Origin of the sequence: Pseudomonas sp. NPDC089407 (assembly GCF_044900445.1) — a bacterium.
Taxonomy (GTDB): domain Bacteria; phylum Pseudomonadota; class Gammaproteobacteria; order Pseudomonadales; family Pseudomonadaceae; genus Aquipseudomonas.
Map to the genome: position 1 here is coordinate 1 of NZ_JBJDNB010000038.1, position 56,720 is coordinate 56,720.

The 56,720-nt window shown below is 63.1% G+C and carries 54 protein-coding genes, 1 tRNA gene and 1 riboswitch (1 of these 56 running past the window's edge); of the genes, 23 read left to right on the forward strand and 32 right to left on the reverse strand.

The features are described from left to right. Positions 1-343: 343 nt before the first annotated feature. Positions 344-1,045: a helix-turn-helix transcriptional regulator gene (locus tag ACI2KG_RS24030; protein ID WP_404663543.1), complete on the forward strand. Its 702-nt coding sequence runs from the start codon at positions 344-346 to the stop codon at positions 1,043-1,045. A 263-nt stretch (positions 1,046-1,308) separates the two neighbouring features. On the opposite strand, the gene ACI2KG_RS24035 is transcribed toward ACI2KG_RS24030, so the two are convergent. Both ACI2KG_RS24035 and ACI2KG_RS24040 read right to left on the reverse strand, forming a co-directional pair. Then, the gene (locus ACI2KG_RS24035; protein ID WP_404663544.1) at positions 1,309-2,520 is read right to left on the reverse strand and encodes a glycosyltransferase family 4 protein; all 1,212 of its coding nucleotides are present in this window, start codon (positions 2,518-2,520) and stop codon (positions 1,309-1,311) included. A 370-nt stretch (positions 2,521-2,890) separates the two neighbouring features. Beyond that, on the reverse strand, positions 2,891-5,068 hold the full coding sequence (locus ACI2KG_RS24040; protein ID WP_404663545.1) for a TonB-dependent siderophore receptor: 2,178 nt from the start codon (positions 5,066-5,068) through the stop codon (positions 2,891-2,893). Positions 5,069-5,250: 182 nt separating this feature from the next. Here ACI2KG_RS24040 and ACI2KG_RS24045 point away from each other — a divergent pair, with 182 nt between their 5' ends. The 8 genes from ACI2KG_RS24045 (at position 5,251) to ACI2KG_RS24080 (ending at position 14,881) form a co-directional block, all read left to right on the forward strand. After that, positions 5,251-5,943: a response regulator transcription factor gene (locus ACI2KG_RS24045; protein WP_404663546.1), complete on the forward strand. Its 693-nt coding sequence runs from the start codon at positions 5,251-5,253 to the stop codon at positions 5,941-5,943. Beyond that, positions 5,943-7,289 (forward strand): histidine kinase sensor domain-containing protein, encoded by a 1,347-nt coding sequence (locus ACI2KG_RS24050; protein WP_404663547.1) that lies wholly within the window; start codon positions 5,943-5,945, stop codon positions 7,287-7,289. Before ACI2KG_RS24045 ends, ACI2KG_RS24050 begins: the two co-directional genes overlap by 1 nt. Positions 7,290-7,371: 82 nt before the next feature. Then, positions 7,372-8,274, forward strand: coding sequence for an alpha/beta hydrolase (locus tag ACI2KG_RS24055; protein WP_404663548.1), 903 nt, complete (start codon positions 7,372-7,374; stop codon positions 8,272-8,274). Positions 8,275-8,420: 146 nt separating this feature from the next. Then, a riboswitch (FMN riboswitch) is annotated at positions 8,421-8,562 on the forward strand. Positions 8,563-8,642: 80 nt separating this feature from the next. Continuing rightward, on the forward strand, positions 8,643-9,293 hold the full coding sequence (gene ribB / locus ACI2KG_RS24060) for a 3,4-dihydroxy-2-butanone-4-phosphate synthase (protein WP_404663549.1): 651 nt from the start codon (positions 8,643-8,645) through the stop codon (positions 9,291-9,293). A gap of 373 nt (positions 9,294-9,666) precedes the next feature. After that, positions 9,667-9,909 carry an exodeoxyribonuclease VII small subunit gene (locus tag ACI2KG_RS24065; protein ID WP_003255380.1) on the forward strand — a complete coding sequence of 81 codons (243 nt, stop codon included), beginning with the start codon at positions 9,667-9,669 and terminating at the stop codon, positions 9,907-9,909. Next, positions 9,906-10,793, forward strand: a complete 888-nt coding sequence (gene ispA / locus ACI2KG_RS24070) for a (2E,6E)-farnesyl diphosphate synthase (RefSeq protein ID WP_400619571.1) — start codon at positions 9,906-9,908, stop codon at positions 10,791-10,793. Before ACI2KG_RS24065 ends, ispA begins: the two co-directional genes overlap by 4 nt. Before the next feature lie 180 nt (positions 10,794-10,973). Then, on the forward strand, positions 10,974-12,869 hold the full coding sequence (dxs, locus tag ACI2KG_RS24075) for a 1-deoxy-D-xylulose-5-phosphate synthase (protein WP_404663550.1): 1,896 nt from the start codon (positions 10,974-10,976) through the stop codon (positions 12,867-12,869). A gap of 140 nt (positions 12,870-13,009) precedes the next feature. Continuing rightward, positions 13,010-14,881 carry a TonB-dependent receptor domain-containing protein gene (locus ACI2KG_RS24080; protein WP_404663551.1) on the forward strand — a complete coding sequence of 624 codons (1,872 nt, stop codon included), beginning with the start codon at positions 13,010-13,012 and terminating at the stop codon, positions 14,879-14,881. Here the strand turns inward: ACI2KG_RS24080 and ACI2KG_RS24085 are convergent. From ACI2KG_RS24085 to nrdR, 12 genes are all read right to left on the reverse strand, one after another. After that, positions 14,859-15,671, reverse strand: a complete 813-nt coding sequence (locus ACI2KG_RS24085) for a cobalamin-binding protein (protein ID WP_404663552.1) — start codon at positions 15,669-15,671, stop codon at positions 14,859-14,861. The genes ACI2KG_RS24080 and ACI2KG_RS24085 overlap by 23 nt on opposite strands. After that, on the reverse strand, positions 15,671-16,090 hold the full coding sequence (locus ACI2KG_RS24090) for an MFS transporter (protein ID WP_404663553.1): 420 nt from the start codon (positions 16,088-16,090) through the stop codon (positions 15,671-15,673). The genes ACI2KG_RS24085 and ACI2KG_RS24090 overlap by 1 nt, the downstream gene beginning before the upstream one ends. Next, the gene (gene ribA, locus ACI2KG_RS24095; RefSeq protein ID WP_012270291.1) at positions 16,087-16,704 is read right to left on the reverse strand and encodes a GTP cyclohydrolase II; all 618 of its coding nucleotides are present in this window, start codon (positions 16,702-16,704) and stop codon (positions 16,087-16,089) included. The genes ACI2KG_RS24090 and ribA overlap by 4 nt, the downstream gene beginning before the upstream one ends. 235 nt (positions 16,705-16,939) lie before the next feature. Beyond that, positions 16,940-17,683: a substrate-binding periplasmic protein gene (locus tag ACI2KG_RS24100; protein ID WP_404663554.1), complete on the reverse strand. Its 744-nt coding sequence runs from the start codon at positions 17,681-17,683 to the stop codon at positions 16,940-16,942. A gap of 16 nt (positions 17,684-17,699) precedes the next feature. Continuing rightward, positions 17,700-18,203 (reverse strand): phosphatidylglycerophosphatase A, encoded by a 504-nt coding sequence (locus tag ACI2KG_RS24105; protein WP_404663555.1) that lies wholly within the window; start codon positions 18,201-18,203, stop codon positions 17,700-17,702. After that, positions 18,200-19,168, reverse strand: a complete 969-nt coding sequence (gene thiL / locus ACI2KG_RS24110) for a thiamine-phosphate kinase (protein WP_404663556.1) — start codon at positions 19,166-19,168, stop codon at positions 18,200-18,202. The genes ACI2KG_RS24105 and thiL overlap by 4 nt, the downstream gene beginning before the upstream one ends. Positions 19,169-19,186: 18 nt before the next feature. Further along, entirely contained in the window at positions 19,187-19,687 is a 501-nt protein-coding gene (nusB, locus tag ACI2KG_RS24115) for a transcription antitermination factor NusB (protein WP_404663557.1), read from the reverse strand. Beyond that, a complete protein-coding gene (gene ribE / locus ACI2KG_RS24120; protein WP_391131027.1) occupies positions 19,684-20,160 on the reverse strand; it encodes a 6,7-dimethyl-8-ribityllumazine synthase in 477 nt (158 codons plus the stop codon). Before ribE ends, nusB begins: the two co-directional genes overlap by 4 nt. A 91-nt stretch (positions 20,161-20,251) precedes the next feature. Next, positions 20,252-21,343 (reverse strand): bifunctional 3,4-dihydroxy-2-butanone-4-phosphate synthase/GTP cyclohydrolase II, encoded by a 1,092-nt coding sequence (gene ribBA / locus ACI2KG_RS24125; RefSeq protein WP_019472340.1) that lies wholly within the window; start codon positions 21,341-21,343, stop codon positions 20,252-20,254. 18 nt (positions 21,344-21,361) lie between these two features. Beyond that, positions 21,362-22,027, reverse strand: coding sequence for a riboflavin synthase (locus ACI2KG_RS24130; protein ID WP_404663558.1), 666 nt, complete (start codon positions 22,025-22,027; stop codon positions 21,362-21,364). A 42-nt stretch (positions 22,028-22,069) separates the two neighbouring features. Beyond that, on the reverse strand, positions 22,070-23,200 hold the full coding sequence (gene ribD / locus ACI2KG_RS24135; protein WP_404663559.1) for a bifunctional diaminohydroxyphosphoribosylaminopyrimidine deaminase/5-amino-6-(5-phosphoribosylamino)uracil reductase RibD: 1,131 nt from the start codon (positions 23,198-23,200) through the stop codon (positions 22,070-22,072). Between the two features lie 2 nt (positions 23,201-23,202). Continuing rightward, on the reverse strand, positions 23,203-23,667 hold the full coding sequence (gene nrdR / locus ACI2KG_RS24140) for a transcriptional regulator NrdR (protein ID WP_009685710.1): 465 nt from the start codon (positions 23,665-23,667) through the stop codon (positions 23,203-23,205). 106 nt (positions 23,668-23,773) lie between these two features. On the opposite strand from nrdR, the gene ACI2KG_RS24145 reads away from it, so the two are divergent. Genes ACI2KG_RS24145 through trxA form a run of 3 tightly spaced genes read left to right on the forward strand, consistent with a single transcriptional unit; the run spans position 23,774 to position 25,790 of the window. After that, a complete protein-coding gene (locus ACI2KG_RS24145; RefSeq protein WP_400619747.1) occupies positions 23,774-24,226 on the forward strand; it encodes a YbaY family lipoprotein in 453 nt (150 codons plus the stop codon). Then, on the forward strand, positions 24,227-24,886 hold the full coding sequence (locus ACI2KG_RS24150) for a class I SAM-dependent methyltransferase (RefSeq protein ID WP_404663560.1): 660 nt from the start codon (positions 24,227-24,229) through the stop codon (positions 24,884-24,886). It abuts the gene before it with no gap. Between the two features lie 31 nt (positions 24,887-24,917). Further along, on the forward strand, positions 24,918-25,790 hold the full coding sequence (gene trxA / locus ACI2KG_RS24155) for a thioredoxin (protein WP_404663561.1): 873 nt from the start codon (positions 24,918-24,920) through the stop codon (positions 25,788-25,790). Between the two features lie 170 nt (positions 25,791-25,960). On the opposite strand, the gene ACI2KG_RS24160 is transcribed toward trxA, so the two are convergent. Then, positions 25,961-26,305: a hypothetical protein gene (locus ACI2KG_RS24160; protein ID WP_404663562.1), complete on the reverse strand. Its 345-nt coding sequence runs from the start codon at positions 26,303-26,305 to the stop codon at positions 25,961-25,963. Positions 26,306-26,434: 129 nt separating this feature from the next. On the opposite strand from ACI2KG_RS24160, the gene ACI2KG_RS24165 reads away from it, so the two are divergent. The 5 genes from ACI2KG_RS24165 to ACI2KG_RS24185 all read left to right on the forward strand — a co-directional run bounded on the left by ACI2KG_RS24165 (position 26,435) and on the right by ACI2KG_RS24185 (position 30,437). Beyond that, positions 26,435-27,010, forward strand: a complete 576-nt coding sequence (locus ACI2KG_RS24165; RefSeq protein ID WP_404663563.1) for a DUF2796 domain-containing protein — start codon at positions 26,435-26,437, stop codon at positions 27,008-27,010. A 1-nt stretch (position 27,011) separates the two neighbouring features. Continuing rightward, a complete protein-coding gene (locus tag ACI2KG_RS24170; protein ID WP_404663564.1) occupies positions 27,012-27,722 on the forward strand; it encodes an ABC transporter ATP-binding protein in 711 nt (236 codons plus the stop codon). Then, on the forward strand, positions 27,722-28,987 hold the full coding sequence (locus ACI2KG_RS24175; protein ID WP_404663565.1) for an ABC transporter permease: 1,266 nt from the start codon (positions 27,722-27,724) through the stop codon (positions 28,985-28,987). The genes ACI2KG_RS24170 and ACI2KG_RS24175 overlap by 1 nt, the downstream gene beginning before the upstream one ends. Positions 28,988-29,149: 162 nt before the next feature. Further along, positions 29,150-29,644, forward strand: a complete 495-nt coding sequence (locus ACI2KG_RS24180; protein ID WP_404663585.1) for a DUF3299 domain-containing protein — start codon at positions 29,150-29,152, stop codon at positions 29,642-29,644. A gap of 109 nt (positions 29,645-29,753) precedes the next feature. Next, positions 29,754-30,437: an OmpW family protein gene (locus ACI2KG_RS24185; RefSeq protein ID WP_400619617.1), complete on the forward strand. Its 684-nt coding sequence runs from the start codon at positions 29,754-29,756 to the stop codon at positions 30,435-30,437. Here ACI2KG_RS24185 and ACI2KG_RS24190 read toward each other — a convergent pair. Further along, positions 30,425-31,630, reverse strand: coding sequence for an MFS transporter (locus tag ACI2KG_RS24190; protein WP_404663566.1), 1,206 nt, complete (start codon positions 31,628-31,630; stop codon positions 30,425-30,427). The two genes, ACI2KG_RS24185 and ACI2KG_RS24190, sit on opposite strands and share 13 nt — an antisense overlap. Positions 31,631-31,732: 102 nt before the next feature. Between ACI2KG_RS24190 and ACI2KG_RS24195 the strand changes: the two genes are divergently transcribed. Then, on the forward strand, positions 31,733-32,176 hold the full coding sequence (locus tag ACI2KG_RS24195) for a winged helix-turn-helix transcriptional regulator (protein ID WP_404663567.1): 444 nt from the start codon (positions 31,733-31,735) through the stop codon (positions 32,174-32,176). A gap of 128 nt (positions 32,177-32,304) precedes the next feature. Here the strand turns inward: ACI2KG_RS24195 and ACI2KG_RS24200 are convergent, their stop codons facing one another. Together ACI2KG_RS24200 and ACI2KG_RS24205 are read right to left on the reverse strand one after the other, a co-directional pair. Further along, positions 32,305-33,237 carry an NAD-dependent epimerase/dehydratase family protein gene (locus ACI2KG_RS24200; protein WP_404663568.1) on the reverse strand — a complete coding sequence of 311 codons (933 nt, stop codon included), beginning with the start codon at positions 33,235-33,237 and terminating at the stop codon, positions 32,305-32,307. Then, entirely contained in the window at positions 33,230-34,114 is an 885-nt protein-coding gene (locus tag ACI2KG_RS24205) for a sugar nucleotide-binding protein (protein WP_404663569.1), read from the reverse strand. The genes ACI2KG_RS24200 and ACI2KG_RS24205 overlap by 8 nt, the downstream gene beginning before the upstream one ends. A gap of 253 nt (positions 34,115-34,367) precedes the next feature. On the opposite strand from ACI2KG_RS24205, the gene ACI2KG_RS24210 reads away from it, so the two are divergent. Both ACI2KG_RS24210 and ACI2KG_RS24215 read left to right on the forward strand, forming a co-directional pair. Beyond that, positions 34,368-34,814 (forward strand): hypothetical protein, encoded by a 447-nt coding sequence (locus tag ACI2KG_RS24210; RefSeq protein ID WP_404663570.1) that lies wholly within the window; start codon positions 34,368-34,370, stop codon positions 34,812-34,814. A gap of 17 nt (positions 34,815-34,831) precedes the next feature. Beyond that, positions 34,832-35,626 carry a TSUP family transporter gene (locus ACI2KG_RS24215; RefSeq protein WP_404663571.1) on the forward strand — a complete coding sequence of 265 codons (795 nt, stop codon included), beginning with the start codon at positions 34,832-34,834 and terminating at the stop codon, positions 35,624-35,626. A gap of 8 nt (positions 35,627-35,634) precedes the next feature. On the opposite strand, the gene ACI2KG_RS24220 is transcribed toward ACI2KG_RS24215, so the two are convergent. Next, positions 35,635-36,444 (reverse strand): helix-turn-helix domain-containing protein, encoded by an 810-nt coding sequence (locus tag ACI2KG_RS24220; RefSeq protein ID WP_404663572.1) that lies wholly within the window; start codon positions 36,442-36,444, stop codon positions 35,635-35,637. A 178-nt stretch (positions 36,445-36,622) separates the two neighbouring features. Between ACI2KG_RS24220 and ACI2KG_RS24225 the strand changes: the two genes are divergently transcribed. Together ACI2KG_RS24225 and ACI2KG_RS24230 are read left to right on the forward strand one after the other, a co-directional pair. Then, positions 36,623-38,065, forward strand: a complete 1,443-nt coding sequence (locus ACI2KG_RS24225; protein WP_404663573.1) for an alanine/glycine:cation symporter family protein — start codon at positions 36,623-36,625, stop codon at positions 38,063-38,065. Between the two features lie 71 nt (positions 38,066-38,136). Then, the gene (locus ACI2KG_RS24230; protein ID WP_404663574.1) at positions 38,137-39,126 is read left to right on the forward strand and encodes an asparaginase; all 990 of its coding nucleotides are present in this window, start codon (positions 38,137-38,139) and stop codon (positions 39,124-39,126) included. A gap of 123 nt (positions 39,127-39,249) precedes the next feature. On the opposite strand, the gene ACI2KG_RS24235 is transcribed toward ACI2KG_RS24230, so the two are convergent. From ACI2KG_RS24235 to ACI2KG_RS24285, 11 genes are all read right to left on the reverse strand, one after another. Continuing rightward, a tRNA-Sec gene (locus ACI2KG_RS24235) sits at positions 39,250-39,345 on the reverse strand. Between the two features lie 6 nt (positions 39,346-39,351). Beyond that, complete coding sequence (gene selB / locus ACI2KG_RS24240; RefSeq protein WP_404663575.1) at positions 39,352-41,274, reverse strand: selenocysteine-specific translation elongation factor; 1,923 nt, start codon at positions 41,272-41,274, stop codon at positions 39,352-39,354. Continuing rightward, positions 41,271-42,698, reverse strand: coding sequence for an L-seryl-tRNA(Sec) selenium transferase (selA, locus tag ACI2KG_RS24245; protein WP_404663576.1), 1,428 nt, complete (start codon positions 42,696-42,698; stop codon positions 41,271-41,273). The genes selB and selA overlap by 4 nt, the downstream gene beginning before the upstream one ends. 162 nt (positions 42,699-42,860) lie before the next feature. Continuing rightward, positions 42,861-43,781, reverse strand: coding sequence for a formate dehydrogenase accessory protein FdhE (gene fdhE, locus ACI2KG_RS24250; protein ID WP_404663577.1), 921 nt, complete (start codon positions 43,779-43,781; stop codon positions 42,861-42,863). A 4-nt stretch (positions 43,782-43,785) separates the two neighbouring features. Next, positions 43,786-44,442 (reverse strand): formate dehydrogenase subunit gamma, encoded by a 657-nt coding sequence (locus ACI2KG_RS24255; protein WP_404663578.1) that lies wholly within the window; start codon positions 44,440-44,442, stop codon positions 43,786-43,788. Next, a complete protein-coding gene (gene fdxH, locus ACI2KG_RS24260; protein ID WP_404663579.1) occupies positions 44,439-45,389 on the reverse strand; it encodes a formate dehydrogenase subunit beta in 951 nt (316 codons plus the stop codon). The genes ACI2KG_RS24255 and fdxH overlap by 4 nt, the downstream gene beginning before the upstream one ends. Beyond that, positions 45,389-48,457, reverse strand: coding sequence for a formate dehydrogenase-N subunit alpha (gene fdnG / locus ACI2KG_RS24265; RefSeq protein WP_404663580.1), 3,069 nt, complete (start codon positions 48,455-48,457; stop codon positions 45,389-45,391). The genes fdxH and fdnG overlap by 1 nt, the downstream gene beginning before the upstream one ends. 129 nt (positions 48,458-48,586) lie before the next feature. Next, entirely contained in the window at positions 48,587-49,177 is a 591-nt protein-coding gene (locus ACI2KG_RS24270; RefSeq protein WP_404663581.1) for an EamA family transporter, read from the reverse strand. Positions 49,178-49,399: 222 nt separating this feature from the next. Next, a complete protein-coding gene (locus ACI2KG_RS24275; protein WP_400619668.1) occupies positions 49,400-49,855 on the reverse strand; it encodes a hypothetical protein in 456 nt (151 codons plus the stop codon). A gap of 205 nt (positions 49,856-50,060) precedes the next feature. Continuing rightward, complete coding sequence (locus ACI2KG_RS24280) at positions 50,061-50,612, reverse strand: single-stranded DNA-binding protein (protein WP_400619671.1); 552 nt, start codon at positions 50,610-50,612, stop codon at positions 50,061-50,063. Positions 50,613-50,621: 9 nt separating this feature from the next. Continuing rightward, positions 50,622-52,016 carry an MFS transporter gene (locus ACI2KG_RS24285; protein WP_404663582.1) on the reverse strand — a complete coding sequence of 465 codons (1,395 nt, stop codon included), beginning with the start codon at positions 52,014-52,016 and terminating at the stop codon, positions 50,622-50,624. A 129-nt stretch (positions 52,017-52,145) separates the two neighbouring features. On the opposite strand from ACI2KG_RS24285, the gene uvrA reads away from it, so the two are divergent. Continuing rightward, positions 52,146-54,980: an excinuclease ABC subunit UvrA gene (uvrA, locus tag ACI2KG_RS24290; RefSeq protein ID WP_404663583.1), complete on the forward strand. Its 2,835-nt coding sequence runs from the start codon at positions 52,146-52,148 to the stop codon at positions 54,978-54,980. A gap of 133 nt (positions 54,981-55,113) precedes the next feature. Here the strand turns inward: uvrA and bfr are convergent, their stop codons facing one another. Next, positions 55,114-55,578, reverse strand: a complete 465-nt coding sequence (gene bfr / locus ACI2KG_RS24295) for a bacterioferritin (RefSeq protein ID WP_003257116.1) — start codon at positions 55,576-55,578, stop codon at positions 55,114-55,116. A 163-nt stretch (positions 55,579-55,741) separates the two neighbouring features. After that, positions 55,742-56,720, reverse strand: partial view of a catalase gene (locus ACI2KG_RS24300; RefSeq protein ID WP_404663584.1) — the 3' portion only. Its footprint extends 461 nt past the window's final position; the window shows 979 of its 1,440 coding nt (coding positions 462-1,440); the start codon falls outside the window, past its right edge; the stop codon is at positions 55,742-55,744.

Sequence of the window (56,720 nt, forward strand, 5' to 3'; positions counted from 1 at the left end):
TGTCTGGCACCGGCTTTGCCGGTGTTCGCGGGACAAGCCCGCTCCCACAAGTTTCGCTAAATCAATAAGTTAGAGTTTGTTCTATGAGAGCGGGCTTGTCCCGCGAAGCAGGCGACGCGGTGCATGGCACCGGCGTTGCCGGTGTTCGCGGGACGAGCCCGCTCCCACACGTTCTGCCAAGTCAATAAGTTACGTGTTGTTCCATGAGCGCGCATTGATGTTAATGGCGGTAATAAATCCTACGCATTCCTACACCAACGCCCTACAAACAGCCTGTTTCCCACAAACCTCGTCAACACCCGGTTCATATCCTTGCTGGCACCGCGCCGCTACACTCGCCGGCATGAACACTTCCGGTGACCGCCTCAAGGCCCTGCTCCATGAATGTGGCCTGACCCCTTCCGACTTCGCCGCCCAGCGCAGCGTCACAGCGCAGCACGTGAACAATTGGTTCAAGCGCGGGGTGCCGTTGGCCCGGCTGGACGAACTGGCCGACCTGTTCTGTGTGCACCGCCGCTGGCTGCGCAGCGGTGAGGGGCCCAAGCACCCCAACCCGATCCTGCGCAATGGCCCGCTGCGGCCGGCACCCGCCAACCCGCCTACACCGCTGTCGGTGGGCCAGGGTCGACTGGTGAATGTGCCGTACTACGAACTGAACAGGGGCTTGCTGTCACCGGTGCCCAGCAAGCACCTGCGCCTGCCGGCCAAAGCCCTGAAGGCCTTGGGTGTACAGGCTGCCAACGCGATCAGCATGGCGATGCCGGGCAGCAACATGCTCCCACTGATACCACTGGAGGCCACCCTGGTCATCGACCTGGGCATGACCCAGGTGGTCGACGGTGAAACCTATGCCTTGCTGCACAATGGCTCGCTCAGGGTCAACAACCTCACCCTTGGCCAGCACGGCACGCTGTACCTGCACAGCCATGACCGACGCAACTACGCAGTCGAACGCTACACCCTTGCGCAGCGTCAGGCGCAGGGCCTGGAAATACTGGGTTGGGTGTTTCACTGGTCGCATTTCCGTCAACAGCGGCCCGGCTGAAACACCCTGTGCCATTTTTTGCTGGGCATCCTGCGCGCGCCCTTGTATGCTACGCGGCACATTCAGCCCCGACCGGCGCAAGCCGCAGTCCAGAGGGCTCGGCGATATCCCACACGGGTATTTGCCATCTCTTTCAGGCCCCTGTTGGCCACACAGTTAAGGCGGTTGCGGCTTACCATAAATTAGTCGGAAGCGTCCCCGAGAAGCCGGCCACAAGCCGGCTTTTTAATGCCTCCAACCCATACGGTATCGCCGTTGGTCCTTCAGATGGACGGGCTGCCAGCGGGCGCGAGGCTGTTCTTCAGGAACGCTTCGCGGACCTGGTGCATCTGCAAGTGCGTCTTTCCCCCTGCATAATCCAGCCCCGCAAGCCCCATTTTCAACGCAAGTTCGGGGTATCGGGCAGCGTGCCGAATACGCTCAGCCAAGCTTGAGGGGTTACCGGTTTCAAACGTGAGCGCATTATGCTTGCTGGTAATATCCAGCACGCCGCACGTATCGGAGCCTATCACCGGCACGCCCTGGCTGAACGCGTCGAAGATGATTCGGGGTTGTTCCTGCTTCAGGGTCGGAACCAGCAGCCAATCATGCTGGGCAATGATCGTGAAGAAGTCTTTGCCATAGTCGACTGCGCTCATGAACCTCACCGCGACGGCGCCCCGGTGTTCAGTTGCAAAGCGCAGACAGTGCGCTTTCAAATCGCCCTCACCCATGATGGTGAGTGTGACATCAACGCCTTCGACCTCTAGCTGCTCAATGGCTTCCAGGACGACCATCACACCTTTGTCCATGACCAGGCGTGAGGGGTAAAGCAAGTTGAGTGTACGGCTGCGCCTGCCTTCGTACCTTTTTCTGACAGCCTCCGGGGTGGCCATGAATGTTTGATCGAGCCAGCTGGCAGGGTTGATCAGTGTGTGCCTGTTGTCACTGCCCAGGAAGTATTCCTTGTAGAAGGACTGGGTGAATATCCTGGCGTTCGCCAGCCTCAGGCAGCGCTTCAATACAAAGGTGTGCACATGGTGTTCGATGATTTTCCTGGGGGTCCGTGCCTCCCCATGCCCCAGCATCCAGAATGAAGACTCTATGACAACAACCCACTGAAAGCGGAACAATGGCTTGAGCGGCAACAGGTAGAAGGACAACGGGAATGCCCAGCCGGCACCGTCAGAATGCACGACCTTCGCCTGTTTGCAGGCGTTGATGACCGTAATGAAGTTCGGCAGGAAGTTCTTTAATACCGAGGCAAGGCCATGGTCTTTTTTTAATGCATGAAGCCATTTGATGTTCAGGTGGCTGATACTCTGCAACCCTTCGACATGCTGGCTTTTCTCAACAGGGCAGCAGAGCCCGAAGTGTTCGATGTAACTCAGATGCAGTTCGATATCCTTGACCCACAAGGGGTCGGTGAAACGCTCGCCTTGCTCATTGATTACAACGGGAATTCGGGTAAACAGGATGTATGGGTCGTCGATCATATTCCCCTCGCAGGGACGCCAGGACACGCGTAATTGATTGTCTACATGGGGCTTACTCCTCAATACCAGCCGTCCATCTCAACAACGTTCCAGCGTCCTTGCAGACCTCCTGCATACGCAGCAAGGCTCCGTAGGGCTTCACTGTAGTGTGACTTCATGGATCGCACACGGCGTGTTCAACAATTTCTCGTGGGGCGGTGAGTTTTCCATTGCCTGGGCGGGCCCCTTCGCGGGCACGCCCGCTCCCACAGGTACGGTGCAAGTCGTGAGAACTGCGGTGACCTTGTTGGAGCGGGTTCACCCGCGAAGAGGCCAGCCCTGGCAACACATCAATGAAGCCTCGGCTCGACAGCCTCACTCCCCCTGGCTATCAGAAGTCATACCGCGCCCCCACCATCATGCTGCGCGACGGCCCATAGAAATTGAACGTCGAGGTCGAGCCCACCCGCGACAGGTAGTCCCGGTCGAACAGGTTGTTGACGTTGAAGGTGGCGGTAAGCTTCGAGGTCACCGGGTACGACAGCATCGCATCGACGGTGGCATACCCCGGGGCATCGATGCGCACGCCGCCGTTCTCGGAGTAGAAGTTACTCATCGCCGAAATACCGCCGCCTATGGCCAGGCCGGTCAGCGGGCCTTGGTTGATGGTGTACTTGCTCCACAGCGAAGCCTGGTTGCGCGGCATGATGAAGAACGTGGTTTCGGCATCGCCCTTGACGGTTTCGGTCTCCATCCAGGTGTAACCGGCCAGCAGCTCCCAGTTCGGCGTCAGCTTGCCGCTCACTTCTACTTCGGCACCCTTCACGCGTGTCTTGCCGGCGGCAACCGAGTCGGTGGTCGCCACACCGTCAGCGTCGTACAGGGTGGTGGCGCGGTTCTTGTCGGTCAGGCGGAACACCGACAAGCGGGTGTTCAGGTCACCGCCAAAGTAGCTGCTCTTCAGGCCGAACTCGTACTGCTCGCCTTCACGCGGCTTCAGCACCCGGCCGTTGCTGTCGGTGTCGGACTGCGGCTTGAACACCTGCGAGTAGCTGGCGTACAGCGCGTGGTTGTCGGTCAGGTCATAGACCAGGCCGCCATACGGGGTGAAGTGGCCGTCCACGCGCTTGCTGTCGTCGGTGGTGGCGCCGCTGCTGAGGGTGGTGGTGTAGAAGTCACCGCGGTACCAGCTGAAGCGGCCACCGGCAATCAGCGCCAGGCGCTCGACTGGGCGGAAGGTGACCTTGGAGTACAGGCCGTATTCCTCTTCCTGCATGCCGGTCTCGGTGCTGTAGTTGGGCGACGGCTTGGCGAACTGCTTGGGCGAGTAGGTGTTGACGTTGATGGTGCCCAGGTTGGTGGTGCCATTGAGGTACTCGGTGTCGTAGTTTTTGTAGTCGCTGCCGACCACGAACTCGCTGACCTGGCCGAAGGTTTCAAACGGCTGGCTGTAGCTGGCATCCAGCGAATAGGTGTCCTGGGTGAAATCACGGGCGCTGGCGCGTTCGGAGTTGGCGCCGGTGGTGGCGTTGGTCGCCGTGAAGGCGTACAGGTAATTGGTATCGCGGTGTGAACCACGCGCCGCGACGCGGCCATAGCCGCCGTTGTCGAAGCGGTGAGTCAGCTCGGCAACCAGGTCGGTGGTCTTGCCGTCGAAGTAGTTCCAGTCGGCACCAAGGAAGCGCGAGTGGCTGAAGTCCGGCACCTCGCCGGACAAGGTGGCCGGGTAGCCGTTGTGCGGTGTTATGTTCTTCACTTCATGCATCAGGCCGAACGACAGCGTGGTGGCGTCGTCCAGGTCGATGTCCAGCGCACCGTAATAGCTGTTGCTGGTATTGGCGTTGTAGTCGACCTCGCCGTTGGTGTCGTCACGCGAGGCGATAAAACGCCCGCGCACGCGGCCGGCATCGTCCAGCGGCCCGCTCAGGTCGATTTCTTCGTGGTTGGTGTCCCAGGTGCCGTAGCTACCTTCGATATGCCCCTGGAACTCGGCGGTCGGGCGCTTGCGCACCATGTTGACGATACCGCCCAGCTCACTGGTGCTGCTGAACAGCCCGGCCGGGCCGCGCATGATTTCGACGCGGTCGAACGCCGCCAGCGACGGCACGGTGCCGAAGATGCTTTGCATGGGCGCCGGCAAGCCGTCGATGTTGAACTCGCTGTACTCGTAGCCTCGGGCGTAGATAGACGAACGGCCGCTGTCGTTGGTCAGGGTACGCAGGCCGGCGGTGTACTTGGCCAGGTCGTCCAGGTGCACGAACTGGCGGTCCTTGGCGTAGTCCTGGGTGTAGACGGTGATCGACTGCGGGATGTCCTTGAGCGCTGCCGGTGTCTTGGTGCCCACGGTGGCCGCATCGACGCTATAGCCACCGGTTTGTTCCGAAGGCAGCATGTCGTACAGCCGGTTGCCCTCGATGGTCAGTGCCGGCAGGTCGAGCGCGCCGTCCTCGGCGGCCGCCTGAGTGGCCACTGTTTCAGCCAGTGCCGACAACGAAAATGGCGCCAGCAAGCCCAGTACCAACCAGCCCCGCGCCCCTCGCGAGCGCCCCACACCTTTGAAACCGTTCATGACACACCTTCCGCCCAAGTGATAATAATTCGCAAACGAAACAAGTTGCTTTTTGCGAACGATACCGGAGCGAAAACGGGGGTGCAGCATCATTAACCTTCTTAACACATTGCGGCGTTGCCCTCGGCCCACCAGCAATGGGATGATCCGTAACTGATAGAAGTTCTCATTCAAGGCTCGCCGTGCCCACTTCACTTCTCCTTGCCGAAGACGACCCACGCCTGCGCCAGGACCTGGAACGCCATTTTCTCAATCGCGGCTTTCAGGTGCATGCCTGTGCCAGCGGCACTCAGGCCTTGCACGCCATACAGCAATCGCGCTTCGAACTGGTATTGCTGGACATCATGCTGCCGGGCATCGACGGCCTCAGCCTGCTCGACGAACTGCGCCGCCAACAGGCGGTGCCGGTGATGCTGATGTCGGCGCTGGGCGCCGAGCAGGATCGCATCAGCGGTTTTACCCGTGGCGCCGACGATTATCTGCCCAAGCCGTTCAGCCTGGCCGAACTGGACGCCCGGGTTGATGCCTTGCTGCGGCGCGTGGCGTTCGATCGTCGCCCGGCTGCGCGTGCCGACGTTGGCGAGGTGATGCTGGACCATGACCGCCAGGATGTTATCCACAACGGTCAGGCAGCCGGCCTTACCGCATCCGAATTCCGCTTGCTGGCCACCCTGCGTGCTCACCCCGGGGAGGCCTTGAGCAAGCCATTCCTCTACCAGACCGTGCTGCACCGCGCCTACACCCGCCTGGACCGCGGCCTGGATGTACATGTGTGCAACTTGCGCCGCAAGCTGGCCGACATTGCTGCCCAGCACTTGCAGATCCAGGCGGTGCGCGGCCAAGGTTACATGCTGGTCGACACGGAACAGCCCTGATGCGACGCCACCCTTTGCTATGGAAACTGGCCATTCTGCAGGTCGGTTTTTGCCTGCTGCTGACCTGGCTGATCTGGACCTGGGGCCTGTCGGTGGAGCGCAGCACCTACTTCCTGTCGCAGGCCGACCAGGACTACCTGGCGCGTTACGCACAGCAGGCCGAACAAGCCTGGAACCAGGGCGGCGCGGTGGGCGCCGAGGCATGGCGCCAGCAGCTGGGGCGCGCTGAAGACACCTGGGTAGCGGTGATCGGCCCGCACCTGCAAAGCCTTGGTACCACACCGCTGAGTGCCGAAGAGGCCAGCCACCTGACCTTCATGCGCAAACTCGACTGGCCGATGAGCCGACGCCTGCAGGACGAGCTGCCTTACGTCAGCATGGCATTCCCGCAACACCCGGAAAACGGCCGCCTGGTCATGCAGTTGCCCGAACACCTGCTGCCCACCGGCCTGACGCCCTGGACCCATGTGATCACCCACGGCGTTGCCCCCACCCTGCTCGCCCTGCTGCTGGGCCTGGCGCTGTACCGCCATCTTGTCGTGCCGCTGAACCGCCTGCGCGACCGCGCCGACGCCTTGCGTGCCGATGACCTCGACAGCCCCGCCCTGCCCTTGCAGCAGCGCCGCGATGAGCTGGGCGAGCTGGCACAAGCCTTCGAGCACATGGCCGGGCGCCTGCGCCAGAGCCTGGAGCAACAGCGCCTGCTGCTGCGCACGCTGTCCCACGAACTGCGCACCCCATTGGCTCGGCTGCGCATTGCCCATGACAGCGACTTGCCGCCGCAGCAGTTGCGCGAGCGCCTGGACCGCGAAGTCGCCGATATGCAAAAGCTGCTGGAAGACACGCTGGACCTGGCCTGGATGGACACTGAACAGCCCTGCTTGCCGACCGAGCCGGTGATGCTGGTGTCCGTGTGGGAGGCCTTGTGCCAGGACATCTGCTTCGAAAGTGGCTGGGAGCGCACCCGCCTGCCCTGCTCGCTGGGCACCGAGTGCCTGGTGCAGGCCCACCTCGACAGCCTGGCCCAGGCGTTGGAAAACCTGATGCGCAATGCCATTCGCCACTCGCCGGCCGAAGGCCGGGTCAGCCTGGATGGCTGGCAGGAGGGCGGCTGCTGGCACCTGCGCCTGAGCGACCAGGGCCCCGGCGTACCGCACGCCGACCTTGAGCGTATCTTCCAGCCTTACCAGCGCCTGGCCGGTAGCGGCGCAGGCTTCGGCCTGGGCCTGGCCATCGCCCGCCGCGCCATCGAACTCCAAGGTGGCCGCCTGTGGGCCAGCAATGCCCACCCGGGCCTGTGCTTGCACATGACCCTGCCACTGGCCCAGGACTGTTTAGAAAGTTAAGGGGCTTTACGCTCAATCAGGACTGATTATCATCTGAGCGCTCCAGCCAGGTATCCCTGGCAATGTCCTGATGAGACGCCTGATGAACAAGACAACCCTGGCCCTGACGCTGGCCCTGATCCTGGCGCAGCCCCTTTCGGCCCCTGTCGCGCAGGCACAGCCCGACCATGAACAGAAAATGGACGCGTCGCTGCTGCTCCGTCAGGACATGGCCTACCGTTTCAGCCAAGTGGACCTTGACTCGGCCGATGGGCGACGTCATTACCGCTTGTGGATCGGCAAGCCGAACCGCCCGGTGCCAGCATCGGGCTACCCGGTGCTGTGGATGCTCGATGGCAACGCCGCGCTGGGCGCACTGAACAGCCAGCAACTGGGCACGCTTGCCGCCGGCCAGGCGCCGTTGCTGGTGGCCGTGGGTTACCAGACCGAACAGCGCATCGAACGCGCCGGGCGCACGTATGACTACACCCCGGCCTTACCAGGGCAGGCTGAGCAGCTGGACCCGCTGACCGGGCAACCCAGTGGCGGAGTGGATGCATTTCTCGACCTGCTCACCGGGCGCATGCGCACGCTGGTGGCGGGTGTGGCACCGATCGACTTGCAGCGGCAGACGCTATGGGGGCATTCCTATGGCGGGTTGGCCGTGCTGCATGCGCTGTTCACCCGGCCCGGGGCATTCAGTGACTATGCAGCGGCCAGCCCGTCGCTGTGGTGGCATGACGGGGCGATCGTGGGTGAGGCGCAGGGGCTTGAGCAGCGCCTGGGAAGCAGCCGGCCGCGGTTGTTTCTGATGCGTGGCAGTGAAGAGCCGGCGAACCCGCGCGCGCAGGTGCAAGGCGATGAAGAGCGGCCGGCGCGGGAGCTGGTGGCAGACCTGGCCAAGGTGCCAGGCTTGCAGGTGCGGTTCGAGCGGTTTGCCGGTTTGGGGCATGGGCCGATGTTGCCGGCCTCGTTGAAACGGGTGCTTGAAGGGATGTCGCGGTAAGCCTGTTCCGGCCTGTTCGCGGGTTCACCCGCGAACAGGCCAGGCAACACACTTGTCGGCCCTTAACACACTGTGTAGCGGCACGATTGCGCCAAAGGTCGTAGAACCGCGGGTTGCCAGTGGGGTGCCACTGTGCGGTATGCTTGGGCGGTCTTCAGGGCGGGGTGTAAGTCCCCACCGGCGGTAAATCGAAAGATAAGCCCGCGAGCGCCCCGGCCATGCCGGGGGTCAGCAGATCTGGTGCGACTCCAGAGCCGACGGTCATAGTCCGGATGAAAGAAGGCGTCAGGCAGGGGCCATTCGGGCGCCCCTGCGCGCGCATTTTGTTCGCCCCGAGACGTTCATCGATCATTCACGAGGAGCGTTTCATGTCCACCCAGCACCACTCGCATTTTCCCAATGTTTGCGCCGCCATCGCCGCCTTCAAGGCCGGGCGCCCTGTACTTTTGCTCGACGATGACGACCGCGAGGACGAAGCGGACATCATTGCCGCCGCCGAAAACATTTCGCTGCAGACCATGGCCATGATGATTCGCGATTGCAGCGGCATCGTCTGCCTGTGCCTGGATGAAGCCACCGTCGACGCGCTGCAACTGGCGCCCATGGTGCAGAACAACCAGGCCCGCCATGGCACCGGCTTCACTGTCACCATCGAGGCGGCGGAAGGTATCACTACCGGGGTCTCTGCCCAGGACCGCATCACCACCATTGCTGCGGCACTGCGTTCCAGCGCCGAACAGCGTCATATTGTCAGCCCGGGGCATGTGTTCCCGCTGCGCGCGCGCAATGGCGGCGTGCTGACCCGCCGTGGCCACACCGAGGGCTCGGTGGACTTGGCGCGCCTGGCCGGCCTGCGCCCGGCGGCGGTACTGTGTGAACTGATGAACCCCGACGGGACCATGGCCCGTGGCGAACAGGTGGCGGTGTATGCGCGGCAGTACAACTTGCCGGTGCTGACCATCGAAGAGCTGGCGCAGTACCGGGAGGCGATGGTCGAGCGGGAAGCCGAGCCTGCCTGATAGACCCCATTGGGCCCATTCGCGGGCACGCCCGCTCCCACAGGGACATCACAGCCTTCCAGACCTGTGGTGAACCTGTGGGACCGGGCAAGCCCTAATGCCAGTCAGTTAAGGCTACTGGGGCTGCTGCGCAGCCCATCGCAGGCAAGCCAGCTCCCACACCGATTGCACTGATCTCAAGCCATGCGCCGTACCTGTGGGAGCTGGCTTGCCGGCGATGGGCCGCAACGCGGCCCCAAATTGCTTAACTGACTGGCATTAGGGCAAGCCCGCGAAAGGGCCATTGAAACCAACCTCATTGCCCCTGAAGTTTGCTCCCCCCGCCCCGCTCTGCTAGTGTCGCGCCGTTCTGAATGCCACCGAGACAGTCGCCATGGCCCGCAAAAAAGCCTCCCTCGATTTCGAGCAATCCCTCGCAGACCTGCAAGCACTGGTCGAGCGCCTGGAGAACGGCGAGTTGTCGCTGGAAGAGTCGCTGGCCGCCTTCGAGCAAGGCATCGCCCTGACCCGTGATTGCCAGGGCGCGTTGGCCCAGGCCGAACAAAAGGTGCAAATCCTGCTGGAGCGCGATGGTGAGCTGGCTGCTCAGCCCTTCGACGCGGAGCCGGAAGCATGATCGGCACCTATCAGGCCAGTTGCCAGGCGCGGGTCGACGCCGCCCTCGAACCGCTGTTCATCGCCCCGACCAAAGAGCTCGAACGCCTTTACGCCGCCATGCGCTACAGCGTGATGAACGGCGGCAAGCGCGTGCGCCCGCTGCTGGCCTACGCGGCCTGCGAAGCCCTGGGTGCCCCGGCCGAACAGGCCAATGGTGCGGCCTGCGCTGTTGAGCTGATCCATGCCTATTCGCTGGTGCATGACGACCTGCCGGCCATGGACGACGACGACCTGCGCCGCGGCCAGCCCACCACCCACAAAGCTTTCGATGAAGCCTGCGCCATCCTCGCCGGCGACGGCTTGCAGAGCCTGGCCTTCAGCGCCCTGCTCGACCCGGGCTTGAGCCCGCAGGCCGACGGTATCCGCCTGGCCATGGTCCAGGCCCTGGCCAAAGCGGCCGGCCCGGCCGGCATGGTTGGCGGCCAGGCGATCGACCTGGGCTCGGTAGGCGTGAAACTGGACCAGCAGGCGCTGGAATTCATGCACCGGCACAAGACTGGCGCATTGATCGAAGCCAGCGTGCGCCTCGGCGCCCTGGCCAGCGCCCGTGCCGAACAGCCGCAACTGGACGCCCTGCAAACTTATGCACAGGCCATCGGCCTGGCATTTCAGGTGCAGGACGACATCCTTGATGTGGAAAGCGACACCGCCACCCTGGGCAAACGCCAGGGTGCCGACATAGCGCGTGACAAACCGACCTATCCGGCCTTGCTGGGCCTGGAAGCGGCCAAGGCCTATGCGAACGAACTGCGCGACCAGGCGCTGGTCGCACTGGAAGGGTTCGGCGAGAAGGCCGAGCCGCTGCGGGCCTTGGCGCGTTACATCGTCGAACGCCGTAACTAAACACTGATACCACGCCCAGTGTAGGAGCGGGTTTACCCGCGAATGCGGCGGTGAATGCACCACCGTATTCGCGGGTAAACCCGCTCCTACACTGGCTGTCGCAAACAGTGGTTGAATGGGCAGTATTTCCTACAATGGGGTAAACTGCCGCGTCTTCACACACCTATAACGACTCGCCTGATGCCCACGACGTTTCAAGAGATCCCCCGCGAACGCCCGGTCACGCCGTTGCTCGACCGCGCTGACACGCCTGCCGGCCTGCGCCGGCTGGCCGAAGCCGACCTGGAGACCCTGGCCGACGAGTTGCGCCAGGAACTGCTCTATACCGTTGGGCAGACCGGTGGGCATTTTGGTGCCGGCCTGGGCGTGATCGAGCTGACCATCGCCCTGCACTACGTATTCGACACCCCGGATGACCGGCTGGTGTGGGACGTGGGCCATCAGGCCTACCCGCACAAGATCCTCACCGGGCGCCGCAACCGCATGCTCAGTCTGCGTCAGAAAGACGGCATCGCCGCCTTCCCGCGCCGCAGCGAAAGCGAGTACGACACCTTTGGCGTCGGCCACTCCAGCACCTCGATCAGCGCCGCGCTGGGCATGGCCATTGCCGCCCGCCTGCAAAACAGCGCGCGCAAGTCGATTGCAGTGATCGGTGACGGCGCGCTGACTGCCGGCATGGCGTTCGAGGCGTTGAACCACGCCCAGGAAGTCAACGCCGACATGCTGGTGATCCTTAACGACAACGACATGTCGATTTCGCGCAATGTCGGCGGCCTGTCCAACTACCTGGCCAAGATCCTTTCCAGCCGCACCTACGCGAGCATGCGCGAAGGCAGCAAGAAAGTGCTGTCGCGCCTGCCAGGCGCCTGGGAAATCGCCCGCCGCACCGAGGAGTATGCCAAGGGCATGCTGGTGCCAGGCACGCTGTTCGAGGAACTGGGCTGGAACTACATCGGCCCGATCGACGGCCACGACCTGCCGACCATGATCGCCACCCTGCGCAACATGCGTGACCTCAAGGGCCCGCAGTTCCTGCATGTGGTGACCAAGAAGGGCAAGGGCTTCGCCCCGGCCGAGATCGACCCGATCGGCTACCACGCCATCACCAAGCTGGAACCGGCCGACAAGCCGGCCGCGCCGAAGAAAGCCAGCGGCCCGAAATACTCCGCCGTGTTCGGCCAGTGGCTGTGCGACATGGCCGCCGCCGACAACCGGCTGGTGGGCATTACCCCGGCGATGAAGGAAGGCTCCGACCTGGTCGACTTCAGCGAGCGCTACCCGGAGCGCTACTTCGATGTGGCGATTGCCGAGCAGCACGCTGTTACCTTGGCAGCCGGTATGGCCTGCGAGGGCAGCAAGCCGGTGGTGGCCATCTATTCCACCTTCCTGCAGCGTGCCTACGACCAGCTGATCCACGACGTGGCGGTGCAGAACCTCGACGTGCTGTTCGCCATCGACCGCGCCGGCCTGGTCGGCGAAGACGGCCCGACCCACGCGGGCAGCTACGACCTGTCGTACCTGCGCTGCATCCCGGGCATGCTGGTAATGACCCCGAGCGACGAGAACGAGCTGCGCAAGATGCTCAGCACTGGCCACTTGTACAACGGCCCGGCGGCGGTGCGCTACCCGCGTGGTACCGGCCCGAATGCACCGATCAGCGGTGACCTTGAACCGCTGGAGATCGGCAAGGGCGTGGTCCGCCGCCAGGGCGAGAAAGTCGCCTTGCTGGTGTTCGGCGTGCAGTTGGCCGAGGCCCTGCAGGTTGCCGAGCAGACCAACGCCACGGTGGTCGACATGCGCTTCGTCAAGCCGCTGGATGAGGCCTTGGTGCTGGAGCTGGCTGGAAGCCATGAGTTGCTGGTGACCATCGAAGAGAACGCCATCATGGGCGGTGCCGGTGCTGCGGTGGGTGAGTTCCTGGCCAGCCAGGCAGTGCTCAAGCCACTGCTGCACCTGGGGCTGCCTGATATTTATGTCGAGCATGCCAAGCCGGCGCAAATGCTGGCCGAGTGCGGGCTGGATGCGGCCGGGATCGAGGCTTCGGTGAAAGCCCGTATGGCCAAGCTCGGCTTGTAATCCTCGGGGCCGCTTTGCGGCCCATCGCGACACAAGGCCGCTCCTACAGAGACCGCGCCGCTCTCCCGGTCTGTGCATTATCTGTAGGAGCGGCCTTGTGTCGCGATCGAGGGCACAGCCCTCGAAAAATGGTACTGCCCATGAAATCTCCAGCCTTTGCCACCCTACTCTGCCTCCCGCTGCCGCTACTGGCCGCCGAACGCGATGACGCCCTCAAACTCCCCGACGTGCTGATCAGCGCCAGCCGCCAGGTCGAATCGCGCACCGCCACCAGCGCCGCCAACACGGTCTTCACCCGCGCCGACATCGACCGCCTGCAACCCGGCAGCGTTACCGACCTGCTCAGCCGCGTACCCGGCGTGCAAGTGGCGCCTACCGGTGGCCGTGGCAGCCTGCCGGGCATCTTCATCCGTGGCACCAAAGCCGCGCAGAGCCTGGTGCTGGTCGACGGCGTGCGTATCGCCAACGCCACCTCCGGCGACAGCGGCTTGCAGTTTCTCGACGTCGACCAGATCGAACGGGTGGAAGTGCTGCGCGGCTCGCGATCGGCGGTGTATGGCAGCGATGCCATCGGCGGGGTGATCCAGATCTTCACCCGGCGCAGCAACGGCCCCGGCCTGCAGCCACGCCTGCGCATGGCGGCCGGCAGTAACCAGACCTTCCAGCGCAGCCTGGGGCTTTCGGGTGGCAATGGCGCGACCCGTTTCAACCTTGGCGCCAGCCTGGATGAAACAGCCGGTATCGATTCCACTGGGCCGTCCTTCGCCAGCGACGGCGACCATGACGCCTACCGCAACACGTCATTCAACCTGAGCCTGAGCCACACCTTCGGCGAGCGCTACGAAGCCGGCCTGAACCTGCTCGACAGCCGCGGCCGCAGCGAATACGACAACCCGTTCGGTGGCTTCGACCCGGTTACCTTCGAGAGCTTCGGCCAGCAGCCCTACACTGACGTCAGTGTCAGCAGCGTGGGCAGCTACTTTGACGCCCAGTTGACCGATACCTGGCACTCACGCCTGGAACTGGCCCACAGCGAGAACCGCGACGACAAGCGCGACAAACTCAGCGCCGAGCGCTTCGTGTTCAACACCTACCGCGATCAGGCCACCTGGCAGAACGACCTTGCCCTGAGCGAACACAACACCGTGCTGATCGGCGGCGACTGGTATGAAGACCGTGTCCATGGCAGTACCGACTTCACCGAGGACAGCCGCTGGAACCGCGCCGTGTTCATGCAGCACCGCTACCAGGGCGAGCAGTTCTCTACCGAACTGGGCGTGCGCCATGACCGCAACCAGCAGTTTGGCGGCCAGACCACCTGGAGCGGCAGCCTGACCGTGCCGTTGAACGCGAATAACGATGTACTGCTGTCCTACAGCGAAGGTTTCCGCGCCCCCACCTTCAACGACCTGTATTACCCCCAGTTCAGCAACCCGAACCTGGACCCGGAGCACTCGAAAAGCTATGAGCTGCAATGGCGCAGCCAGCTGTCGGCCGACACCCGCCTGGAAACCTCGCTGTACCGCACCGACCTGCGCGACGCGATCATCTTTGGCCAGGACTCGATCCCCCGCAACGTCGCCTCGGCGCGCATCAATGGCCTGGAAATGGCGCTGACCCAGCAATGGGGCGCCTGGCATAGCCAGTTGGGCCTGGCACTGATCGACCCACGCGACCGCGACACCGGCCACACCCTGGCCCGCCGTGCCCGGCGCACCCTGAGCCTGGACCTGGACCGTGATTTCGGCCGTTTCAGTGCGGGCGCCAGCTGGCAGGCCGTCAGCAACAGCTATGACGATGAGGCCAACCGCAACCGTATCGGTGGGTATGGCCTGTTCGGGTTGCGCGGTAGCTGGGCGGCTACCGATGAAGTGAAGCTGGAAGCCAAGCTGGATAACCTGCTGGACCACCGCTACAGCCGCGCCCTGTACAGCTACGAGGGCACTTACCAGCCTTACCGCGAAGAAGGCCGCACCCTGCTGTTCAGCGTCACCTGGACGCCGGCACTTTAGTTGCCAGCAACGCACACAGGCGGGCAGTGGCTTCGATCATCTGCCCACTGGGGCGCTCCAGGCCCTTGTCTGGCACTACCAGCAAGCGGTTATCGGCTACCGCACGCAGCTGCGGCCAGGCCTTCCAGCTGGCCAGTTGCGCCTGATCACCGGCCAGTATGACCTGCGGGTTACGCAGCAATACAGACTCCACATTCACCTGTGGCGCCGGCTGGCTGAGGTCGGCGAACACGTTGCGCGCACCGCACACAGCCAATGCATCGCTGACCACCTGGCGGCCACCGAGGGTGTACAACGGCCGATCCCAGACCTGATAGAACACCTGCAAGGGCTCGTCGCGCCGATACTGCTGGCGAAGCTGCTGCAACCGCTCACGCAGGGCGTGAGCGTACTGCCCGCCCTGCTCGGCACGCCCGACGCGCCCGGCAATGGCTTCGATCTGCTCGATCAACTGGTCGATGTTGTGGGGTTCGGCGCTGAAAGTGGCTATTCCAAGACGCTTGAGCTGGTCGCGCTGGGCCGGCGGCACGCTGCCCGGCCACAGCAGCAACAGGTCGGGGCGCAGGCTGAGCAGGCGCTCCATATCCAGTTGCCCTTGACGCCCGACCGAGGGCAGGTCGCGCAATGCCGCAGGGCGTTCGCCACCGTCGAGCACGCCCACCAGCAGGTCATCGGCCTGCAGTTCGAGCATGATTTCAGTCATCGAAGGGGCAAGGCTGACAACCCGCAAGGGTTCGCCGGCCATCACGGTGCAGGCGAACAGCGCCAGCAGGCCCGGCAGCAGGCGCATCAGCCGAGCTGGCGCGGAATGCGATAGAGGTAAAGCACTACCACGGTGGACAACGCCAACAGGATCTGTGGTACCGCCTCGAGGCCGACCAGCACCGACAGCGCAGCGACCCAGGCCGGGAAGCAGGCATAGAGCATGGCCAGGCGCCGCACCCGCGCCAGCTCGATCCAGGCCGCGGGCTCTTCACCAGTGCCAAGCACTTTGGAGGTCGCAATGAGTGCACGCTTGTAGGCACCGAAGCGCGGCAGGCTGAGGAACATGGTGGCCGCGCCGGCAATGAACAACGGCATGGCCAGCACCGGGATCAGTGCATCACCCCCACCAAAGGCCCAGGCCATGACCGGCAGCGGTACCAGGCCCATCGCCAGGTACTGCCACCAGGCCAGTGCCAGGCGCCGCTTGACCTCGCTGCGGGTCACGCCTGGGGCGCCTCGCCCTGATGTTCGTTGCCCAGCATGTGGCCCAGCTTGCCGGCCTTGGTCGCCAAGTAATAGCGGTTGTGCGGGTTGTGCCCGGTGTGCAGCGGCACACGCTCGGCGACGACAATGTTCATGTCGGTCAGGGCTTTTACCTTGCGCGGGTTGTTGGTCATCAGGCGCAGCGACTTCACCCCCAGGTGCTCGAGCATCGGCAGGCACATGGCGTAGTCACGCTGGTCGGCAGCAAAGCCCAGGCGCTCGTTGGCTTCGACGGTATCGGCGCCGCCATCCTGCAGCTCGTAGGCGCGGATCTTGTTCAGCAGGCCGATGCCACGGCCTTCCTGACGCAGGTACAGCAGCACGCCACGGCCTTCGCGGGCAATGGCCTGTAGCGCGGCCTCCAGCTGCGAGCCGCAGTCACAGCGCTGGCTGAACAGGGCATCGCCGGTCAGGCACTCGGAGTGCAGGCGCCCCAATACCGGCTGGCCATCCGCGATATCACCCAGGCTGAGCACCACGTGCTCACGGCCTGTGGCTTCGTCGAGAAAGCCATGCATGGTGAAGGTCGCGAAGGGAGTCGGGAGTTTAGAGGCGGCAACAAAGACGACGGGCACGTTGTGCTCCTGGCATAAGTAGGAAATTTCTCGTGAGCCGATTGTATCAGCAGGTTGGGCAATGTGGGCCGGCTGTATACCGTGGGGTAAGATCGAAAAGTTCGATGCTTAGGCTAAGCAGGTCCGGCCCTATCGCCGGCAAGCCAGCTCCCACAGGTTCATCACAAGGCTTGTGGCCTGTGCATGACCTGTGGGAGCTGGCTTGCCGGCGATGGGGCGCAAAGCGCCCCCGGCTTCAGTGCGGTTTGCTGTCCGCGCTGAACGGATACGGCTGCCGCCAGTGCTCGAAAATCGGCTTCAGCTCGCCGCTGCGCACCAACTCGGCCATGCGCTTGTCGAACAGGTCGCGCAGGGCCTTGGCCTGGTCGCTGCGAGCAAAAGCCAGGTACAGCGGCAGTTCGGCGACATGGGTACGGCGGAAGCGCTCGGGCTGCGATGACTGGCCCAGGACATAATCGACTTCGGTCTGGGCATCGATATAGAAGTCCACACGGTCATGCTCGAGCATTGGCAGAATGCCTTCGCGGCGCTGGATTTCACGAAATTCATGCACATCGGGCAGGTAGCTGCCGTAATCGTACCCACGCACCCAGGCCAGGCGGTACTTGCCAACATTCTGCGGCGTAGGCGCAGGCTTGCTGGCCAGCCCCAGGGCGTAGATATGGTCCATGTCGAAGTGCCAGCGCGGGTACAGGTTGCCGTCGTTCTCGTCCTTGTACGAGCCCACCCAGGCATCCGCCTCGCCACGCTTCACCAACCCGATCGCTCGGCTGTAGGGCGCGCTTTGGGTAACCACCTTGACCCCGGCCGGCTCGAACACCTTGCGCAGCACGTCCCAGGCTACCCCGGTACCGTCGGCGTTGGTGTAGTCGAGCCATTCCTCGCTGACCAGGTGGACCTGCTTCGGCACGCCTTCGGCAGCCGTCACCCACGGCGCAATACTCAGCAGCATTGCCAGCAGCCCAGTCCTTATGGCCATTCTCGCGCTCCCTGTTTCAGGCAACCGCCCACACCAGAACCTGCATGCCCAGCCAGGCGAACACGCCGGCCAGGATATCGTCGAGCATGATGCCGACGCCCCCGTGCACATGGCGGTCGATCCAGCGGATCGGCCACGGTTTGAGGATGTCGAAGAAGCGGAACATCAGGAACCCTGCCAGCAACCATTGCCAGCCTTCCGGCACCAGCCAGAGGGTGATCCACATGCCGACAATCTCGTCCCAGACAATGCCTTCATGGTCGTGCACGCGCAAGTCATTGGCGACTTTGCCGCACAGCCAGAAGCCGAACAGCATGCTTACGCCGAGCAGCACCCAGTAGCCCCAGTCGGGCAGCATCTGCCACAGCGGAATGAACGGTATGGCCACCAGTGAGCCCCAGGTACCCGGCGCCTTGGGCAAGGTACCAGAGCCGAAGCCGAACGCGATGAAGTGCCACGGGTTGCGCCAGACCGAAGGCGGAACAAACTCCGCAGGCACCTGGTTGGGGTGATCGGTCACGGTGTCTCCCTAAAGTGTTGATAGCCCCGCTGCACGGGGGTTATGTCCTGGCCTTGTGCGTCGCGCAGCGTCACGCCCTGCCCTTCGAGCACACGGCCAACGATATGTACCTCGATGAAACCGAGATCAGCCAAGGGCGCCACTGCTTCGGGCGGCAACGTGAACGCCAGCACGTAATCGTCGCCACCGGTGAGTGCTGCCTGCAGCGCCGCTTCGCGGCCGAGGAACGCCTCTAGAGTTGGAGACACTGGTACCTGCGCCAGGTTCACCTCCAGCGCCACGCCAGACGCCTTGGCGATATGCCCACAATCCGCGAGCAGGCCATCGGAGATGTCCAGCGCCGCCGTGGCTTTGCCTCGCAGCCACGCGCCGAGGGTGAGCTGTGGCATCGGCGACCAGTAATGGGCCAGCAATGGCTCGGCCAGCTCGGCAGGCGCCTCGCGCTCACCCAGCACCAGCGGCAAGGCACCGGCGGCCTTGCCCAGCGAACCGCCAACACACAGCAGGTCGCCCGGCCGTGCGCCGCTGCGACGCAACGCCTGGCCTGCCGGCACGCGGCCGAACACGGTCACAGTGATGCTCAGTGGACCACGGGTAGTATCCCCGCCAATCAGGCTCATGCGGCAACGGTGGGCCATGCGGCTGAGGCCGTCGGCGTAGGCCGCCAGCCAGTCCGGGCCAACGTCAGGCAGGGTCAGGGCGAGGGTAAAGCCGATGGCAGTCGCGCCCATGGCGGCCAGGTCACTGGCCGCCACGGCCAACGAACGCTGGCCCAGCAGCAACGGGTCGCAAACAGCAGGAAAGTGCACCCCGGCGACCAGCGTGTCGGTCGACACAGCCAGTTGCTCCCCGGGTGGGAGATCCAGCAGGGCACAGTCGTCGCCGATGCCCAGGGCCACGCCCTCGCCGCCCTGCGCACAGGGCGCGGCGGCGAAGTAATGGTTGATCAGCTCGAACTCACCCATGGCCAGGCAGCGCCAGGATCAGCGCTTGTTCGCCCTGACTTCTGCTTCACGCAGGGCCGGGGCAAGCTTGTCCAGCACGCCGTTGACGAACTTGTGGCCGTCGGTGGCACCGAAGACCTTGGCCAGCTCCACACCTTCGTTGATCACGACGCGGTACGGCACGTCAACGCGCTTGATCAGTTCCCAGGTGGAAAGGCGCAGCACGGCCAGCTCGACCGGGTCGAGCTCGTCCAGCGCGATGGTCATGCACGGCACCAGCGCCTTGTCGATTTCGCCCTTGATTGCCGGGACCCCATGCAGGATCTCGCGGAAATAGGCACCGTCGACATCGGTGAAATCGTTATCGACCCGGAACTGCGCTTCGATCTCGTTCAGCGAATGCTGGGCCATGTGCCACTGGTAGAGGGCCTGGGTCGCGAGCTTGCGGGCTTCGCGGCGCTTGGCGCTCTTCGAGGGCTTGCCGGCATCCGCAGGTTTTGGATCGCGCGGGTTGAAACGATCGCTTTCGTCGCTAATCACTTGGCCTCCAACTGCGCCAGCAGGCTGACCATTTCCAGAGCGGACAGGGCAGCTTCACCGCCTTTGTTGCCAGCCTTGGTGCCGGAACGCTCGATGGCTTGCTCGATGGAATCGACGGTCAGTACGCCGAAGGCCACCGGAACACCGAACTCCATGGACACCTGGGCCAGGCCCTTGGTGCATTCGCCTGCCACGTATTCAAAATGCGGGGTACCACCACGGATCACGGCGCCCAGGGCGATGATCGCGTCGTAGGCGCCTTGCTGGGCGACCTTCTGTGCTACCAGCGGGATCTCGAACGCACCCGGGGCACGGATGATGGTGATGTCGCTTTCGCTGACACCGTGGCGAACCAGGGTATCAACGGCACCGCTTACCAGGCTTTCGACAACGAAGCTGTTGAAGCGGCCAACCACCAAAGCATAGCGACCTTTGGGGGCGATGAAGGTACCTTCGATGGTCTTCAGGGTCATTCCGATATTCTCATCTTCAAGAGCGAGGCCGCATACAAGCGGCCTCGACAGGGGTCTGGACTCGAGCAGAGGGCGTCATTGCCGCCTCAAGTCACTCGGAGGGCACGTATTCTACAACTTCCAGATCGAATCCGGATATCGCGTTGAACTTCATCGGCGAGCTCATCAGGCGCATCTTGCGCACACCGAGGTCGCGCAGGATCTGCGAACCGGCGCCAACGGTGCTGTAGGTGGTCGGTGCCTTGGTCGGCGCATCGCCCGCGCTTTCGCGGATGTGTGCCAGCAGCACGTCGCCGTCCAGCGGGTGGCCCAGCAGCAGCACCACGCCGCTGCCAGCCTCGGCCACCGCAGCCATAGCCGCGCGCAGGCTCCAGCGGCCCGGTTGCTTGACCAGCAGCAGGTCGCGCAGTGGGTCCATGTTGTGTACACGCACCAAGGTCGGCTCTTCGGCGCAGATCTTGCCCAGGGTCAGGGCCAAGTGCACGTCGCCTTCCACCGCATCGCGGTAGGTGACCAGGTTGAACTCACCCAGCTCGCTCTCTACCGGTTGCTCGGACACACGCTGCACAGTGCGCTCGTGGATCATGCGGTAGTGGATCAGGTCGGCAATGGTGCCGATCTTCAAGCCGTGTTCGGCGGCGAACACTTCCAGCTCGGCGCGGCGCGACATCGTGCCGTCGTCGTTCATCACTTCGCAGATCACGCCGCTTGGCTCGAAACCGGCCATGCGCGCCAGGTCGCAGGCAGCTTCGGTGTGGCCGGCGCGTGCCAAGGTACCGCCAGGCTGGGCCATCAGCGGGAAAATGTGGCCAGGGCTGACGATGTCTTCGGCCTTGGCATCCTTGGCAGCGGCAGCCTGCACGGTACGGGCGCGGTCGGCGGCGGAGATGCCGGTGGTAACGCCTTCGGCGGCTTCGATCGACACGGTGAACTTGGTGCCGAAGCCCGAGCCGTTGCGCGGCGCCATCAGTGGCAGCTTCAGCGTTTCGCAACGCTCGCGGGTCATCGGCATGCAGATCAGGCCACGGGCGTGCTTGGCCATGAAGTTGATGTGCTCGGGTAGGCAGCATTCGGCTGCCATGATGATGTCGCCTTCGTTCTCGCGGTCTTCGTCATCCATGAGGATGACCATTTTGCCCTGGCGGATGTCTTCGACCAGTTCTTCGATGCTGTTGAGCGCCACGCGGCACCCCCTTCTCAATCAGGATTTCAAGAAGCCGTTGGCGGCCAGGAAGCTTTCGGTAATGCCACTGCCCTTGCTCGGTTCGGCGGCCTTGTCACCCAGCAGCAAGCGCTCCAGGTAACGGGCCAGCAGGTCGACCTCAAGGTTTACCCGACGCCCTGCGCGGTAGTCGGCCATGATGGTTTCGGACAGGGTGTGCGGGACAATGGTCAGCTCGAACTCGGCGCCATTGACCTCATTGACCGTCAGGCTGGTGCCGTCGACGGTGATCGAACCCTTGTGGGCGATGTACTTGGCCAGCTCCTTGGGTGCGCGCACCCGGAACTGGATGGCGCGGGCGTTATCGCTGCGCGAAATGATTTCGCCTACCCCGTCGACATGGCCACTGACCAGGTGCCCGCCCAGGCGGGTGGTGGGGGTCAGGGCCTTTTCCAGGTTGACCTTGCTGCCGCTCTTGAGGTCGACGAACGCGGTACGCTTGAGGGTTTCGACGCTGACGTCGGCCCAGAAGCCGTTACCCGGCAGTTCCACGGCGGTCAGGCACACGCCGTTGACGGCGATGCTGTCGCCAAGCTTGACGTCAGCCAGGTCGAGCTTGCCGGTTTCGACGTAGACGCGCACGTCGCCACCCTTGGGGGTGAGGCTGCGGATGGTGCCGATGGATTCGATGATGCCGGTGAACATGGGGTCTTCCTCAAAAACGGTTTGCGCAGGGCAAGCCCGGCATTATACGCCGGGCACCGGCAGGGGGATGGCCGTGACCCGCCAGTCATCGCCCACTGCACGTATTTCGGTAATTTTCAGCCGCGGGGCCTGGCTCATTTTTTCCAGTGGCCAGTCCAGCAGCGGGCGGGCCTGGGAGCCGAGGAAGGTACCGGCGACGAACAGCTGGTACTCGTCGACCAGGCCTTGGCGAGCAAAGGCCCCAACCAGGCCGGCACCGGCTTCCAGCAAGATTTCGTTGACGCCACGGGCGGCCAGGGCCTGCAGCAGCGCCGCCAGGTCAACCTGGCCATTGTCGCCCGGCAGGCTGAGCAGTTCGTGGCCGGCAGCGGCATAGCGCGGGTCATCTGCGACAGCGGTCACCACCAATGCCGGGCCGGCCTGGAAGAATGGCGCAGCCAGTGGCAGGCGCAGGCGGCCATCGACCAGCACACGCAGCGGGGTGCGGCTGAGTGCCAGGGCGGTGGTTTCGGCATCCAGGCCCAGTTCGGTGCCACGCACGGTCATGCGTGCGTTGTCGGCCAGCACGCTGGCGGCGCTGGTCAGCACCACGCTGGAGCGGGCGCGCAGGCGCTGCACTGCCGAGCGGGCAGCCGGGCCAGTGATCCACTGGCTTTCACCACTGGCCATGGCGGTGCGGCCGTCCAGGCTCATGGCCAGCTTGGCGCGGACGAACGGCAAGCCGTGCTCCATGCGCTTGAGGAAGCCCGGGTTGAGGGCACGGGCCTCGGCTTCGAGTACACCGCTGGCCACCTCGATACCGGCCTCGGCCAGGCGCCGCAGGCCCTGCCCTGCCACTTGCGGGTTGGGGTCCTGCATGGCTGCCACCACCCGCGCCACACCGGCATTGACCAGCGCCTCGGCACACGGCGGCGTGCGGCCATGGTGGCTGCACGGCTCCAGGGTGACATAGGCGCAGGCGCCGCGGGCACGCTCACCGGCCTGGCGCAGGGCATGCACCTCGGCATGCGGCTCGCCGGCGCGCACGTGCCAGCCTTCGCCGACCACTTCGCCATCGCGCACGATCACACAGCCTACGCGCGGGTTCGGGTGGGTGGTGTACAGGCCCTTGCGCGCCAGCTCCAGCGCGCGGGCCATGTAGTGGGCGTCAAGGATGGCGGCTTGGCTGGGCATGTTCACTCTTTAGCCGGCTCACGGGCCAGGCGATCGATTTCTTCGCGGAACTCGTCGAGGTCCTGGAAGCGCCGATACACCGAGGCAAAGCGGATATAGGCCACTTCATCGAGCTTGCGCAACTCGGCCATGACCATTTCACCCACCACCAGCGATTTGACCTCGCGCTCGCCGGTGGCACGCAGGCGGCTCTTGATGTGCGCCAGCGCCGCTTCCAGGCGCTCGACGCTGACCGGGCGTTTTTCCAGCGCCCGCTGCATGCCGGCACGCAGTTTGTCTTCATCGAAAGGCTGGCGCGTGCCGTCCTGCTTGATCAGCCGGGGCAGCACCAGCTCGGCGGTTTCGAAGGTGGTGAAGCGCTCGCCACAGGCCACGCATTCGCGGCGGCGGCGCACCTGCTCGCCTTCGGCGACGAGGCGAGAGTCGATGACCTTGGTGTCGTTGGCACCGCAAAAGGGACAGTGCATGGTGGCAGGCAACAAAAAAAGGGAGGGCCATGGTAGCGCATTGCACTGGCAAGACAAGCCAAAGGGGTTAACATCCATGGGAAATCTGCCCGTGAAGGACTACTCCATGCACTACCGAGCGCTCGTCGTGCTGTGCTGCGCCGCCCTGCTCGCCGCCTGCGGCAGCGACAGGCCGAAGACCGATACCCCCCCGGCACCCGCGCCGGCCCGCTCGGCCAAGCCGGCCGAAGTACTCGGCCCGCTGCCGGCCTACCAGCGCGAACTCAGCGGCACCTTGCTCGAGATCCCGGCCGGTGCCGACGTAGAGCTGGCCTTGCTGGTCATCGACGAACGTGACCGCCCGCAACGGCTGTTGGCCAGCAGCAACCTGACCGGTACCGGCCAGGCCCTGCCCTACCACCTGCGCTTCAACCCCGAGGCCTTCCCGGCCGGGGCGCGGGTCGAACTGCGTGGCCGCGCCAGCAGCTCCGGCCAGCTGATCATGCACCTGCCGCCGGTGCGCATTACCCAGGCCCAGACCCAGGCCACCGGCCCGCTGCGTTTCGAGAAGGCGCCGTAAGTGTTGCCAGACGCCCTGCAACGGGCCCTCAGCGGCCTGATCGGCGAAGCGCGACTGACCGTCAGCGAGCTGCCCGGCTGCGACCTGAAGCTGTGGCTGATCGACGAGCAGAACATGGACCGCGCCTTCAGCAGTGAAGAAACCCGGCGCATTCTTGAAGAACCACCCTACTGGAGCTTCTGCTGGGCCAGCGGCCTGGCCATGGCCCGCTACCTGGCCGAGCACCCAGAATGGGTGCTCGGCAAACGCGTACTGGACTTTGGCGCCGGCTCCGGCATCGCCGGCATTGCTGCAGCGCGCGCGGGCGCCCTTGAGGTAGTGGCCTGCGACCTCGACCCGCTGGCCCTCGCTGCCTGCCGCGAGAATGCCGCGCTCAATGGGGTGGAGCTGAGCTACAGCAGCGATTTCTTCGCCGAAGACGACCGCTTCGACCTGATCCTGGTGGCCGATGTGCTGTACGACCGCGCCAACTTGCCACTGCTGGATGCCTTCCTCGGCCGTGGTCGCCAGGCACTGGTGGCCGATTCGCGGGTACGCGACTTCAGCCACCCGCTCTACCAGCAACTTGGCGTGCTCGAAGCACTGACCCTGCCAGACCTGGCCGAGCCACACGAATTCCGCCGGGTCAGCCTGTACCACGCCAGCCGCGACACCTTATAGTGGTGTTATTCACGAGTTTGCGAGAGTCGCAATGAGCCAAGACACGCCTTACATTTTCGACGCCACCGATGCCACCTTCCAGCAGCTGGTGATCGAGAACTCCTTCCACAAGCCGGTGCTGGTGGACTTCTGGGCCGAGTGGTGCGCGCCGTGCAAAGCACTGATGCCGTTGCTGGCGAAGATCGCCGAGGGTTACCAGGGCGAACTGCTGCTGGCCAAGATCAACTGCGACGTGGAACAGCAGGTGGTTGCCCAGTTCGGCATCCGCAGCCTGCCGACCGTGGTGCTGTTCAAGGACGGCCAGCCGGTGGACGGTTTTGCCGGTGCACAGCCGGAATCGGCGATCCGCGCCATGCTCGAGCCGCACGTGCAAATGCCTGCCGCCCCTGTCGCTTCGCCGCTGGAGCAGGCCAAGGCGCTGTTTGCCGAAAGCCGTTTTGCCGAGACCGAAGCGCTGTTGCAGGCGCTGCTGGGTGAGGACAACAGCAATGCCGAGGCGCTGATTCTGTACGCCCGTTGCCTGGCCGAGCGCGGTGAACTGGGGGAAGCCGAGGTGGTGCTGGATGCAGTCAAGACGGACGAACACAAGGCCGCGCTGGCGGGTGCCAAGGCCCAGCTGACGTTCCTGCGCCAGGCTGCCAGCCTGCCGGAAGTGGCCGACCTGAAAAGCCGCCTGGCGCAAAACCCGCAGGACGATGAAGCGGCTTACCAGCTGAGTATTCAGCAACTGGCGCGCCAGCAGTATGAAGCGGCGCTGGAAGGGTTGCTGAAGCTGTTCCAGCGTAACCGTGGCTATGAAAACGGGCTGCCGCAGAAGGCGATGCTGCAGGTCTTCGAGTTGCTGGGTGGTGACCACCCGCTGGTCGGGGTTTATCGTCGCAAGCTGTCGGCGGCGATGTTCTGAGCATTTTGGGGCCGCTTTGCGGCCCATCCGACCGGTCCGGCGCCCCGGCAAGGCCGCTCCTACAGGGGACCGCGAGCAATCAGGCTTTCGCGTTTTTCTGTAGGAGCGGCCTTGCCGGGGCGCCGGACCGGTCGGATGGGCTGCAAAGCAGCCCCAAAATTCTGAAACCTTCACCCCACCCAGTGATAAACCGGCGCATCTACGCCACTTTCCACCTTCACCTCACTGCTGTGGCGCAAACGCACCAGCAGCCGCTTGCCCGCCGCCGTACTCCCGGCCAGCCCTTCCAGCCGGTCGAGCAATTCCGGCCCGCTCATCTGCCCGGCCAGGCGCAACACCTCGCGCGACGCCGCCCATTGCCCGTCATCCTGCCGTGGCGCTGCCACCGGGGCTGCCGCCACTGCATGCGCCGCCACCGGCACCTCGATCTGCCGCCCCAGCTGCGCCCATTCTTCAGGCGCCAACTCGATGGTCAGGTCCACCGGCCAATCACCAATCTGCCCACGAATTCTCACGATGCATTCCTTGAACCCAGGTCAATGCCCCATCCTACCGCAAGATGAAACCTGCACCACACAGGCTGGCGGCGCGCAGAAAAGTTGTTATAACATAACCAGATTATTCAGCCCGCCCCGGAGTCGTCCATGCGTCGCCTGCTGCTCGCCCTGCCCTTCGCCTTGCTGCCACTGGCCGTGGCCCATGCCCACGATGACCATGATCACGACCACGCCCATGGCACCCTCGGCGCCCACGAGCATGGCGTGGCCAAGCTCAATGTCGTGCTCGACGGCAACACCCTGGAGCTGGAGATGGACAGCCCGGCGATGAACCTGGTCGGTTTCGAGCACGCCGCCAGCAGCGAGGCCGACAAGGCCAAGGTTGCCGCTGTGCGCCAGCAGCTCGAACAACCGCTGAAGCTGTTCGGCCTTGCCTCGGCTGCAGGTTGCAAGGAAGACCAGCAAGCGCTGGAAAGCCCGCTGTTCGGTGACGCAGCCAAGGCAGACGACGACGGTGACGAGCACGAGAAAGGCCACGCGCACAGCGACATCAACGCCCATTACCAGTTGAACTGCGCCACCCCGGGCAAACTCGCCCAGATCGACCTTGCCCCGCTTTACAAAGCCTTCCCGGCCACGCAGAAGATCAACGTGCAACTGATCGGCCCGAACGGCCAGAAAGGCGTCGAAACCTCGCCCGCCAAGGCTGTGGTCGCATTCTGAGATGAGCCAGGCGCTGATTGAACTGCAGGACCTGGTGTTCGCCTGGCCCAACCAGGCGCCGTTGCTGGATATTCCGGCATTGCGCCTGGAAGCCGGCGAAGCGTTGTTCCTGAAAGGCCCCAGCGGCAGTGGCAAGACCACGCTGCTGGGTTTGCTGGGTGGCGTCACCGTTCCGGGCCAGGGCCGCATCCATTTGCTCGGCCAGGACCTTGGCAGCCTTGGCCAAGGCGCCCGCGACCGCTTCCGGGTCGATCACACCGGCTACATCTTCCAGCAGTTCAACCTGCTGCCGTTCCTGTCGGTACGTGAGAACGTCGAGCTGCCCTGCCGCTTCTCGCGCAGCCGCAAGGCGCGCGCCGAGCAGCGCCATGGCAGTGTCGACCAGGCCGCCAGCACGCTGCTGGCCCACCTGGGCCTGGACGACCCGGCCCTGCTCGCGCGCCGCGCCGACAGCCTGTCGATCGGCCAGCAGCAGCGGGTTGCCGCCGCCCGTGCACTGATCGGCCAGCCTGAACTGGTGATTGCCGACGAACCGACCTCGGCACTGGACGCCGACACCCGCGAAGCATTCATCCGCCTGCTGTTCGACGAGTGCCGCGCCGCCGGTGCCAGCCTGCTGTTCGTCAGCCACGACCAGAGCCTGGCCCCCCTGTTCGACCGCCACCTGTCGCTGGCCGAACTCAACCGCGCCGCCAAGCCCCGGGAGGCCTGATGTACCTGCTCCGTCTTGCCCTGGCCAGCCTGGCCAACCGCCGTTTCACCGCGTTCCTCACGGCTTTTGCCATTGCCCTGTCGGTTTGCCTGCTGCTGGCCGTGGAACGGGTGCGTACCGAAGCTCGCGCCAGCTTCGCCAGCACCATCAGCGGCACCGACCTGATCGTCGGTGCCCGCTCTGGCTCGGTGAACCTGCTGCTGTACTCGGTGTTCCGCATCGGCAACGCCACCAACAACATTCGCTGGGACAGCTATGAGCAGTACGCCAAAGACCCACGGGTAAAATGGGCCATACCGATCTCGCTGGGCGATTCGCACCGCGGTTATCGGGTGATGGGTACCACCACGGAGTATTTCAGCCATTACCAGTACGGTCGCCGCCAGCATCTGGCACTGAGCCAGGGCCGTGAGTTTGCCAGCGACCCGTTCGAAGTGGTGCTCGGCGCCGAAGTCGCCGAGGCACTGCACTACAAGCTCGGTGACCAGCTGGTGCTGGCCCATGGTGTAGCCGCCATCAGCCTGGTCAAGCATGACGACAAGCCGTTTACCGTGGTTGGTGTGCTCAAGCGCACCGGCACCCCGGTCGACCGCACCTTGCACATCAGCCTGGGCGGCATGGAGGCGATTCACATCGACTGGCACAACGGCGTACCGGCCCGTGGCGCCGGGCGTATCAGCGCCGGCCAGGCGCGTACGATGGACCTGCAACCCGCCGCCATCACCGCGTTCATGCTGGGCCTGAACAACAAAATCGCCACGTTCAGCCTGCAACGGGAGATCAACGAGTACCGCAGCGAGCCGTTGCTGGCGATTTTGCCCGGGGTGGCTCTGCAAGAGCTGTGGAGCCTGATGGGCACTGCCGAACAGGCATTGTTCGTGGTCTCGTTGTTTGTGGTGCTGACCGGCCTGATCGGCATGCTCACGGCGATTCTCACCAGCCTCAACGAGCGCCGCCGGGAGATGGCCATTCTGCGCTCGGTCGGGGCCAGGCCGTGGCATATTGCCGGGCTGCTGGTGCTGGAGGCGCTGTCGCTGGCGGCGGTCGGCATTGTCGCCGGGTTGGGCCTGCTGTATGCGGGGATTGCCCTGGCGCAGGGGTATGTGCAGGCCAACTATGGTTTGTACTTGCCGCTGGCAATGCCGAGCGCCCATGAGTGGACCTTGCTGGCTATCATTCTTGGCGCAGCCTTGCTGATGGGCAGCGTGCCGGCGTGGCGGGCCTATCGGCAGTCGTTGGCCGATGGTTTGTCGATCCACCTCTGAGAGCCAGTAATGATCCAGTACCTCATGCGCTTCTTCGCGGCGGTTCGACGCCTCGGTAAGCCCGCTCCTACATTGGATTGCGTTCCCTTTGTAGGAGCGGGTCCATCGAGGCGTCGAACCGCCGCGAAGAGGCCAGCGCAGACAACACAAATCCTGTTGATCATGCTGCTCTCGCTGGCAATACCTGCCTGGGCCGCCGAACCCAAGGAGCTGGACTGGCCCGCCCTCATCCCCGAAGGCGCCCCGGTCATCCCGCCGCAACTCGCCCCGCTGCACGACCTGTCGCAACTCAGCAATGCCTTGTCTGCCGAGTCCGCCCCGGCAGCACGCCAGCAAGCCCCCGACGCGCCAGTGGTGAAAAGCCTTGACGGCCAGCAGATCAAGCTGCCCGGCTATATCGTGCCGCTGGAAGTCAGCGAAGAAGGCCGCACCACCGAGTTCCTGCTGGTCCCCTATTACGGCGCCTGCATCCACGTACCGCCACCACCGTCGAACCAGATCGTGCACATCTTCAGCGAAATGGGCGTGCGCGTCGAAGACCTCTACCAGCCCTACTGGATCGAGGGAAAGATGCAGGTTAGAGCCTCCAGCAGCGAACTGGCCGATGCCGGCTACCAGATGGAAGCCGAGAAAATATACGCTTATGAACTAAAGTGAGAACTGTTACCAATTCGTGAACACGCTTCTTTGAGCTGGGTCAAACTTTCTGTTTAGACGCATCCGTACCATTGGACTACTCGATTACTCACGTCCTTTGGGAGCTTCCATGAACAAGTCCTTGCTCGGTGCCGCATTCGCGGCCCTGGCGCTCGCCGCCCCTGTTGCCCACGCCCACCAGGCGGGTGATGTCATCGTCCGCGCCGGCGCCATCACCACGGCGCCGAACGAGAGCAGCGGCGACCTGAAATTTGATGGCAACAAGGTTTCGGGCACCAAGGCGACCCTGGACAGCGATACCCAGTTGGGCCTGACGTTCGCCTACATGCTCACCGACCACATCGGCCTGGAACTGCTGGCCGCCACACCGTTCAAGCACACCGTCGGCGTAAAAGGCCTGGGTGGCGGCCTGGACGGCAAGCTGGCCGACATCAAGCAACTGCCACCGACCCTGTCGCTGCAGTACTACCCGATGGAGCCGAATTCCAGGTTCCAGCCGTATGCCGGTGTGGGCATCAACTACACCCTGTTCTTTGATGAAGACCTCAGCAGCACCCGCAAGCAGCAGGGCTTCAGCAACCTGAAGCTGCAGGACTCGATCGGCATTGCCGGCCAGTTGGGCATGGACTACATGATCACTGACAACCTGCTGGTCAACGCCTCGGTCTGGTACGTCGACATCGACACCAAGGCCAGCGTCAACGGCCCAACCGCGCTGGGCTATAGCAAAACCAAGGTCGACGTCGAAGTCGACCCATGGGTGTACATGGTCGGCCTTGGCTACAAGTTCTGACCAGAACACTGCAGGGCGGCTTCGGCCGCCCGGTTTTTTTGCTGCAATAGCCAGTAACCCAGAGCAGCCGCGCTGATGGCCATGCCCAGGCCGCACACCGCAGCCCATCCCCAATGGGCATATACCCAGCTCGCCAGCACCGCCCCCACACCGCTACCCAGCGAATAGCAACACATGTAGGCACCAATCAAGCGGCTGGCCATCTCGCCACGCCCGCCCAGCAAGAGGCTCTGGTTGGTGACATGCACCGCCTGCACGGCAAAGTCCAGCATCAGCACACCTAGCACAAAGGCCGTCAGCGATTGCCCGACAAAGGCTGTGGGCAGCCATGACAGCGTCAGCAACACCAGCGCCAGCCCGGTGGTGCGCTCCCCCATCCCTTGGTCGGCCAGGCGGCCGGTGCGCGACGCGGCCAATGTGCCTGCAACACCCGCCAGGCCGAACAGGCCGATCTCGGTGTGGCTCAGCGACAGCGGTGCAGCGCTGAGGGGCATGACCATCGCACTCCAAAGCACGCTGAACGCGGCGAAGATCAATACACCGAACACACCGCGCTGGCGCAGCAACCTGTCGTGCCGGTACAGGCGGAACTGGGCCACGATCAGCGCCCGGTAGCTGGAGCGGTACTTGGCTGAAGCCACCGTGGGCAAGCTACGCCACATCACCAGTGCCAGCAGTATCAACATACCTGCGGCTACCCAGTAAACGCTGCGCCAGCCCGCCAGATCGGCCAGCCCACCCGAAACCAGGCGTGCGAGCAAAATGCCCAGCACCACGCCGCTGGTGACAGTGCCCACTGCCCGCCCTTGCTGGCCAGGTGAGGCCAGGCTCGCGGCATGCGCCACCATGACCTGCACCATGACGGCCATCAAGCCCGCGACTGCCAGCGCCAGCAGCAGTACCGCCCAGTTCGGCGCCAGGGCGACGCCACCCAGCGCCAGCGCCGAGAACAGCAACTGGCCAAGCAGCAAGCGTTTGCGGTCCAGCAGGTCACCCAGCGGCACGATCAACAACAAGCCCAAGGCGTAGCCCGCCTGAGTCGCGCCCACTACCCAGCCAATCTGCTGCTGCGCCACGCCCAGCTCGGCGGCCATCGATTCGAGCAAAGGCTGGGCAAAATAGACCGTCGCCACGGCCATTGCGCTGGTCGTGGCCAGCAGCAGGGTTATCCAGCGTGTCTGTGTGGGCGTCATCGGGCTGACCTCTCGACTCTGGTTTCGATTTGAAACCACGCGCTGGCTATTTAACAAATGTGGTTTTAATATGCAACCAGATACTCAAGACAGGTCTATCCCATGCTCGATGAAAACAATGCGCAGTGCCCCGTCGCCCGGGCCCTGGAAGTGCTGGGTGACCGCTGGGCGTTGATGATCTTGCGTGATGCCTTCGACGGCCTGCGGCGCTTTAGCGAGTTTCAGAAGAACCTGGGCCTGGCGAAGAACATCCTTGCCTCGCGGCTCAAGCTATTGGTGGAAAGTGGGTTGCTGGTGATGCAACCGGCTTCGGATGGCAGCGCCTTCAAGGAATATGTGCTGACCGAGAAAGGGCGCTCGGTGTTTCCGGTGGTGGTTGGCTTGAGGCAGTGGGGGGAGAGGTTTCTGTTCGAGGCGGGCGAGGCACGATCTGAACTGGTAGAGGGTGCTAGTGGGCAGGGGCTTGAGACGATGCAGGTGCGGGCCCTCGATGGGCGGGTTTTGAATGCTGAAGATTGCCTGCGCAGGGTTGTGCGGCATGGGTGATTTTGGGGCTGCTGTGCAGCCCATCGCCGGCAAGCCAGCTCCCACAGGGACCGCGCTGACTTGACCATTGCAGGCTCCTTGTGGGAGCTGGCTTGCTGGCGATAGGGGCGCAAAGCGCCCCCAGCATTTCAGCCCTTGCCCAAAAGCCGCGCCAGCCCTTCGACCATCGGCGTCACCTGCGCAAACTCGAACCGCGCCAGCAACCGCTGGTTATCCGCCCGCGAATGGCGAATATCCCCCGAGCGCGCCGGCGCATAGCTGACCGCCGGCAAGCTTCCGACCACCTTCTCCAACGCCGCCAGCATCTGGTTGATCGACGTCGCCTGGTTGAGGCCGATGTTCACCGCCCCCTCCTCGACCTGCGGCTGCTCCAGCGCCTGCACCATTACCTGCACCAGGTCGCCCACATAAAGGAAATCGCGGGTCTGCTCGCCATCACCGAACACGGTGATCGGCAAGCCCTGCACTGCTCGCTCACAGAAGATGCTGATTACCCCGGAATACGGCGAGGAAGGGTCCTGGCGCGGCCCGAAGATATTGAAGAAGCGGAACACCACCGGCTCCAGGCCATGCTGGCGACGGTAGAAATCCAGGTATTGCTCACTGGCCAGCTTGTCCACTGCATAAGGGGTCAGCGGCGCCTTGGGCGTGTCTTCGGCAATCGACTCCCCCTCGCCATTATTGCCGTACACCGCCGCACTGGAAGCGAACAGCACCCGGCGCAGGCCATGCACGCGCATGGCTTCACAGACGTTGAGGGTGCCGATGAAGTTGCTCTGGTGGGTACGCACCGGGTCTTCGACCGAAGCCTGCACCGAAGCCACCGCTGCCAGGTGTACCACAGCACTGCAGCCGGCCGCAGCCTGCGTGACCAACCCGGCATCGGCGACATCGCCTTCGATCAGCTCCAAACGAGGGTGATCAACTTGCAGGTTGCCCCGCCGGCCAGTGGAAAAGTCGTCGAGAATGCGTACGGCGTAGCCTTTGTCCAACAACGCATCGCACAGGTGGGAACCAATGAAGCCGGCACCGCCGGTGATCAGGATGGGGGCATCAGCCATGGCGGTAGAACCGGTCCAGTAGGGGCGGCAAGCCGGCGCGCCAGGCACGCGGCTTGATGCCGAAGGTATGAAGGATTTTCTTGCAGGCCAGCACTGCGTGCTGCGGCTCTTCGCTGGCATCCGGGCGCGCGGCATGGGCCTGCGGGGTCGGCGCCTGCACTGCCAGCTGGCGGTACTGGCCCGCCTCGGTGAGGATCGCCTGGCCCAGCGCCAGCGGCGTAGTCGCCTCGTTGCCGGCGTAATGGTAGGTGCCCCACAGCGGCGCGTTGCAGTCGAGCTGCTTGAGCACCGACAGGATCACCCGTGCGGCATCATCGACCGGCGTCGGGTTACCGCGCCGGTCATCGGCCAGCAGCAGCTCCGCCGGTTGTTCGGCGCGGGTCAGGAAGCGGCCCAGCGAGCCATCGATGCTTTCGTCCAGCAGCCAGCCAAAGCGCAGCAGCACATGCTGCGGGCAGGTGGCACGCACACTCTGCTCGATGCGCCAGAGCGCCTGGCCGCGCAGGCCTAGCGGTACAGGTTCGTCCTTTTCGCTGTAGGCCGTGGCCCGCGAGCCATCGAACACCCGGTAGCTGGAAGGCTGCACCAGGGTAATCTGATGGTGTTGGCACAGCTCGGCCAGCCGCTCCACAGCGCGCTCCTGTTGCGCCAGGCGCGGCTCACTGACCGACTCGGCCTGGAACCAGTCGAAGTAATAAGCCAGGTTGACCAGCGCGTCGGGGCGATGGTCGTCGAGCAACTGAGTGAGGCTGGACGGCGTCCAGCCGTTCTCGGGCGGGCGCGGCGCCAGGAATGTGATGTCCTCCTCGGCCCCAAGACGAATCAGCGCTTGCCCGAGGGCATTGCCACCACCCAACAGCATTAGGCGCATACGCATAGAGTCAGCAGATCCGGAGAGGTTGATGAAGGAAAGGGGTCATTTTGCGGTTTCCGGGCGGGGAAGTCCAACATGGGGTCTCGAGCAAACCGTTCATCGCGATCGCTCAACGCTTTCATCATCGAAATTTCAACAAGCAGAAATCTCCTACAGCTCTCAAAGATCAGGCTGACTTCCCTTCTATGGCCCAACGGCATTGAATTATTGACTGCTGCCACTTGCTGGTTGCCGACGCTATTTTGCGAGCGCCTGCATGAAAGGCACTTCACGCTATCCACTACAAGGAACGTTTCATGCAGCATTCGGAAGTTGCCTATCTGGATTTCAACAGGGAGCAAGGCCAGGCGATAGCGCTCGCAAACCAAACCTGGGCAGCGCTGGCCGTGCGGTTTCGATGCTTCGGTACAGTGCCCATGGTGGATTTGCACTGCGCTACAACAGTTATCGTTTTTCACTAAACGCTACTGCCAGTAGCGCGGCTGTGCGCGCATTCAACGCGTTCTTGCAGGCACTGAACAGCGCGCGCCCCTTGACGTTCGACCTACAAGCAGACACCGCATTGCTGATCAACAATGGTCGAGCCTTGCACGGTCGCGACATTGTTCAAGATAACCGGCGCTTACTCGTGCGCCAGTTCGGATACTCCCTCTCCGCAGAGCCAATTGTGCTTGCTGAAGACCCTCTGTTGGTTCGTGGTTGAGTACAGGAAAACACCCGATGTTCGAACTCGATGCAACACTCGTTCTGGTACTCGCTCTGGTGGCCCTGATGGCCGGTTTCTTCGATGCGATTGCCGGCGGGGGTGGTTTGATCACACTGCCGGTATTGTTCATAGCCGGAATCGAACCCTTGGCCGCGATTGCTACCAACAAGTTCCAGGCGGCATCAGCAACAGTTTCGGCTACATTCGCCTTCGCTCGGAAAGGCATGATCGACTGGAAAAAATCCCGCGTCATGGCACTCATGTCTTTCATTGGCGGAGCACTAGGCGCATTGTCGGTCAGTTTTGTACCTAAAACACTCCTGCAGGCTTGTGTGCCGATCCTCCTGATCGTTGTTGCCGCCTACTTCGCTTTTAGTCCAAAACCCGATGAACAGACACGCAGGGCAAGGATATCTACCAGCTTGTTCTGCATTACTGCGGCGCCGATCATCGGGTTTTATGATGGGATTTTCGGCCCAGGCGTCGGCTCATTTTTCATGCTGGCCTGCGTTATCCTGCTTGGCCAGCATCTGCTTCAAGCCGTTTGTAGCAGCAAGCTATTGAACGCTGCCTGTAACCTGGGCGCGCTGTCAGTGTTTTCTTTGAGCGGAGCGATCATCTGGCCACTCGCAATCACCATGGCGCTCGCCGCATTTGCGGGAGCTCAGTTAGGCGCACGTTGTGCAGTGCACTTCGGTCCTCGCCTGATCAAACCATTGCTGGTCTGTGTTTGCTGCATCATGGCAACCAAACTGCTGCTCGATGCCGACAACCCGATTGCTGCGTGGCTGTATCGCCTTGTGCCTTGAGGGTGTAATCACTCGATCTCGAACAGGCTGTTACGCAACGGCCCCACGCTCAGCCGCTCGCGCACGTCATCATCTATTCGCGGATCATCCGGCCGGTACAGTCTCACCTGCCGATAGGCATTGATGCGATTGATCTCTTCGCCCAGGTACTCCCACACCACCCGGGTGCAGGCCGGGTTGCGCCGGTCGCCGCTGGAAACACCGGCCTTCAGGCCGTTCAGGCAGGTGATGCGGCTTTTGAAACTGGGGATGAGGATGGTCTGGCTCATCTCGTTGAAGGTCAGCGACTCGTAGTCGATGAGGAATACCCGGTCCTGCAGCTGGAATGCCGCGCCCAGGTAGCGGCAGCGTACTTCGGCATGCTGGTCGGTGGCGCTGGAGCGCTCCTGACGTTCCTGGCGCTCGAACAGGAAGCGGCCGCGTTCTTCCCATAGATGCACCAGCGACACCAGGATCGTGCCCGGTACCGACATGCAGTTGGAGTACTCGAAGTAGTAACCGCAATAGCGCGACAGGTTGCCGGCATGCTCGTGCAGCGGGCGGAACAGTTCACTGATCGGGTCGCTGGGCTGCTCGGCCAGGGTCGACACGCGGGCACCGATCAGGCGGGCGAACTGATCGGCCGGCAGGCTCAGTTCGTAATCCTCGACGCCGAAGAAATCACCAATGCGCTTGAGGTTGAAAGCCGTCGGACGGCTCTGCCCGCTCAGGTACTTGTTGAACTGCGCGCGGTTGATCGACAGCTGGCGGCAAACTTCGGAAATAGAGCGGTAGTGGCTGCAGGCCAGTTTGAGATTGGTAGCGAAATGATCGCTCATGTGCGGAATCCAGGTGACGCGAATGACGCCATTGTAGCATCAAGTCGCATCAAGTCAGAGCAACCCGCGAAATTGTAACGACTCTTGTCATGGCCAACCATGCGCCCCAACGAATAGCGGTGCGCCTGCCGTCCGCTGGTCTTTCCACACGAAGAATAAGAATCGAGGTCATTTTCCAATGCTCGAAGTACTCAACGATTTCCTTTCGGGGAAACTTCTCATCGTGCTGATCGTAGGGCTGGGTAGCTATTTCACCATCCGCTCCCGTTTCGTCCAGTTCCGCCATTTCGGCCACATGTTCACTGTGTTCAAGGAATCGCTGCGTGGCCAGGCAGGCCAGCTGAGCTCCTTCCAGGCCCTGATGCTGAGCCTGGCCGGCCGCGTAGGCGCCGGTAACATCGCCGGTGTTGGCATTGCCGTGACCCTGGGTGGCCCAGGCGCGGTGTTCTGGATGTGGGTCACTGCCTTGGTCGGCATGGCCAGCAGTTTCTTCGAATGTACCCTGGCCCAGGTGTACAAGCGCGCTGACGGCGACGGCCTGTACCGCGGCGGCCCGGCGTACTACATCCTGCACGGCCTGAAGCTGAAGAGCATGGCCATCGTGTTCTCGATCCTGCTGCTGGTTACCTACGGTTTCGCCTTCATCGGCCTGCAGTCGTACACCGTGACGCACTCACTGCAAAATGCCTTTGCCTTCGACCCAAGCCACACCGGCATCGTCCTGGCCGTGCTGCTGGCAATCACCTTCATCGGTGGCATCAAGCGCATCGCAGCAGTGTCCGACCTGCTGGTACCGGTCAAGACCCTGGCCTACATCGGCGTGACCCTGTACGTGATCGGTACCCAGATCGAACACGTACCCGCCATGCTGGAAACCATCTTCAAGAGCGCCTTCGGCCTCGACCCAGCCTTTGGCGGCCTGCTCGGCAGCGCCATCGTCATGGGCGTGAAGCGTGGTGTGTTCGCCAACGAAGCAGGCCTGGGCAGTGCACCGAACGTTGCCGCCGTAGCTGCAGTAAAGCACCCGGGCGCCCAAGGCGTGGTCCAAGCCTTCAGCGTGTTCCTCGACACCTTCGTGATCTGCACCTGCACCGCACTGCTGATCCTGCTGTCGGGCTTCTACACCCCAGGTTTCGAAGGTGACGGCATTGTCCTGACCCAGAACTCGCTGGCCGCCGTGGTCGGTGACTGGGGCCGTGTGTTTGTCAGCGTTGCACTGTCGCTGTTCGTGTTCACCTGCATCCTTTACAACTACTACCTGGGCGAAAACAGCCTGCAGTTCCTCAGCCGCAACCGCGTGGTGCTGATGGCGTTCCGTGGCCTGGTGCTGGCATTGGTGGTGTGGGGTTCGATGCAAGACCTGTCGACCGTGTTCGCCTTCGCCGACATCACCATGACTTGCCTGGCCTTCGTCAATCTGATCGCCCTGGCCCTGCTGTTCAAGGTCGGCCTGCGGGTGATGCGCGACTACGACAACCAGCGCAAGGCCGGTATCCAGCAACCGGTGTTCGATTCGACCCAGTTCGCCGACCTGGACCTGGACCGCAACGCCTGGCCTGCCAACCCGCAGGTGGAAACAGCCGCTGACAAAGCAGCTGGCCAAGCCCAGCCCCAGCGCTGATATCCTCCCCTGCCCAAGCCGCCCCGTCCGTGGGCGGCTTTTTTCTCCGCTCACCGCTACGGATGCTTTCCATGCGTGCAGTCAAGAATCTTCTCGTTCTCTATACCGGTGGCACCATCGGCATGCTCGAAACCCCGGAGGGCCTGGCGCCGGCCGGTGGTTTTGAAGCGCGGATGCGTGAACACTTCGCTCAACTGCCCGATGCACCCCAGGTGCACTGGACCCTGCAAGAGCTGAACCCGCTGCTGGACAGCGCCAACATGCAACAACACAACTGGCTGGCGATGCGCGATGCCATCGTCGCGGCGGTGGATGTGGCTGGCCATGATGGTGTGCTGGTATTGCACGGCACCGACAGCCTGGCCTACAGCGCTGCGGCATTGTCGTTCCTGCTGCTGGGCCTGCCGGTGCCGGTGCTGTTGACCGGTTCGATGCTGCCGGCCGGCGCTCCCGACAGCGACGCCTGGCCCAACCTGTATGGTGCGCTGCACAAGTTCGAACAGGGTTTGGAGGACGGCGTGCAGCTGTACTTCCATGGGCAACTGCTGCATGGCTGCCGAGCGTCGAAGCTGCGTAGTGAGGCGTTCGATGCGTTTGCCGCACTGCCGCGCCATCGCGACGGTGAGCGTGCCAAGGCAATCCCTGTGGAGCTTGGCTACAAACACCCGCGCCAGCCGGTCAACCTGGCGGTAGTGCCGGTGTTCCCGGGACTGCAGGCCGGCCACTTGCAAGGCCTGCTCGACAGCGGCGTGCAAGGGCTGCTGCTGGAGTGCTATGGCAGTGGTACCGGGCCGTCGGATGACTTGGCGTTGCTAGAGGTGCTGCGTGCGGCGCGCCAGCGCGGTGTGCTACTGGCGGCGATCAGCCAGTGCCCTGAGGGGTCGGTGGTGTTCGATACCTATGCTGCGGGTAACCGACTGCGCGGGGCCGGGTTGGTCAGTGGGGGTGGCATGACCCGTGAGGCGGCGCTGGGCAAGATGGTTGCGCTGCTGGGGGCGGGGTTGGATGTGGATGCGGCAGAGCGGTGGTTTGCGCTGGATCTGTGTGGGGAGCGGGCTTAGGTTTCAGCCTGACAGGGCCTATTCGCGGCGGTTCGACGCCTCGATAAACCCGCTCCGACACAGGGAATGCCATCGTTGTAGGAGCGGGTTTACCCGCGAAATGGCCCTGACAGGCAAAAATAATGGCGGAAGGCAGCGGGAGTCGAACCTGCCCGGGAACGGCTGCCGTCCCCAACCGGGTTTGAAGCCCGGCCGCGCCACCGGGCGCGATTGCCTTCCTTGTACTCAGTGCCTGGCCTGCTGCTGGGCCAGGGCGCTGTCGGCGCGGATATGACGCTGATCGGCTACCCTGCGGGTCAGGCCGATGCGGTCGAAGTATTCCAGAATCTGCACACTGCGCTTGCGACCGATGCCCAACATATCGCGAAACGCGGCAACCTGCACTAACGGCGTCTCTCTTGTCTGCCCCAGCAACAGCTCTGCCATGCGCTGTAGGGTCGCCTCGGGGTAGAACAGGTCGCGCACCACCTGGTGCACCAGGCCCAACCGCGCCAGCTTGCGCAGCAACAGGCGCACATCGGCCTCCGCGCAGTTTTCTTCAGTGGCCAAAGTCCTGACCCAGGGCGGGTCATATAGCCCTGCCAGCAACTTCGGCTGCAGCCTTGCCCACAAGGCATTGTCGGCTTCGCTCAATTGTACCTCGTGATCAGGCAGATGCAGCCATGGCCCGCTGCTGGCGATCACCTCGTCGTTGAGCAGCTCATCGAGCAAGCTGACAAATGCCGGGCGCTCCAGCGGCAAGGCGGCGAAGCGGCGCAGGCGATCGCGGTCCGGGCCAAGCTGGTCGGGCTCCTGCTCATGGAAGCGCGCCAGCTGCTCCAGCACCTGCTGCCTCAGTGCCTGCCACTGGGTTTTGGCAAACAGCAGCGGGCCCTGGCGCGTGGCTATCACCTGCACATCATTGGGCAACAGCCAGGTTTCGCGCTGGCGATTGAACTGGCGCTCTAGGCGCTGCGGATCGAGCCCACCGAGCGCACTGGCGAGCAAGGCAGGCAGTGCCTCCTCCAAGTCATCTGCATCGCGCAACACCTGCAGCTGGCACAGGCGCTCCTCGCTGCGGCGCTGCCGACTCGGCGCGAACGGGTCGAGCACCTTGCCGCCGCCGAGGGTGCGCTGGGCACGCTGGTCCCTCAGCACCAGACGATCACCATGTACCGCCTGCAACGGCGCGTTGAGCAGCAGCTGGGCAAACATGCGCTGGCCGGCGGCCAGGGTTTCGCCCTCGAGCAAGGCCACCCGAGCCGTCACGTCCTGGGTACCGAGGTGCACATGAACAGCACTGAAATGTTCAAAAATGCGGGTTTCCCCGGGTAGCAGACAAAGTTCGATGTCCACCCGCACGCTGGGTGCATGCAGCCATTCGGGCACCAGCCAGTCGCCGCGGTGCACTTGCTCCACCGCCAAGCGTTCGGCGGCGATGTTCAGCGCCACTCGCTGGCCGGCCTCGGCCACCAATGCAACCTGGTTCTGCGCGTGCAGGCCACGCACTCGCACCGGCTTGCCAGCCTTGCCCAGCAGCAATGTGTCGCCAGCGCTGACGCGCCCGGCCAGCGCTGTGCCAGTCACTACCACCCCGGCGCCGGTCACGGCGAAGGCGCGATCGACCGCCAGGCGAAAGCCACCGCGCACGCTGCGCTGACGCACCCGCACCTCGGCTTCCAGCAAGGCCCGGCGCAACACCTCGATACCTTGCCCGTTGATGCTCGACACGGGAAATTGCCGTGCCTTGGCATAAGGCCCACCAGCCAGCAATTCCCTAACCTGCGCCTGCACCTCTGCCAGTCGCGCGGGCTCGACCCTGTCGCATTTGCTGATTACCACCAGCGCCTGGGGAATACCCAGCAATTCGATGATCGCCAGGTGCTCTCGGGTCTGTGGCATGACCCCATCGTCCGCAGCCACCACCAGGAGCACCAGGTCGATGCCGTTGGCGCCGGCCAGCATGTTGTGAATAAACCGCTCATGCCCCGGCACATCGATGAAGCCAGTCAGCGCTGCGCCTTCTGCCAACGCGGCATAGCGGTAGCCCAGGTCGATGGTCATGCCACGCTCGCGCTCTTCCTGGCGATGGTCACCGGCCTGGCCGGTCAGTGCCTTCAGCAGTGCGGTCTTGCCGTGGTCGATGTGGCCGGCGGTACCAACGATCACTGCACCGGCCCCAGCTGCAGGGCGGGCAACTGCGCCAGCCACTGGGCTTCGTCATCCAGCTGACGCAAGTCCAGCCACAAGGCATCGTCGTCGATGCGGCCAAGGACAGGCACCGGCAAGCTACGCAAGGCCCGCTCCAGCACGTGCAGGCTACGCCCGCGCAGCTTCTTCGACACTTGCGGGCGCAGGCACAGCGCGGCACTGGGCAGGCGCGCCACCGGCTGGCTGCCACTGCCGATCATGCCCAACGCCGGCGCTACGCTGACGGCCCATTGCTCGCCGAGCCGTGCCTCGAGTTCGGGCATCAGGCGCTCGGCCTGGGCCTGGATCTCGGCTTGGCTACGGGTTAGCAGGCGCAGGCTGGGCAGGCGCTCGGCCAGGCGATCGGGGTTGCGGTACAGTGCCAGCACCGCTTCGAGTGCAGCGAGGGTTATCTTGTCGACGCGCAATGCGCGCTTCAGCGGGTTTTTCTTGATCCTGGCAATCAGGTCCTTGCGGCCGACGATAATCCCGGCTTGTGGCCCGCCCAGCAGTTTGTCGCCACTGAAGGTGACGATATCGGCACCATCGGCCAGGGCCTGGCGCACCGTCGGCTCGGCGGGCAGGCCCCAGCGGGTAAGGTCGAGCAGGCTACCACTGCCAAGGTCTTCGAGCAGCGGCAAGTCATGCTGGTGGGCGATGCGCGCCAGTTCGGCAGTGGGCACCTGGTGGGTGAAACCCTGGATGCTGTAGTTGCTGCAATGCACACGCATCAGCAGGCCGGTGCGTGGGCCGATGGCGGCTTCGTAGTCTCGGGCATGGGTACGGTTGGTGGTACCGATTTCGTGCAGTTTGACGCCAGCACGGGCCATGATGTCGGGAATGCGGAAGGCCCCGCCGATCTCGATCAGCTCGCCACGCGAGATGATGCCTTCCTTGCGCGCGCCTAGGCTGTTCAGCGCCAGCAGCACGGCGGCGGCATTGTTGTTGACCACGGTGACGGCTTCGGCACCGGTCAGCTCTCGAATCAGGCCTTCGATGAGGTCGTCGCGGTCGCCGCGCTTGCCGGTGGCCAGGTCGAATTCCAGGTTGAGCGGGTAACGGGCGGCGGTGTGCATGGCCTCGATGGCTTCTTCGGGCAACAGGGCGCGGCCGAGGTTGGTGTGCAGCACGGTGCCGGTGAGGTTGAACACACGGCGGACCTGGCTGCGTTGCTGGATGGCAAGGCGTTCGCCGGTACGGCCCAGCAGGACTTCAGCGGCCAGTTCGGCGGCGCTGAGCTGGCCATTGCGTGCGGGGTCGCGCAGGTCGTCGAGCAGTTGGCGCAGGGTCGCCAGGACGGCGTCGCGACCGTGGCGGTCGAGCAGTGGCAGGCAGGCCGGGTGGCGCAGGAGGGTATCGATGGACGGCAGGCGTGGAGTGTCGCTGGCGAGGCTGTTGGACATGCGGTACTACCTTGGACTGATCCGTTGTCTGTGCTGGCCCTTTCGCGGGTGAACCCGCTCCTACAGCGCTCTCGACAAGTCTCGAGACCTGCGCAATTCCTTGTAGGAGCGGGTTTACCCGCGAAGAAGGCAACTCGGTACTTCAGTGTAGACACTCACCCACTAACCGGGCGCAAGCATCAGATTGGGTGCCAGGCGATGAAAGCCCTCCTCGTCCAAACGCATATCCAGCGCCAGGCTCGCCAGATCGTCGGCCAATGGCTCGGCCGCCGCATCGTTCTCCAGGTAATTCTGCTTCAGGTAACTCTCGCACCCCGGGCAACACTCGGCGCGCAGCGGCGCCTTGCCCGGCGCATGGCGATCATCTTCCAGGCTGGTGTAGCGCAAATCCTTGCTCGACTCGCAATACACGCACTTGACCCGCACCACATGCCATTCGCAGGCGCACAGCGAACAGGCCAGGTAACGCAGGCCGTTATGCTTGCCACGGTTACGCACCACCCCCGCCATCGCCGGCGAACCGCAGGCCGGGCACTGGGCCAGGCTGCCGGCGGGCTTGAGCTCAGCGGTTGGCAACGTCAGCAGCCAGCTCGACCACGCAGCCTGCAAGGCCGCGCCAATGAACGGCACCAGCGCCGCCGGCACCGCATCGTATTGCCCGGCGAGCAAGGCGATACCCCAGCCCTTGCGTTGACGATCGTCGCTGTCGCGCAGGGCCTGTAACGCCTCGCCCAGGGCGCCACTGGCCTCGCTGTCGAAGTGCGTGAGCAAGGCCTGCAACCAGTCCAGCCACGGCCCTTCACGCACCAGGCTGTCAGCTGCCAAGGGTGGCAGGCCATGACTTATGCACAGGCGTTGACGTTCCTCGGCCACTGGCAATCCGCCGGGCGGGTTATCCACAAGCTGCTGCTGGGCGCGGCACAGCTGCGCGATAAACCGCAGGTAATCACCCAGCGCGTTGCCCTCGGCCAGGTGCTCCAGGCGCACGGCGCGCAGTGCAAACAGGTCGGCCGGGGGCAGGTGCAAAAACGGCGGCATCACCGCCGACGCTTCGATCTGCCCGGGTTCGAGTATCGTGCTCAAGCGCTTATCCTTCTTTTCGTCCGTGATTGCCCGGCGTCTTGTCGCCGGTTACCTCGCGGTACCACAACGCATGGTGCTTGCGTGCCCAGGCGCGGCTTACCCAGCCATGCAGCATGGCGCCGATCGAGCCCTTGATCCAGATACCGGCATAGATGTGCACGATGATACTGAGGATCAACACGAACGCCGCCAGGGCATGCAGCAGTGTTGACAGGCGTATGACATCGATGCCGAACCAATGGCTGAAATACGCTCGCCAGATGACCACGCCACTCACCAGCAAAACCAGCATGCACGCCAGCAAAGTCCAGAACAGCAGCTTCTGCCCGGCGTTGTACTTGCCGATTGGCGGTACGCCCTCCTCCTCGTTGCGCATTACCCGGTCAATACGGCGTAGCCACAAGCGGTCGTTGGCAGTGATGTAGTTGGCGCGCCAGAAACGAAACACCAGGCCGAGGAAAAACAAGAACATCGCCACCCCGATGAACGGGTGCAGGATGCGTGTCCAGGGCCCACCGCCGAACAGGTTGCTAAGCCAGAACAACGCCGGATGAAACAGCGCCAGCCCCGACAAACCGGCAAGGATGAACAGGATCGCCACCACCCAGTGATTGCTGCGCTCGTTGGCGTTGTAGCGCAGGATGGGCTTGTTGTTGTTCATGGCCGCTGCTCCCCTTGCCCACCGGGCTTGCTCGGATCATAGACATGCACCGCAGGGTCCACCTGATGCACGCTTGGGTCTGGCGTGGCCGGGTGTTCGTCCTCCTCGACCCGCTGCGGGCCAACCCGCACGTAGTGAAAGAACCCGGCCAGCACCGCTGCCCCCATCGCCAACAGCGCCAGCGGCTTGGTGAAGCCTTTCCACAGCCCCACCAACGGGCTGATCACCGGCTGGTCCGGCAAGCCGGCATACAGCTTGGGGGTGTCGGCATGGTGCAGCACGTACATCACGTGGGTGCCGCCGACGCCATCCGGGTCATACAACCCGGCCTTGTCGTAGCCGCGTGACTTCAGGTCGACGATGCGCTCGTCGGCATGCACCTTCATCTCGTCCTTGGTGCCGAACACGATTGCCCCGGTCGGGCAGGTTTTCACGCAGGCCGGTTCCAGGCCCACGGTCACCCGGTCGGAACACAGGGTGCACTTGTACGCCTTGTGGTCCTTTTGCGAGATGCGCGGGATGTTGAACGGGCAGCCGGTGATGCAGTAACCGCAACCGATGCAGTGGTCCTGGTTGAAGTCGACGATGCCATTGGCGTGTTTGATGATTGCCCCCGGGCTGGGGCAGGCCTTCAGGCAACCTGGCTCGGCGCAGTGCATGCAGCCATCCTTGCGGATCAGCCACTCCAGGTTGCCGTCGTCGCGCTCGTGCTCGGTAAAGCGCATCAGCGTCCAGGTCTCGGCCGTGAGGTCCTGGGGGTTGTCGTAGGTGCCGTGGTTGTGGCCGACCTCGTCACGCAGTTCGTTCCACTCCGAGCACGCCACCTGGCACGCCTTGCAACCGATGCACTTGGTGGTGTCGATCAGCTTGGCGACTTCCTGCTGCTGGCGTACCGAGGGCGGTACGGTGGTGGTGGCCGAGCGGGCGATGATGTCTTGGCTGGCCATCAGAGTTTCTCCACTTTAACGAGGAACGACTTGGACTCTGGCGTCTGCGTGTTGCCGTCACCGAGGAATGGCACCAGGGTGTTGGTCAGGTAGCCATGCCGGGTCGCGCCGGTGAAGCCCCAGTGCAGCGGGATGCCGATCTGGTGCACGGTCTGGTTGTTGACCTGCAGCGGGCGAATCCGCTTGGTCACTACCGCTACCGCGTCGATATGCCCGCGCTTGCTCGACACCCGCACCCGGTCACCGGCCTTGATGCCTTTTTCGTTGGCCAGCACCTCGCCGATCTCGACGAACTGCTCGGGCTGGGCAATGGCGTTGAGCCGGCAATGCTTGCTCCAGAAGTGGAAGTGTTCAGTCAGCCGGTAGGTGGTGGCCGCATACGGGAATTCGTCGTGCGTACCGAGGGTGCCCCACACCGAATCGAAGATGCGCCCGGCCGGGTTGCTGATCGCCTTCTTGTTCTGCGGGTGCAGCGGGTTGATGCCAATCGGCGTTTCGAACGGCTCGTAGTGCTCGGGGAATGGCCCTTCGGCCATCTTGTCGATGGCGAAGAAACGCGCCACACCTTCGGGGTTCATGATGAACGGGTTCATCCCCGCCTCAGGTGGCGAATCGACCTTGAAGTCAGGCACGTCGGTACCGGTCCAGGCCTTGCCGTTCCACCACACCAGGCGCTTTTTCTCCGGGTCCCACGGCTTGCCTTGCGGGTCGCTGGAGGCACGGTTGTAAAGGATGCGCCGGTTGGCCGGCCAGGCCCAGGCCCAGTTCTGCACCTGATGCATGCCGTACGGGTCACTGTTGTCGCGGCGGGCCATCTGGTTGCCCTGTTCGGTCCAGCAGCCGGCGAAGATCCAGCAGCCCGAGGCCGTGCTGCCGTCGTCCTTCAGCTGGCCGAAGCCCGACAATTGCTGACCCGCCTTGAGCATGGCGCCAGTGGGGTCGGTAAGGTCAGTCACGGCCCAACCGTTCATCTCTTTGGCCAATTCCTCCGGGGATGGCTCGTCAGGGATCTTGTACGGCCAGTTGATGTTCATGATCGCATCAGGGTAGGCACCACCCTCCGCCTGGTAGCGTTGGCGCAGGCGCAGGAACAGTTCGCTCATGATCTGCACGTCGGTACGGGTCTCGCCCGGGCCATCGGCCCCCTTCCAGTGCCACTGCAGCCAGCGGCTGCTGTTGACCAGCGAGCCGTCTTCCTCAGCGAAGCAGGTAGTGGGCAAGCGGATCACTTCGGTCTGGATGTTGGCCGTATCGACATCGTTGAACGGCCCGGCGTTGCGCCAGAACTCCGAGGTTTCGGTGGCCAGCGGGTCCATGATCACCAACCACTTGAGCTTGGCCAGCGCCGCTGTGACGCGGTTCTTGTCCGGCAGCGCGGCGATCGGGTTGAAGCCCTGGCACATGTAGCCGTTGACCTTGCCCTGGCCCATCATCTCGAACATGCGCAGCACGTCGTAGGCCGGTACATCGAGCTTGGGCAGCCAGTCGTAGCCCCAATTGTTTTCTGCCGTGGCGTTGGCGCCGTACCAGGCTTTCATCAGGCTGACGTGGAACTTGCCGTAGTTCTGCCAGTACGACAGCTGCCCCGGGCGCAGCGGCTTGGACGCGCGCTTGTCGATGTACGCGGCATAGTCCTGCTCGGCATCGCCAGCCAGGGTCAGGTAACCCGGCAGCGAATTGGACAGCAGGCCGAGGTCGGTAAGGCCCTGGATATTGGAGTGCCCGCGCAAGGCGTTGACCCCGCCACCCGGCATGCCGACGTTACCCAGCAGCAGCTGGACCATGGCCGCACTGCGGATGATCTGCGCACCGATCGAGTGCTGCGTCCAGCCCAGCGCATAGAGAATGGTCATGGTCTTGCCCGGTACCGAGCAGGTGGCGATCTCTTCCCACACCTTCATCATCGCGTCCTGTGGCATACCACAGGTCATGCTCGCCAGTTCAGGGGTGTAGCGGCTGTAGTGCTGCTTCATCAGCTGGAACACACAGCGCGGGTGCTGCAGGGTCGGGTCGACCTTGGCATAGCCGTCTTCACCCAGCTCGTAACCCCAGCCGGACTTATCGGCATACACACGCTTGGCCTCGTCGTAGCCGCTGAACAGCCCGTCCTCGAAGCCATAGCTCTCTTTGACGATGAACGACACGTCGGTGTAGTTGCGCACGTACTCGTGCTGGATCTTGTCAGTGGTCAGCAGGTAATTGATCAGCCCGCCCATGAAGGCGATGTCGGTACCGGTCCGGATCGGCGCATAGTAGTCCGCCACCGAAGCGGTACGGGTAAACCTCGGGTCGACCACGATCAGCCGCGCCTTGTTGTGCGCCTTGGCCTCGGTCACCCACTTGAAGCCGCACGGGTGCGCTTCTGCTGCGTTGCCACCCATCACCAGGACCAGATTCGCGTTGGCGATATCGGACCAGTGGTTGGTCATGGCGCCACGGCCGTACGTCGGGGCAAGACTTGCCACCGTCGGGCCGTGTCAGACACGCGCCTGGTTATCGAACCCCAGCATGCCTGTTGCGCGGACGACCTTGTGGGTCAGGTAGCCTGCCTCACTGGAGGCGGCGGAAGCAGCAAGAAAACCGGTGGTGAGCCAGCGGTTTACGGTTTGCCCCTGGGCGTTCTTCTCGATGAAGTTGGCGTCGCGGTCCTGTTTCATCAAGTCGGCGACACGGTCGAGCGCCTCGTCCCAGCTGACCCGCACCCACTCCTTGCTGCCCGGCTTGCGTACCTCTGGGTACTGCAGGCGGCTCGGGCTGTGGATAAAGTCCAGCAGGCCGGCGCCTTTCGGGCAGAGGGTACCGCGGTTGACCGGGTGGTCGGCGTCACCCTCGATATGGATGATGTTCTGTTTGACGTTCTTGCCCGCATCGCCCTGGCTGTACAGGATCAGGCCGCAGCCGACCGAGCAGTAAGGGCAAGTGTTACGGGTCTCGATAGTATGCGCCAGCTTGAAGTGGCGCACCTGCTCGGCGAAGGCCGGCGTCGGGGCCATGCCCAACGCCGCCAGGCTCGAGCCTCCAAGGCCGACAGCGGCGACCTTGAAGAACTGCCGACGGTTCAGGTCCATCGTGCACTCCTGATCAGATGGTGGACGCACGGAACATGGCCGGCGCCTCTTGGTAGTCACGGTGGCGGCTTTTTGAGGGCTGCCAATAGGTAAGACTAGTCAAGAATCGAGAAGGTGCGATGACATGGGTCAGGGACAGGCGCTGTTGCTGGTGCTATCGATCCCAAACACTGTGCGCAGGCCTGAGTCATGCTGGTATTCCTGTGAGAGCAACTGTCTTATATAGCCGTAGAGCGTCGCAGCCAACAAAGCGAAACCAATTGGCAAACGGCTAATCGAGCGTCCCTGCTCATCCGCCCTCTTACCGCTGCTACTGGCCAACAGCACACCAAAAAAACAGGTCAGCAAGCCAAGAAACTGCCAGAGCGACAACTCATCACCGCCCAACCAGGCCAGCAGCGTAGTAATGACGCCATAAGATGTCACCAGCGGGGCCACGACCGCCGTTTTGCCGATAGCGAAGGCCTTGGAAAGTGACAGCGCCCCTAACACCGTGCAAAGCGCCCCAACCCCACCGAGCAGCAATGCGCTAACAGGTGCCGCCAGCATCTTTTCCAGTTGATTGGCCGACACGAAGATAATCAGCCCCATCAGCAGCAGCCCCAGTATCTGTCCAAAAAAGACAGATCGTCGAATGCCCACCGCGCGGGCGTTCACACCCACCAAAAAATCCGTTGCGCCCCACAACACGGCAGCTACCAGACCCATCATGACGTCCATTTGCCCATCCCCTCTGCCTTTGGTGGGGCAGATAGTAAGCAGCGAAGGCGGCGATGGGGGGCTCAATCAATATTTTCAGATGCTTCCTACACAGGATGGCTATCCATAAAAGAACAAAGCAGTTGTCCTGGATTTCTGGTCGTGCTCGAAGCCTTACCTTTGTGATAAGAACATCCAGGAATGACTGGTCAAGCCTCGATTCGGTTCTTTTAACAACTGAATTTAGGGGATGGATATATTGAATGTGTCGCCTTCCAGATGGCGCAGCTGAGCTTCGCCACTGACATCTTTCCCGTCATGAGCGATAAGCGTGTAGCGCATCAACAGAAACACTTCACGGCTAACGGCCTTTTTTGCATAAAGGTGAGTCCCCAAAGCAAATAGGGCTCCACCCACGCTGAATATCGGACCTGGATACATCTCTATATATTGAAACAAGGTCGGCCCCGTGATTCTGTTATAGGTAATCGTCTCAGGGCCAAAAACCATCGTGCCGAACCCCAGCAGGGCAATCAAGCCGCCTACCGCCATCACGAAGCCTCCGGAGTATCCTGCCCCTTCGGTGCAACCTTCGAGATATGCTGCATAGTCCTCACTGAATCCAGGGACCTGATAGGTACCTGCCAAATCCTTCAGCGTTATTTGTTTTTGAACTAATTCCTCATTGCCTGATTGCATGATCCACTCCTTTTAAAAGCGTCGATACTAAGCAATCGCGGCAATAAATAGTTGACGCAAGACCAACTTCAGAAATGCCCTACAGCCAAAAAAGACATTACGCGGAAATCATAAAAGCTCTGGCACCATTACCCTGCGTCAAGCAAAAAAAACCCAAGGCGGTTGCCTTGGGTTTCTGGTTTAGCTAGACGCCTAACCGCTCGAATCAGAACGGAATATCGTCATCAAAGCTGTCAAAGTCAGCTGCCGGCTGCGGTGCTGCCTGCTGTGGCGCCGGGCGCTGCTGTTGCTGTTGCGGGCGCGGGGCCTGCTGACGCGGCGGGGCCTGGTTGTACTGTTGTTGCTGGCCACCGCCCTGGTTGTAGTTGCCGCCACCCTGGTTATACGGATCACCGCCCTGCTGCTGGCCCTGCGGACGACCGCCGAGCAGCTGCATGGTGCCGTTGATGTCGACGATGATCTCGGTGGTGTAGCGCTTGATACCGTCTTTTTCCCACTCACGGGTCTGCAGCTTGCCTTCGATGTAGCACTGCGAACCTTTGCGCAGGTACTCGCCGGCGATTTCGGCAACTTTGCCGAACAGCGACACACGGTGCCACTCGGTACGCTCGACCTTTTGGCCCGACTGCTTGTCGGTCCACTGCTCGCTGGTAGCCAGGCTCAGGTTGGTCACGGCGTTACCGTTGGGCAGGTAGCGGACTTCGGGATCCTGGCCACAGGTGCCGACCAGAATGACTTTGTTAACCCCACGGGCCATAACGTTCTCCTAGGCTTCGCACGCCGAAGAGGCTGGATTCACCAGTCGCTCGAGGGTCGCACGGTCCAAAATTTTCGTATCCAGTTTGATATAGATGGCGGCCTCTTCTGCCACCACCACAGCGTCGGTCACACCCGGCACGGCCATCAGACGCTCGGTCAGGCCGGCTTCCCGGACTGCCTCAGGCGTCAGCGGCATGCGCAGGCTGGTCACATACGGCGGCTCGTTCATGCGCAAGGCGACGATCAGCCAGATGGCACACAGCACCGCACAACCGAGGAACACCGTGTCCAGCCCACCGTGCTGGAACAACCAGCCACCAAGGATCCCGCCCAGCGCTGCACCCAGGAACTGGCTGGTGGAATACACCCCCATTGCCGTCCCCTTGCCACCGGCAGGCGACACCTTGCTCACCAGAGAAGGCAGCGACGCCTCCAGCAGGTTGAATGCGGTAAAGAATACCACGGTGCCAATCACCAGTCCGCGCAAACCGTCAGCCCACTCCCAGAAGTATATCTCTGTCAGCAGCAGGACACTGACTGCGCCGGCCAACACACGTTTCATCTTGCGCTTTTTTTCGCCGTAGATGATGAACGGGACCATTGCAAAAAATGAGATGAACAACGCGGTCAGGTATACCCACCAGTGCTGTTCCTTCGGCAGGCCGCCGCGCTCGACGAAGGCCAGGGGCAGCGCAACGAAGCTGGCCATGAGGATGGCATGCAGGATGAATATGCCCACGTCCAGGCGTAGAAGGTCCGGGTGGCGCAGGGTCGGGCCGATGGCCTTGCGTGCCACACCCGATTCGCGGTGCTGCAGGATGCTGTGGGTGTTGGGCACGACAAAGGCGATCAGCAGGATGCCGACCAGGGCAAGGCCTGCCGTGGCCAGGAACAATCCTGACAAGCCGAAGGCACTTGTCAGCAATGGCCCGACGACCATGGCCACAGCGAACGACAGGCCGATGCTCATGCCGATCATGGCCATGGCCTTGGTCCGGTGTTGTTCGCGGGTAAGGTCGGACAACAGCGCCATGACTGCGGCCGAAATGGCCCCCGCGCCCTGCAGGATTCGCCCGGCAATCACGCCCCAGATGGAGTCGGCCTGGGCCGCCAGCACACTGCCCAGGGCAAAGATCACCAGCCCCAGGTAAATGACCGGTCGGCGACCGATGCGGTCGGAAATCATCCCGAACGGTATCTGCAACACCGCCTGGGTCAGGCCATAGGCACCAATGGCCAGGCCGATCAGCGCAGGCGTGGCACCGGCGAGGTCCATGCCGTAGGTGGCCAGTACCGGCAAGACCATGAACATGCCCAGCATACGAAAGGCAAAGACCAGGGCCAGGCCGCCAGCAGCGCGGGTTTCGCCGCTGCTCATGCGCTCGTTGTGGGTGTCGTGCATGGAGTAACCTCGTGTGAACCGGCGGCGATTCTATCAGTCCGACAGCTTGACGGCATCTACGCGACGCTTTGCCGCGTACTGGCAGGGGGCCGTATAATTCTTTGTTTATGCCCGCCAAGCGAGGCCGCAGTGGACAAGATCCTGATTCGTGGGGCACGTACCCACAACCTGAAGAACATCGACCTGACCCTGCCCCGGGACAAGTTGATCGTGATCACCGGCCTGTCCGGTTCCGGCAAGTCGTCCCTGGCGTTCGATACCTTGTACGCCGAAGGCCAGCGCCGCTACGTGGAGTCGCTGTCGGCCTACGCCCGACAGTTCCTGTCGATGATGGAAAAGCCCGACGTGGACACCATCGAAGGCCTGTCGCCGGCAATCTCCATCGAACAGAAGTCGACGTCGCACAACCCGCGCTCCACGGTCGGCACCATCACCGAAATCTACGACTACCTGCGCCTGCTGTACGCCCGCGTCGGTACGCCTCGCTGCCCGGACCACGATATCCCGCTGGAGGCGCAAACGATCAGCCAGATGGTCGACCTGGTGCTGGAGCGCCCGGAAGGCAGCAAGCTGATGCTGCTGGCACCGGTGGTGCGCGAGCGCAAGGGTGAGCACCTGGCGGTGTTCGACGAACTGCGCGCCCAGGGTTTCGTGCGGGCCCGGGTCAATGGCAAGCTCTACGAGCTTGATGAACTGCCCAAGCTGGACAAGCAGAAAAAGCACAGCATCGATGTGGTGGTAGACCGCTTCAAGGTTCGCGCCGACCTGCAGCAGCGCCTGGCCGAATCGTTCGAGACTGCACTGAAGCTGGCCGATGGCATCGCCCTGGTGGCACCGATGGACGATGAACAAGGCGAAGAGATGATCTTCTCCGCGCGCTTCGCCTGCCCGGTGTGTGGCCATGCCATCAGCGAGCTGGAGCCGAAGCTATTCTCCTTCAACAACCCGGCCGGCGCCTGCCCGACCTGTGATGGCCTGGGGGTGAAGCAGTTCTTCGACACCAAGCGCCTGGTCAATACCGAACTGACCCTGGCTGAAGGGGCGATCCGCGGTTGGGACCGGCGTAACGTGTACTACTTCCAGATGCTCGGCTCGCTGGCCGCGCATTATGGCTTCAGCCTGGAAAAGCCGTTTGGCGAACTTTCAGCCGACCATCAGAAGGTGATCCTGCAAGGCAGTGGCAAGCAGAGTGTCGACTTCAAGTACCTCAATGACCGCGGCGATATCGTCAAGCGCTCGCACCCGTTCGAAGGCATCGTGCCGAACCTGGAGCGCCGCTACCGCGAAACCGAGTCGGCCACCGTACGTGAAGAACTGGCCAAGTTCCTCGGCAACCAGCCCTGCCCCGACTGCCGCGGCACCCGTCTGCGCCGCGAGGCACGCCACGTGTGGGTAGGCGAAAAGACCCTCCCGGCAGTGACCAACATGCCGATTGGCGACGCCAGCAACTACTTCGGCGAACTGACCCTGACCGGCCGCCGTGGCGAGATTGCAGCAAAGATCCTCAAGGAAATCTGCGAACGCCTGCAGTTCCTGGTCAACGTCGGCCTCGACTACCTTACCCTGGACCGCAGCGCCGACACTTTGTCTGGTGGTGAAGCCCAGCGTATCCGCCTGGCCAGCCAGATCGGCGCCGGCCTGGTGGGGGTCATGTACATCCTTGATGAACCGTCCATCGGCCTTCATCAACGGGATAACGACCGCCTGCTGGCCACCCTCAACCACCTGCGTGACCTGGGCAACACGGTAATCGTGGTGGAGCACGACGAGGACGCCATTCGCCTGGCCGACTACGTGGTCGACATCGGCCCGGGTGCTGGTGTGCATGGCGGTCAGATCGTCGCTGAGGGCTCGCCACAGGAGGTCATGGACCACCCTGACTCGCTGACCGGCAAGTACCTGTCGGGGCGCAAGAAGATTGTCGTGCCGGCCAAGCGCACACCGCGCAACAAGAAGCTGCAACTCAAGCTCAAGGGCGCTCGGGGCAACAACCTGCAGAACGTCGACCTGGAGGTGCCGATCGGGCTGCTGACCTGCGTAACCGGGGTTTCCGGCTCGGGCAAGTCGACACTGATCAACAACACCCTGTACCCGCTCGCTGCTACGGCCCTGAATGGCGCGAGCAGCCTTGAAGCGGCGCCCCATGCCAGCATGGACGGCCTGCAGCACCTGGACAAGGTGGTGGACATTGATCAGAGCCCGATCGGACGCACGCCACGCTCGAACCCGGCGACCTACACCGGCATTTTCACCCCGATCCGCGAGCTGTTCTCCGGCGTGCCGGAATCGCGCTCGCGCGGTTATGGCCCGGGGCGTTTCTCGTTCAACGTCAAGGGCGGCCGTTGCGAGGCCTGCCAGGGCGACGGCCTGATCAAGGTGGAAATGCACTTCCTGCCGGACATCTACGTGCCGTGCGACGTGTGCAAGAGCAAGCGTTACAACCGCGAGACCCTTGAAATCAAATACAAGGGCAAGAACATCCACGAGGTGCTGGAAATGACCATCGAGGATGCCCGCGAGTTCTTCGACGCCGTGCCGGCGCTGGCGCGCAAGCTGCAAACCCTGATGGATGTAGGCCTGTCTTACATCAAGCTGGGGCAATCAGCGACCACGCTGTCCGGTGGTGAGGCGCAGCGGGTGAAGCTGTCGCGCGAGCTGTCCAAACGTGACACCGGCAAGACCCTGTACATCCTCGACGAGCCGACCACGGGCTTGCACTTTGCCGATATCCAGCAACTGCTGGATGTGCTGCATCGCCTGCGTGACCATGGCAATACCGTGGTGGTGATCGAGCACAACCTGGATGTGATCAAGACGGCCGACTGGCTGGTGGACCTGGGGCCTGAGGGTGGCTCCAAGGGTGGGCAGATCATTGCCTGCGGTACACCGGAAGAACTGAGCGAGATGAAACAGTCGTATACCGGGCACTACCTGAAACCGCTGCTGAAGCGGGATCGGGCCTGACGCAATTGGGGGCGCTTTGCGCCCCATCGCGACACAAGGCCGCTCCTACAGACGATCGCATAACCCGAAGGTTCATGCGATCGCCTGTAGGAGCGGCCTTGTGTCGCGACGGGCTGCAAAGCAGCCCCGCTTTTTACATCTGCGATTGCAGGTAGTTCTCCAGGCCAATGGCCTTGATCAGGCCCTGCTGCTTCTCCAGCCAGTAGGTGTGATCTTCTTCGGTATCGGCCAACTGCGCACGCAGGATGTCACGGCTGATGTAGTCTTTGTGCAGTTCGCACAACTCGATGCCTTTGCACAGCGCACCACGCACCTTGTACTCCAGCTTGAGGTCGGCCTCGATCATTTCCGGCACAGTGCTACCGACTTCCAGGTCGTCTGCACGCATGTCAGGGGTACCTTCGAGCATGAGGATACGACGCATCAGGGCATCGGCGTGCTGCGTCTCTTCTTCCATCTCGTGGTTGATGCGCTCGTAGAGCTTGGACAGGCCCCAGTCTTCGTACATGCGCGAATGAATGAAGTACTGGTCGCGTGCCGCCAGTTCGCCCTTCAGCAGCGTGACGAGGTAGTTGATTACGTCCGGGTGGCCTTGCATCGCCCTGTTTCTCCGTGTGAAAACGTGTATGCCACATAGTGTGAACCAGCTTTTGCCCACGGTCACTGAAAAACGCGCAATTAGAAGCAAAAAATCGGTTAAACAGTAGTGATATTCATTGAAAAACCGCCCAAATGAGGGCGGTTCTTCTTATCACTTCGACTTAGGCGAGATTGATGCCCAAGGCCCTGGCAATACCTTCGCCGTAGGCCGGGTCGGCCTTGAAGAAGTACTGCAACTGGCGCTGGATCACATCTTCGCTGACGCCCGCCATGGTGCCGGCGATGTTGCCGATCAGCAGGGCCTTCTGTTCATCTGTCATCAGGCGGAACAGCGCGCCGGCATGGCTGAAGTAGTCGGTATCTTCGCGGTGGTCGTAGCGATCAGCCGAGCCATTCAGGGCCAGCGCGGGCTCGGCATGGCGAGGTGACTGCTTCGGCGCATCGCTGAAGCTGTTGGGTTCATAGTTCGGTGCGCTGGCGTAGCTGCCGGCGGCCATGGAGCCGTCGCGCTGATAGCTGTTGACCGGGCTGCGTGGTGCGTTCACCGGCAGTTGCTGGTGATTGGTACCCACGCGGTAGCGATGCGCGTCAGCGTAGGCGAATACACGCCCTTGCAGCATGCGGTCTGGCGACAGGCCAACACCAGGCACCATGTTGCTTGGCCCAAATGCGGCCTGCTCGACTTCGGCGAAGTAGTTGAGCGGGTTACGGTTGAGTTCCAGCACGCCCACTTCGATCAGTGGGTAATCCTTCTGCGACCAGGTCTTGGTGACGTCGAACGGGTTCTCGTCGCGGCTGGCCGCCTCGGCTTCGCTCATTACCTGAATGCAGACAGTCCACCGCGGATAGTCACCACGCTCGATGGCCTCGAACAGGTCGCGCTGGGCGTAGTCCGGGTCAGTACCTGCCAGGCGCGCGGCATCCGCCGGAGCGAGGTTCTTGATGCCCTGCTGGGTCTTGAAATGCCACTTGACCCAGGTGCGCTCACCCACGGCATTGATCAGGCTGTAGGTATGGCTGCCAAAGCCGTGCATGTGGCGATAGCCATCCGGAATGCCACGGTCGGAGAACAGGATGGTGACCTGGTGCAACGCCTCTGGCGAGTGCGACCAGAAGTCCCACATCATTTGGGCGTTCTTC

Bases quoted from the DNA above. Each gene is read 5' to 3' on its own strand.
- ACI2KG_RS24030 (WP_404663543.1), top strand. From the start codon at position 344: ATGAACACTTCCGGTGACCGCCTCAAGGCCCTGCTCCATGAATGTGGC.
- ACI2KG_RS24035 (WP_404663544.1), bottom strand. From the start codon at position 2,520: ATGATCGACGACCCATACATCCTGTTTACCCGAATTCCCGTTGTAATC.
- ACI2KG_RS24040 (WP_404663545.1), bottom strand. From the start codon at position 5,068: ATGAACGGTTTCAAAGGTGTGGGGCGCTCGCGAGGGGCGCGGGGCTGG.
- ACI2KG_RS24050 (WP_404663547.1), top strand. From the start codon at position 5,943: ATGCGACGCCACCCTTTGCTATGGAAACTGGCCATTCTGCAGGTCGGT.
- ACI2KG_RS24055 (WP_404663548.1), top strand. From the start codon at position 7,372: ATGAACAAGACAACCCTGGCCCTGACGCTGGCCCTGATCCTGGCGCAG.
- ribB (WP_404663549.1), top strand. From the start codon at position 8,643: ATGTCCACCCAGCACCACTCGCATTTTCCCAATGTTTGCGCCGCCATC.
- ACI2KG_RS24065 (WP_003255380.1), top strand. From the start codon at position 9,667: ATGGCCCGCAAAAAAGCCTCCCTCGATTTCGAGCAATCCCTCGCAGAC.
- ispA (WP_400619571.1), top strand. From the start codon at position 9,906: ATGATCGGCACCTATCAGGCCAGTTGCCAGGCGCGGGTCGACGCCGCC.
- dxs (WP_404663550.1), top strand. From the start codon at position 10,974: ATGCCCACGACGTTTCAAGAGATCCCCCGCGAACGCCCGGTCACGCCG.
- ACI2KG_RS24080 (WP_404663551.1), top strand. From the start codon at position 13,010: ATGAAATCTCCAGCCTTTGCCACCCTACTCTGCCTCCCGCTGCCGCTA.
- ACI2KG_RS24085 (WP_404663552.1), bottom strand. From the start codon at position 15,671: ATGCGCCTGCTGCCGGGCCTGCTGGCGCTGTTCGCCTGCACCGTGATG.
- ACI2KG_RS24100 (WP_404663554.1), bottom strand. From the start codon at position 17,683: ATGGCCATAAGGACTGGGCTGCTGGCAATGCTGCTGAGTATTGCGCCG.
- thiL (WP_404663556.1), bottom strand. From the start codon at position 19,168: ATGGGTGAGTTCGAGCTGATCAACCATTACTTCGCCGCCGCGCCCTGT.
- ribE (WP_391131027.1), bottom strand. From the start codon at position 20,160: ATGACCCTGAAGACCATCGAAGGTACCTTCATCGCCCCCAAAGGTCGC.
- ACI2KG_RS24130 (WP_404663558.1), bottom strand. From the start codon at position 22,027: ATGTTCACCGGCATCATCGAATCCATCGGCACCATCCGCAGCCTCACC.
- ribD (WP_404663559.1), bottom strand. From the start codon at position 23,200: ATGCCCAGCCAAGCCGCCATCCTTGACGCCCACTACATGGCCCGCGCG.
- nrdR (WP_009685710.1), bottom strand. From the start codon at position 23,667: ATGCACTGTCCCTTTTGCGGTGCCAACGACACCAAGGTCATCGACTCT.
- ACI2KG_RS24145 (WP_400619747.1), top strand. From the start codon at position 23,774: ATGCACTACCGAGCGCTCGTCGTGCTGTGCTGCGCCGCCCTGCTCGCC.
- trxA (WP_404663561.1), top strand. From the start codon at position 24,918: ATGAGCCAAGACACGCCTTACATTTTCGACGCCACCGATGCCACCTTC.
- ACI2KG_RS24165 (WP_404663563.1), top strand. From the start codon at position 26,435: ATGCGTCGCCTGCTGCTCGCCCTGCCCTTCGCCTTGCTGCCACTGGCC.
- ACI2KG_RS24170 (WP_404663564.1), top strand. From the start codon at position 27,012: ATGAGCCAGGCGCTGATTGAACTGCAGGACCTGGTGTTCGCCTGGCCC.
- ACI2KG_RS24175 (WP_404663565.1), top strand. From the start codon at position 27,722: ATGTACCTGCTCCGTCTTGCCCTGGCCAGCCTGGCCAACCGCCGTTTC.
- ACI2KG_RS24180 (WP_404663585.1), top strand. From the start codon at position 29,150: ATGCTGCTCTCGCTGGCAATACCTGCCTGGGCCGCCGAACCCAAGGAG.
- ACI2KG_RS24185 (WP_400619617.1), top strand. From the start codon at position 29,754: ATGAACAAGTCCTTGCTCGGTGCCGCATTCGCGGCCCTGGCGCTCGCC.
- ACI2KG_RS24190 (WP_404663566.1), bottom strand. From the start codon at position 31,630: ATGACGCCCACACAGACACGCTGGATAACCCTGCTGCTGGCCACGACC.
- ACI2KG_RS24195 (WP_404663567.1), top strand. From the start codon at position 31,733: ATGCTCGATGAAAACAATGCGCAGTGCCCCGTCGCCCGGGCCCTGGAA.
- ACI2KG_RS24200 (WP_404663568.1), bottom strand. From the start codon at position 33,237: ATGGCTGATGCCCCCATCCTGATCACCGGCGGTGCCGGCTTCATTGGT.
- ACI2KG_RS24205 (WP_404663569.1), bottom strand. From the start codon at position 34,114: ATGCGTATGCGCCTAATGCTGTTGGGTGGTGGCAATGCCCTCGGGCAA.
- ACI2KG_RS24210 (WP_404663570.1), top strand. From the start codon at position 34,368: ATGAAAGGCACTTCACGCTATCCACTACAAGGAACGTTTCATGCAGCA.
- ACI2KG_RS24215 (WP_404663571.1), top strand. From the start codon at position 34,832: ATGTTCGAACTCGATGCAACACTCGTTCTGGTACTCGCTCTGGTGGCC.
- ACI2KG_RS24220 (WP_404663572.1), bottom strand. From the start codon at position 36,444: ATGAGCGATCATTTCGCTACCAATCTCAAACTGGCCTGCAGCCACTAC.
- ACI2KG_RS24225 (WP_404663573.1), top strand. From the start codon at position 36,623: ATGCTCGAAGTACTCAACGATTTCCTTTCGGGGAAACTTCTCATCGTG.
- ACI2KG_RS24230 (WP_404663574.1), top strand. From the start codon at position 38,137: ATGCGTGCAGTCAAGAATCTTCTCGTTCTCTATACCGGTGGCACCATC.
- selA (WP_404663576.1), bottom strand. From the start codon at position 42,698: ATGTCCAACAGCCTCGCCAGCGACACTCCACGCCTGCCGTCCATCGAT.
- ACI2KG_RS24255 (WP_404663578.1), bottom strand. From the start codon at position 44,442: ATGAACAACAACAAGCCCATCCTGCGCTACAACGCCAACGAGCGCAGC.
- fdxH (WP_404663579.1), bottom strand. From the start codon at position 45,389: ATGGCCAGCCAAGACATCATCGCCCGCTCGGCCACCACCACCGTACCG.
- ACI2KG_RS24270 (WP_404663581.1), bottom strand. From the start codon at position 49,177: ATGGACGTCATGATGGGTCTGGTAGCTGCCGTGTTGTGGGGCGCAACG.
- ACI2KG_RS24275 (WP_400619668.1), bottom strand. From the start codon at position 49,855: ATGCAATCAGGCAATGAGGAATTAGTTCAAAAACAAATAACGCTGAAG.
- ACI2KG_RS24280 (WP_400619671.1), bottom strand. From the start codon at position 50,612: ATGGCCCGTGGGGTTAACAAAGTCATTCTGGTCGGCACCTGTGGCCAG.
- ACI2KG_RS24285 (WP_404663582.1), bottom strand. From the start codon at position 52,016: ATGCACGACACCCACAACGAGCGCATGAGCAGCGGCGAAACCCGCGCT.
- bfr (WP_003257116.1), bottom strand. From the start codon at position 55,578: ATGCAAGGCCACCCGGACGTAATCAACTACCTCGTCACGCTGCTGAAG.